Raw genomic sequence first — 57,671 nt, 5'->3', positions numbered from 1 at the left:
GGGTCTTGGTGCAAGTGCCGGCGGGGACCAGCTTCCAGGCATTGGCCTGGTCTTTGGTTTTGGAGGTGCCGGCGCAGGAAGTACCGGCGCCCGCGGCGCAGTCATTCTTGCCGGCTTCAGCCACGCCGAAGCATTTCTGCATGTCATCGGCCGCGTGGGCGGTGGTGGTCAGGGCGGACAGGCTCAGGGCAGAACCAAGGGCCAGAACGAGGGTGGCAGCGGACAGTTTGGTGGTCATGGTGTGTCTCCAGCAGTGGTTGAATGCGCAGGCTTGATTGCCTGCATGCACCACTAGAGAGGGCTCGACGAATTGCGTTACACAAACTTCGAAAATAAACTAAATATTGCGGTTCACACCAAACAAATGTGGGAGCGGGCTTGCTCGCGAATGCAGCGTGTCAGCCAACAGTTTCCTGGCTGATTCACCGCATTCGCGAGCAAGCCCGCTCCCACATTTTTGATCCGGTTCCTATAGCAGCCTTCGTTTAGCCGCCGAGGTACGCCTCCCGCACCTTCGGATCCGTCAGCAGTTGCTCGCCAGTGCCTTGCATCACCACCCGACCGTTTTCCAGCACATAGGCACGGTCAGCGATTTTCAGCGCCTGGTTGGCGTTCTGCTCCACCAAAAACACCGTCACACCGTCCTTGCGCAGCTGTTCGATGATGTCGAAGATCTGCTGGATGATGATCGGTGCCAGGCCCAGGGAAGGCTCGTCCAGGAGCAACAGCTTGGGCTTGCTCATCAGCGCCCGGCCGATGGCGAGCATTTGCTGCTCGCCGCCGGACATGGTGCCGCCACGCTGGCTGAAGCGTTCCTTGAGGCGGGGGAACAGGTGCAGCACCTTGTCCATCTGCTCCTGGTAATCGCCTTTGTCGGTAAAGAACCCACCCATGGCCAGGTTCTCTTCCACGGTCAGGCGCGAAAACACCCGACGGCCTTCCGGCACCACCGCAATGCTCTTGCGCATGATCTCGGCGGAGTGCTTGCCCACCAGTTCTTCACCCATGTAGCGGATGCTGCCACTGTAGGCTTGCGGCGAACCGCACAAGGTCATCAGCAAGGTCGATTTGCCGGCACCGTTGGCGCCGATCAGGGTGACAATCTCACCCTGACGCACTTCCACATTGACGCTGTGCAGGGCCTGGATCTTGCCGTAGAAAGTGGAAACGTTTTCGAATTGCAGCATTTTACGCTTCCCCCAAGTAGGCTTTGATCACTTCAGGATTGTCGCGGATCTGCTCCGGCGTCCCGTTGGCCAGCGGCGTGCCCTGGTTGATCACCACGATATGGTCGGAGATGCTCATGACCAGTTTCATGTCGTGTTCGATCAACAGCACCGTGGCGTTGTTTTCCTCACGCAGCACACTGATCAGCGCCTTGAGGTCTTCGGTTTCCTTGGGGTTCAGGCCCGCGGCAGGTTCGTCGAGCATCAGGATGCGCGGGCGGGTCATCATGCAACGGGCGATTTCCAGGCGACGTTGCTGGCCGTAGGCGAGGGTACCGGCGGGGCGGTTGGCGAACTCGGTCAGGTTGACCTTGTCCAGCCAGTACGCCGCGTATTCCATGGCCTCGCGTTCGCTCTTGCGGAACGCCGGGGTCTTGAACAGGCCGGCGAAGAAGTTGGTGTTCAGGTGACGGTGCTGGGCGATCAACAGGTTCTCGACCGCCGTCATGTCCTTGAACAACCGCACGTTCTGGAAGGTACGCACCACGCCTTTGCGGGCGATTTCGTGGCCGGCCAGGCCCTGTATGGGTTGGCCGTCCAGCAGGATGCTGCCGCCGCTCGGCTTGTAGAAGCCGGTGAGGCAGTTGAACACCGTGGTCTTGCCGGCGCCGTTGGGGCCGATCAGCGCTACCACTTGTTTCTCTTTGACGGTCAGGGCCACCCCATTGACCGCCAGCAAACCGCCGAAGCGCATGCTCAGGTTTTCGACTTTCAGGATCTCGCGGCTCATTTGCGCAGCTCCATGTGTGGACGTTGCATGGGCAGCAGGCCTTGAGGGCGCCAGATCATCATCAGCACCATCATGGCGCCGAACATCAACATGCGGTATTCGCTGAACTCACGCATCATTTCCGGCAGCAGGATCATCACGATGGCCGCCAGGATCACGCCCAGTTGCGAGCCCATGCCACCCAATACCACGATGGCGAGAATGATCGCCGACTCGATAAAGGTGAACGATTCCGGCGTCACCAGGCCTTGGCGAGCGGCGAAGAAGCTGCCGGCAAAACCTGCGAACGCAGCGCCCAGGGTGAATGCGGAAAGCTTGATGATGGTTGGGTTCAGGCCCAGGGCGCGGCAGGCGATTTCATCTTCGCGCAGCGCTTCCCACGCGCGCCCGATGGGCATGCGCAGCAGGCGGTTGATCACGAACAGGGCCGCCAATGCCAGCAACAGCGCCACCAGGTACAGGAACACCACTTTGCTCACCGGGTTGTAGGCAATCCCGAAGTACTCGTGGAAGGTCTGCATGCCTTCGGCGGCGGTGCGGTCGAACGACAGCCCGAAGAACGTCGGCTTGGGGATGCTGCTGATACCGTTGGGGCCACCGGTGATATCGGTGAGGTTACGCAGGAACAGGCGAATGATTTCGCCGAAGCCCAGGGTCACGATGGCCAGGTAGTCACCGCGCAGGCGCAGCACCGGGAAGCCCAGCAGGAAGCCGAACGTGGCCGCCGCCATACCGGCCAGTGGCAGGCAGATCCAGAAGCTCCAGCCCAGGTAATGCGAGAGCAGCGCGTAGGTGTAGGCACCCACGGCGTAGAAGCCCACATAACCCAGGTCGAGCAGGCCGGCCAGGCCCACCACGATGTTCAGGCCCAGGCCCAGCAACACGTAGATCAGGATCAGCGTGGCAATGTCGACCGCGCCGCGGGAACCGAAGAACGGCCAGATCAGCGCCGCGATGATCAGCCCTATGATGATGTAGCGCTGGGTGCGCGGCAGGGTCAGAAATTGGCTGACCTTGGGCGACACCAACGGGCCACGGTTGCCCTTGAACAAGGCACCGACCTGCTGGGTGAACAGTACACGCAGGAACATCAGCACCGAACACAGCGCGATGACGGTCAGGGTGACGGGCCCGGTGCCATGCACTTCCAGGTTGATGCCGACAATGCTCAACTTGAGACCGAGTACCGGAAAGGCCACGGCCCATACCAGCAAGGCGCTGAAAAACGCCGATTTAAGATATCTGCTCATACTTTCTCAACCTCCGGACGGCCCAGGATGCCGGTCGGACGGAACAACAACACCAGAACCAACAGGCCGAACGCGACGACGTCCTTGTACTGGTCACCGAAGATATCGGCGCCAAAGGCTTCGGCCACACCCAGCACCAGCCCGCCGAGCATGGCGCCCGGAATGCTGCCGATGCCGCCCAATACCGCTGCGGTAAAGGCCTTGAGGCCCACCAGGAAACCGGCGTTGGGGTTGATCACGCCGTATTGCATGCTCAGCAACACGGCCGCCACGGCCGCCAGCGCAGCACCAATGACGAAGGTCAGGGCGATGATGTTGTTGGTGTTGATGCCCAGCAGGTTGGCCATCTTGATGTCTTCGGCGCAGGCCCGGCAGGCGCGCCCCAGACGGGAGCGGGAGATGAACAGCGTCAGGCCCAGCATGGCCACCAGGGTGACCACGAAAACCAGAATCTGCATGTACGAAATCAGCACTTCTTGTGCGCCACCCGGGCCGAAGGAGATGCTCCCCGGGATCAGATTGGGAATGGACTTGTCCTTGGAGTCCTGGGACAGCAATACGGTGTTCTGCAGGAAAATCGACATGCCGATGGCAGAAATCAGCGGGATCAAACGGTTGCTGCCCCGCAGGGGACGGTAGGCAACCCGCTCGATGCTGTAGCCATAGGCACTGGTTACGATGATCGACGCCAGGAACGCAGCGGTCATCAATAGCGGCAGGGAGTGGATCCCCATCATGGCCAGCCCGGCAAGGGCGATAAAGGCCACGTAGGAACCAATCATGTACACCTCGCCATGGGCGAAGTTGATCATTCCAATGATGCCGTAAACCATTGTGTAGCCAATGGCTATCAAGGCATAGGTGCTGCCAATGGTCAGGCCATTAACCAGCTGTTGGAAAAAATGATAGATCTCAGGCATTACAGCGCTCCTAAAAACCCGATACGCATTTCACTGGTGGAGTCATTTCCGGCTCTGTGCCCTGTTCTGTGACCAGGTTGCACAAAGCGTTTGCCAGCGAACCGCTGGTGACGGTTTTAAGATTTTCAGGTGAGCCAGCGCCCGGATCGCGGGTGACATGGCCCATAAACCTCGTAAAACAAAGCCCACTGCTTGCACAGTGGGCTTGTTGACCAGTAACGCCTGGCTTACTGAGGGGAAACTTCGGTTTTTGGTTTACCGAAGTGCCATTCGTAGACCACGAACTTGAAGTCCTTCAGGTCGCCCTTGGCGTCGAAGCTCAGGTCGCCCGTAGGAGTCTTGAAGGTGCCGGCGTGGATGGCCTCGGCCACTTTGGCGGTGTCTTCGCTTTTGGCGGCCTTGATACCGCCGGCAATGACTTCAACCGCCGAGTAGGCCGGGAACACGAACGGACCGGTTGGGTCCTGCTTGTTCTTGGCGAACGCTTCGACGATGGCTTTGTTGGCAGGGTCGGTGTCGAAGGATTTCGGCAGGGTTACCAGCAGGCCTTCGGAAGCGCCCTGGGCGATTTGCGAGATAGAGTCGTTACCCACGCCCTCTGGGCCCATGAACTTGGCGTTCAGGCCTTTTTCCTTGGCTTGGCGCAGGATCAGGCCCAGCTCAGGGTGGTAGCCGCCGTAGTAGACGAAGTCGACGTTGGCTTGCTTGAGTTTCTGGATGATCGAGGAGAAGTCCTTGTCGCCAGCGTTCAGGCCTTCGAAGACGGCAACCTTGGTGCCTTTTTCTTCAAGGGTCTTCTTCACGGCGCTGGCGATACCTTCACCGTATTGCTGCTTGTCGTGCAGTACGGCAACGATTTTCGGCTTCACGTGGTCGGCGATGTAGTTGCCGGCCGCTGGGCCTTGCGCGCTGTCCAGGCCGATGGTGCGGAAAATCAGCTTGTAGCCACGGGAAGTGATTTCAGGGCTGGTGGCAGCCGGGGTAATCATGATGACGCCTTCGTCTTCGTAGATATCCGACGCTGGCTGAGTGGAGCTGGAGCAGAGGTGACCGACTACGAACTTGACGCCGTCGTTGACCACTTTGTTGGCAACGGCCACGGCTTGTTTGGGGTCGCAAGCGTCGTCGTATTCCTTGGCTTCAAGCAGTTTGCCGTCTACGCCGCCTTTGGCGTTGATGTCGGCGATTGCCTGCTTGGCACCCATGAATTGCATGTCGCCGTATTGCGTTACCGGACCGGTCTTGGGACCGGCGATGCCGATCTTGATGGTGTCGGCTGCGAACGAATGGCCGGCAACCCCAGCCAGGACCATAGCGGCAAACAGTTTGGAAATCTGCTTAGTAGCCTTATTCATAGTGCTCCACTCTTACTGTTGTATTTTTTATAGTTCTAGCGGCCTTGTGAGCTGCAGAACCGGATCAGATATCGCGGATATCCCCCCGGCATTGCCCTGGCAACTGTACCGGTACAGTGTAGAGCGCTGGCTGATCGCTTGAAAAGCTGGCAGCTGGGGGCAAAACCCGGATGTGTCGCTTAAATGAAAGAAAAAGACAGAATCGCGCCGGGTTGCTAACAGCTTTCAACGCATTCCTTGGCTTTCCTGGCACTTTCAATCGCTACCTCATTTGCTACTGGGTTTTTCTGCCTGGGTTACGAGGCTATGATTGCGCCGATTTTTTACTCAGGTGAACTCCCATGACGCAAGAACCAAGCACCCTCTATGCCAAGCTGCTCGGGGAAACCGCCGAAATTTCCTGGAAGGAGCTTGAACCGTTCTTTGCCAAGGGTGCCCTATTGTGGGTCGATGCCAGCCTGGATTTGATCGAGGCCGCCGAAGGAATGGCCGAAGACAACCGTGACAAAGTCGCCGCCTGGTTGGCTGCAGGCACCCTTGGCGAGGTGTCTGCGACGCGGGCATTGGACCTGGTCGAACGGGATCCGAGCTTGTGGGCGGTGGTGGTCTCGCCATGGATCCTGATCCAGGAAAGGGCGGACTAGGAATGGCGCGCACGAAAAAGGTGCGTATTTTTCACGCGGTGAAGTGTGTAGCCGAGTAACCGCTGAACGCGTGATGGCACCTTGCCGTAGAGAAAGGTCACAGCCGAGGGTGACGTAAACGTCACGGGAACAGTTGAGGTCCGAAGGAATCAGTGGCGCAATTGTTTCCAGGTATGACCCGGCGTGAAGAGAAGCAACGATCACATCACCACTCCCCGTGCATGGGGCTCAGCGAATCGGCCTGACAATAGATGGCGGGCCGATACGCCTTGGCGCCGGGTCTTTTGGCTGTGGAGCGTCGTTGTTCTCCACGCTGAGCGGATATAGCGGATTGCGCATGGCAATCCCCTGCATCACGCCGATGATGTCATCGAAGGGCACCGCCGGGCTGAGCAGGTAGCCCTGGATGTAGTCACAGCCATGCTTTTGCAACAGCTCGAACTGCGCCTGTGTTTCCACGCCTTCGGTGACCACCTGCAAGTGCAGGGTGTGGGCCATGCCAATAATCGCCTGGACAATTTCACTGTCTGCGGTGGATTTGGGGATGTCCTGGATAAACGAGCGGTCGATCTTCAGGGTGTTGAGCGGCAAGCGCTTGAGATAAGCCAGCGAGGAATAGCCGGTGCCGAAGTCATCGATGGCCAGTGACACACCGAGGGCGCGAATCTGCCGCAACAGTGCCAACGTGCTGCTGATGTTGCCCATCAGGGCATTTTCAGTGACTTCCAGTTCAAGTCGGTTGGTGCCTATGCCGGCGAAGCGCAGGGCGTCTTCGATTTCATCGGCCAGTTCGTCACGCGCCAGGTTCAACGCCGAGCAGTTCACCGCCATGATCAACGCGGTGTAGCCCCGGTCAGACAACAGGCTCAGGTCGTGACAGGCCTGGCGCAATACCCAGTGATCCAGTTCGGCGATCAACCCGTTGTTCTCGGCAATGCCGATAAAGCGGTCCGGGGCCAGGAGTCCGTGCTGGGGGTGTTGCCAGCGCACCAAGGCTTCCAGGCGCGTGACCTTACCCAGCTTCATGTCGAAGATCGGCTGATAAAACAGCACCAGCTGGTTGCGCGTACGCAAGGCGGCCCGCAGTTCTTCCTCCAGTTGCAGCTCAAGGAAGGCGCGTGTTTTCAGGTTGGAGCTGAAGAAGTGCAAGTTGTTGCGCCCGGCGTCCTTGGATTGGTACAGCGCCAGGTCGGCAGTTTTGAGCAACTCTTCGCAGGTGTGGCCGTCCTCGGGAAACAGGCTGATGCCGATGCTGGTGGTCATCACCATGCGCCGGCCAGCCAGCTCGATGGGCTCTTTCATCTTCTGCATGATGCGTTGGGCCATCTGCCGAGCTTCGTCGCGATGATGAATAGTGATCAGAATGCAGAATTCATCGCCGCCAAAGCGTGCCACTACATCTTCATGGCTGCGTATCGAGCCCTTGATATGCCCGGCCAGCACCGTGAGCAACTGGTCGCCCGCATCGTGGCCAAGGCTGTCATTGATGCGCTTGAAGTGATCAATATCAAGGAAGATGACCGCCAGCATGCCTTGGCTTCGGGTTTTTTCCGCAACCTTTTCCGCGAAGATCTGATTGAAACCACGGCGGTTGAGCAGACTGGTCAGCGCATCGAAGTGGGCCACTTGTTGCAGTGAAGCGCGGGCCTGGTCGAGTTCGCTGAGCAGCGCATTGACCCGGCGCAGATCCCGCTCTTTGTGTTGCAGCTTTTTATCTGCCAGGGCTGCGCTGACACTACTGCCGATCACCAGCAAGGTAATTACCGCCACCGACAACCCCAATTGAATCGGACTACCCTCCACCGGCAATGAAAGATCCGCGCCAACGGGCACCAGCATTTGCATGGCTGCCATGCCGGTGAAATGCATGCTCAGGATCCCGGCCCCCAGCACCAGGCTGGCGGCGTATTTGAGCAGTTGGTGAAACACGCCGGCTCCGTTGCGCAGGTAGCTGGACAGCAAAAGTGCCGCCAGGCTGGCGCCAATGGCAATTGCCACCGAGGCCACGAACAGCCGTGTTTCGAAGTACACCTGGGCCTGGGAGCGCATGGCCGACATGCCCACGTAGTGCATCAGCGCGATACCCAGTCCCATCCACACCGAAGCCATCAGGTACTGATGAAAACGCAGGTGGGTATGACTGAGGGTCTGCATGGCGAGCAGCGAGGCGATCAGGGCGATCAGCAGCGAGGCGAACGTTATGATCAATTCGTAGTGAATGGCAATGGGCGCCTGGAAGGCCAGCATGCTGATGAAATGGGTCGACCAGATTCCGCCTGCCAGGCAACCCGCGCCCAGCCAGCGCCAATGGCGACGGGCGGTGGGGTCTTCGACATGGCCCACACGTTCGGCCATGTCCAGCGTACCGAAGCCCGCCGCGCAGGCGACCAGGTACGCCAGTAGCACCAGAAAGGGGTTATGACTGCAATTGAGTAATAAATGCCCGCTGTCTGGAAGGTCGGTAAAAAAATGCTGCCCCAGCCATTCCATAGCTTATCCCGTCACAGAGCCATGTCATTGCCAGCGGCGATGACCTATGAGGTCGAGTATAGAAGTCTCTCGAGATTTGCCATGAGTAATGGCGTTTTGATCTCAAATTATTTTGACATGCCTTCCATAGCATTTGGTGCTAAGCGCTGATGGGCAGGTCAAGTTCGAAGTGCGGGGCCTCCAGTGGCGCCAGGCCGAATGCGGCACGGGCGGCGTCGCAATCGACATTTTGCACGCCCTGGCTCCAGGACGACTCGAACTCACGGCATACGCTGGAGCGTTGCTCATAAATTGAGCAGCTGGTGGCCTGTCCGACTTCACCTTCAAGGCTGCAGCACCGTGCCGGTTTCTGATCGGTGCCAATCATCGCCACGCGGCTGGGGTTGATCTGCACCACCAGGTCATCGGGCACCGTGCCCCCGGACGAGGCGCACTCACCCCAGAAGAAAGACACGCGAAAGTGTGAACAGCAGGCACCGCAATTCAGACACGGACTGGCTTCGGACATGGGCGTCATCAATAAGAAAGGTAGGAGGAGGGTGCTACGAAAGGCTCGCCATTCTATCCGTGCCGTCGCCATTGGGAAGAGGGACGCGCACTTATATTTTCGTGGGCAAAATCCGCTGTTGCCTGGGTGAAATCATGCCCTATCAGCTTTACGAATCATTACAGACAATCACCGCCAGCCTGACTATGTTGCAGTGACCTGAGCAGGATGCATCGGGCATCGCAGCTCTCATAACAATAAAAGAGACGGACCCATGCAGAACTCGACCCAAGCGGCGAATGCCTGGCGCATTCTGTTCCTGCTGTTCCTCGCTAACCTGTTCAACTTTTTTGACCGCACCATTCCCGCGATCATCATTGAGCCCATCCGCATGGAATGGCACCTGAGCGACTTCCAGCTCGGTATCATCGGCACCGCTTTTACCATCGTCTACGCCATTGCCGGGCTGCCGCTCGGGCGCCTGGCCGACACCGGTTCACGTAGCAAGTTGATGGGCTGGGGCCTGTTCGCCTGGAGCGGGCTGACGGCGGTCAACGGCATGGTCGGCAGTTTCTGGACCTTCCTGCTGGTGCGCATGGGCATTGGCATCGGCGAAGCCAGCTATGCACCCGCGGCCAATTCGCTGATTGGCGACCTCTTTCCCGCCCACCGCCGTGCCCGGGCCATGGGGATTTTCATGCTTGGCCTGCCGTTGGGCCTGTTGCTGGCGTTCTTTACGATCGGTGCGATGGTCAAGGCGTTCGACAGCTGGCGCGCGCCCTTCTTTATCGCGGCGGTGCCGGGGCTGATCCTTGCGGTGTTTATGTTCTACATAAAAGAACCCAAGCGTGGTGCGGCGGAAACCGTGCAAGTCTCCCAAGAGCGCGTCGACCGCCCGATTCGTCGCGTGCTGGCTGTGCCGACCTTTCTGTGGCTGGTGCTGGCCGGGTTGTGCTTTAACTTTGCCACCTATGCGTGCAACTCGTTCCTGGTGCCGATGCTGCAACGCTATTTCCTCATGCCGTTGCAGGACGCGGCCGTCGCGACGGGTGTCATCGTCGGCCTGACCGGTTTGGTGGGCCTGACGCTGGGGGGCTGGATTGCCGACAAGATTCATCAGCGGGTCGCCAATGGCCGGTTATTGTTTGCCGCCTTCAGCTTGATCATCTCCACGGTCACCACCGCCTGGGCATTACATGCCGGGCGTGTCGAAATCGGGGTGTTTGTCGCGCTGTTCAGTGTGGGCTGGTTGTTTGCCTACAACTTCTATACCTGCGTGTATACCGCGATCCAGGACGTGGTCGAACCACGCTTGCGCGCCACGGCGATGGCGCTGTTCTTCGCTGGGCTGTATCTGCTCGGTGGTGGCATGGGACCAGTGGTGGTCGGGGCGTTGTCCGATCACTTTGCCCATTCGGCGATGTATGCGGCCGGGGCGCAGCAGATGACCGAGGCTTATAAAGCCGTGGGCTTGCATGACGCCATGTACCTTATTCCGGTGGCGCTGTTCTTGACCATGCTGTTTCTGTTCCAGGCCTCGCGCAGTTTTGTGCGCGATGCCAAGCGGATGAAGGAAGGGTTGAGTGCGGTTGAGGTACCGGCTGCGGCGGCGACCGCATGAAACCGCGGTGACCCCTTCGCAGGCAAGCCAGCTCCCACCTTTGAACGAGTTGACTGAACTTTGCTCGGTCAGCTGTGGGAGCCGGGCTTGCCCTAATGCCGTTCATTTAAGCGTATATCGCCCTCTGTAGGAGCGAGCTTGCTCGCGAAAAACGTCGACGATAACGCGTGCTTCCTGATTGAACGCGGCGCCTGTGAGTTTTTCGCGAGCAAGCTCGCTCCTACAAAAAGCCTTAACTGAACGGCATTAGGGCTTGCCCGCGATAGGGCCCTGAAGGCACATAAAAAAGGCCCGCATTGTATGCGGGCCTCTCTTTTTCAGCAGGCGGTGATCAACCCGCCACCAACACCCGAATCGCTTCCAGTCGCAGTGCCGCTTTATCGAGCATGGCCAGGCCTTGCTCGCGCTGGTTGCGCAAGGCGACCAACTCGCTGTCACGCACGGTCGGGTTGACCGCTTGCAGTGCGGTCAGGCGCGCCAGCTCTTCGTCGGTGTCTGCCGCCAGGCGACGCTTGGCTTCGGCCACACGCTCGGCGTGACGCGGGGCGATCTTCTCCTCCCCGGCGTTGATGCGCGGTGTGAGTTGGTCGCGCTGTGCCTGCACGAATTTGTTCGCGCTGGCCCGTGGCACGCTTTCCAGCTGGTCATTCAAAGTCACGAACGACACGCGGCCCGACAGGTCATTGCCGTTGGCATCCAGCAGGCAGCGCAAGGCGGCCGGTGGCAGGTAGCGACCCAGTTGCAGAGAGCGCGGGGCTACCACTTCGCTGACATAAAGCAGTTCAAGCAATACGGTGCCTGGCTTGAGCGCCTTGTTCTTGATCAGCGCCACGGCGGTGTTGCCCATGGAACCGGACAGCACCAGGTCCATGCCGCCTTGCACCATCGGGTGCTCCCAAGTGATGAACTGCATGTCTTCGCGCGACAGCGCCTGGTTACGGTCGTAGGTGATGGTTACACCCTCGTCGTCGCCCAAGGGGAAGCTGGCGTCGAGCATTTTTTCGCTGGGCTTGAGGATCAGCGCGTTTTCCGAATGGTCTTCGCTGTCGATGCCGAATGCGTCGAACAGGGTTTCCATGTAGATCGGCAGGGCGAACTGGTCGTCTTGTTCGAGGATGTCCTCGACCAGTGCATCGCCTTCGCCGGCACCGCCGGAATTGAGTTCGAGCAAGCGGTCGCGACCGGTGTGCAGCTCCTGCTCCAGGCGCTCGCGCTCGGCACGGGCTTCGTCGATCAGGGCTTGCCACTCGCCGTCGTCGGCGGCTTCTAGCAAGGGCAGCAGGCGTGGGCCGAACTGATGCTGCAAGGCGTTGCCGGTCGGGCAGGTGTTGAGGAAGGCATTGAGCGCCTCGTGGTACCACTGGAACAGGCGCTCTTGCGGGCTGGTTTCCAGGTACGGCACGTGCAGTTCGATCACGTGTTTCTGGCCGATCCGGTCCAGGCGCCCGATGCGTTGTTCCAGCAGGTCGGGGTGGGACGGCAGGTCGAACAGTACCAGGTGATGGGAAAACTGGAAGTTGCGGCCTTCACTGCCGATTTCCGAGCAGATCAGCACCTGGGCACCGAACTCTTCATCGGCAAAATAGGCAGCGGCGCGGTCACGCTCCAGAATATTCATGCCCTCGTGGAACACCGTGGCCGGGATGCCGGAGCGCACACGCAAGGCGTCTTCCAGGTCCATGGCGGTTTCGGCGTGGGCGCAGATCACCAGGACCTTGGTGCGCTTGAGCATTTTCAATTGGTCGATCAGCCACTCGACCCGTGGGTCGAAGCGCCACCAGCGGTTCTCTTCCTCGATATCCGGTTGCGCCTGGAAGCTGACTTCCGGGTACAGCTCGGCGTGTTCGCCCAGGGGCAGTTCGAGGTATTCGTCCGGGTTCGGCAGCGGGTAGGCGTGCAGCTTGCGCTCGGGGAAGCCTTGCACCGCGGCACGGGTGTTGCGAAACAGCACGCGGCCGGTGCCGTGGCGGTCCAGCAGTTCACGCACCAGGCGTGCACTGGCTTCGGTGTCGCCATCGTTGACGGCGGTGAGCAGGGCTTCGCCTTCGTCACCGAGGAAGCCTTGAATGGTCTTGTGCGCGGTCGGCGACAGGCGGCCCTTGTCCAGCAGCTCCTGCACGGCTTCGGCCACCGGGCGATAGTTTTCGCTCTCGGCGCGGAAGGCTTGCAGATCGTGGAAGCGGTTCGGGTCCAGCAGGCGCAGGCGCGCAAAATGGCTGTCCTGGCCCAGTTGTTCCGGGGTGGCGGTCAGCAGCAGCACGCCAGGAATCACTTCGGCCAGTTGTTCGACCAGCGAGTATTCGGCGCTGGCCTTGTCTTCGTGCCACACCAGGTGGTGGGCTTCGTCGACTACCAGCAAGTCCCAGCCAGCGGCGAACAGCGCGTCCTGGGCCTTCTCGTCGTCCACCAGCCATTCCAGCGCAACGAGTGCAAGCTGGGTGTCTTCGAACGGGTTGGTGGCATCGCTTTCGATAAAGCGCTCTTCATCGAACAACGCGACCTGCAGGTTGAAGCGGCGGCGCATTTCCACCAGCCATTGGTGCTGCAGGTTTTCCGGGACCAAGATCAGTACGCGGCTGGCGCGGCCCGAGAGCAGTTGGCGATGGATCACCAGGCCTGCTTCGATGGTCTTGCCTAAACCCACTTCGTCCGCCAGCAACACGCGTGGCGCGATACGGTCAGCGACTTCGCGGGCGATGTGCAGTTGGTGGGCAATCGGTTGGGCGCGTACGCCACCCAGGCCCCACAGCGAGGACTGCAACTGGCGGCTGGTGTGTTCCAGGGTGTGGTAGCGCAGCGAGAACCACGCCAGCGGGTCAATCTGCCCGGCGAACAGACGGTCACTGGCCAGGCGGAACTGGATGAAGTTGGACAGTTGGGTTTCCGGCAGGGTGACCTGCTCGTTCTGCCCATTGAGGCCGTGGTAGACCAGCAGGCCATCGACGTCGTCGACTTCCTGTACGGTCATTTTCCAGCCTTCGAAATGGGTGATGGTGTCACCCGGCGAAAACCTCACGCGAGTGAGGGGCGCATTCCGTAGCGCATACTGGCGAGTGTCGCCAGTGGCCGGATAGAGCACGGTCAACAAGCGGCCGTCCTGTGCCAGAACGGTGCCTAACCCCAGCTCTGCTTCGCTGTCACTAATCCAGCGTTGCCCCGGTTGATACTGCTGCGCCATGCTGCCTGACTCCCGCCGTGAAAAAGCCGACTATGTTAACGGAACACGGCCCGGCGCCCAAGAACTCTGACAAAAACTACGCTGTTTGTACGGGCAGGCGGAAATTGAATCGACAGGTGGCGGGCACTTGAGAGTGTCGACTGAGTCACAGCTTGGCACGCGGGTGCTCAAGTCGCCCTGCCACCCGCCGACAAGCCTGTTGATCAGGAGAATAATTATCATGCTGCCACCCATGCTGCCCGTCAGTGTTGTGCCGGTCACGTCGCAACTCGACCCGGCACGCCAGAAACCGGATATTCCGCCGGTGGTGCCCGTTCAACCGGGCTCCAACGAGAGCACGATCGACCTGAAAAAAGGCGATGCCGAGCAATCGACTTTTTTGCTGCGTGAAGAGCAGCGTCGCCAGCAGGAGCAGCAGAAACGTCGACGTGAAGCCGACGACGACTCGGCGCAGCATTTGCCGATTCCCGGCGACTTGCTCAACGCTGACAACACCGTGCCCGTGGCGCCGCTGATCGAAGACGCGCCGCGCCAGGGCCTGTGGGTGGATATCGAGGTTTAATCGTTTTTGGTCGACGGCCTACATTTTGTCGCCCGCTTAATTGCCGTCGGGCGGGGCAGGCCGCATTATTGAGGCATTCCCGCCACGACGTAAGCCAAGCCATGAGTGATGACGACAAGCTGATCGACCTGAACGCCGAACGTGCCAAGCGCGTGCACGACCTCAATGACAAACGCTTGAATGAAGTGCGCCAAGCCTTTGAACAAGCCATGCCCCTGGGCAAGCCCAAGAACAAGCCGAAAAAGCGTTGAAACGCCCTGCATCCATTGATGCAGGTCAGTTATTCCCCTTCTTTACGCCCCGTTGTGGGCGACATTGATCCTGATCAATTTCCCACTGCGCCTTCTCCATTAACTTAGCCCTATCGCAACAGGGCAAGTGCAGGAGGCCGGTCATGTTTTTCGATAATGTGGTTTTCGCCGGAGTGCTGACTGTTAGCCTCATGGTGCTGTTTTTTGTAGGGTTTGGATTTTTTATCTGGAAAGACGCGAACAAGCGTAAAAAACCTTAAGTCTTTCCGGGTTACATGAGCACGCAAGGCATTTTGGGCGACTTCGGTCGCCCTTTTTTTTTGGCTGTTAATTAATGGCAGAAGGTAAAAAAATGTGGGAACTGGCTTGCCTGCGATGAGCATAGGTATCCACACAACTTTGTGGGTTGTAACAGCAGACGGTAACCACGATGCGAAGCGAGCCGCTCTTGATCTTGATCTGCTTTTGATCTCAGGCGCCCCGTTAAACCACGCTGGCGGATTACGGGCACACCGAGCCTGGGCGAGGTGCCGAGTGGTGGGGCAAGAGCGCTTTGGTTACTTTCGCGCTTTTCGAAAGTGACCCGCTGTAAAAGCGGAACCAATAGCAGCCATTACCGCAGGAACGGATATGTACGCGGTCTGATCCGAGATACTGGTCGGCTTTCAGGCCGCCTTCGCAGCGATGCGGCGACCCGACAAGCCAGCTTCCACAGGTGGACTGCGGTGCGCTTTGAATAAAAAAAGGTGCGACCCTCGCGGATCGCACCTTTTTTATTGCCGGCTGGCTATCAGTTGCCCAAAGCCTTGGATGCCAACCAGAACAACCCGGCCGAGAGGCCTACGGTCGCTGGCAAGGTCAATACCCAGGCCATCAGGATGGTCTTGACGGTGCCACCTTGCAAGCCGCTTTTGTTGGCAACCATGGTGCCCGCCACGCCAGAAGACAGGACGTGGGTGGTGGAAACTGGCAGGGCGAAGATATTGGCGAAGCCGATCATGGTGGCGGTGGTGATCTGTGCCGACATGCCCTGGGCATAGGTCATGCCTTGCTTGCCGATCTTCTCACCGATGGTCAGCACCACGCGCTTCCAGCCCACCATGGTGCCCAGGCCCAGGGCCAGTGCGACCGCGAGGATCACCCAGAACGGGGCGTACTCGGTGGTGGCGGTCAGGTCTTTGCGCAGCTTGTCGAGGTCGGACTTCTCACGGGAGTCCAGGCCTGGCAGCTTGCCGACCTTTTTCGCGGTGTCATCCAGGCAGAGCAGGTAGCGACGCACTTCGATACGGTGGTCGGCCGTCAGCGAGTGATAGTCCGAGACGCCCTTGAGGGTGCCCAGCAGCGCGTTGATCGTCGGTTCGGTCTGCTGCGGGTTGCAGCGGAACTTGCCCGGCAGATCATCCTTCACGCTTTTGCCCAGGGCCAGGAACTCACCGAGGGTCTCGTGGTTGCGCTGGTAGAACTGGTTCAGGTGCAGGGTGGCGTCGCGGGTACGTTCGATCTGGTAAGTGGTGCTGCCAAGGTCCAATACGAACTGCGCCGGCACGATACCGATCAGCACCAGCATGATCAGGCCGATGCCTTTCTGGCCATCGTTGGAGCCGTGCACGAAGCTCACGGCCATGGCCGAAATCACCAGGACCAGGCGGTTCCAGAACGGCGGGTGCTTTTTGTCGTCAAGCTTGCGGCGCTGGTCCGGAGTCTTGTGCATCTTCGACAGCGGGCGCCACCACTTCAGGCCGATCAGCACCAGTGCGGCGACCAGGAAGCCCGCCATTGGCGAGAACACCAGCGACGCGCCGATATCCACGGCCTTCTGCCAGTTCACACCGTCGGCCAGGGGGATGTCGTTGATCAATGCATTGGCCAGGCCCACACCGAGGATCGAACCGATCAGGGTGTGGGAGCTGGAGGCGGGGATACCGAAGTACCAGGTGCCCAGGTTCCAGGTGATCGCCGCCGCCAGCAACGAGAAGACCATTGCCAAGCCATGGCCGGTATTCACATTGATCAGCAACTCCACCGGCAGCAAGTGCACGATGGCGTAGGCGACACCGACACCACCGAGCAATACGCCGAGGAAATTGAACACCCCGGAGAAGAACACGGCCAGGTGCGGCGGCATGGCTTTGGTATAGATGACTGTGGCCACCGCGTTAGCGGTGTCATGAAAGCCATTGATGAACTCGAAGGCGAGGACAAAGGCCAGGGCGAGCAACAGGCTCACTAGAACCCAAGCATCCAGTCCGCTGAATAAATCGATCATGAAGGTTTTCTGACCCGGTCGTAAGGGGGCGCGATTATGCCAGAAAACATCAGTAATCGATGCATTAGCTGCTCATCGGTAACAATCTTCCTGGAAAAAACCGCGGCAAGACGCACGCATCCCAGGGTTTTCGGGGCTTTGGCAAGTCTTTGATTTATAAAGCGCAGGCCGCCAAAGACCGGCTTTCGTCATGAAAACGTCATGGCTGAAACATTTGTATGAAATTTCGTGGGTGGCTGTAGGTTACTGACCAGCGGCCGCTGAACCAGTGGTTGACCAGCCGCGACTGCAAGGCGTTGAACTCGACCGAAGCGCTCAAGGCTCCTCGGTCTTGAGTTCCTGCTCGATCTTTTGGATTTCCTGGGCAAATGCCTGGTCCAGCAGGCTGGCTCGTTTGCGCCATGGCTTGCGTTCCGGCTCAGGTTGCGCGGCGTAGGTGGTGACTTCTCCGCCGTAGACGTCCTTGTAACGTTGCTCCTGGCGCTCAAGTTCCGCGCGCAGTTCATCTTTCGTCACAGTATTACCTAATTGAGTTGAGTTTATTGATTGCGCAGAGTCATGCCTGAAAGTCGTGCTCGGGGCGATTCCAAATAGAACAGTAGAACCGTTCAAGTTGGTATACGGGCCTGAGGGCCGTTCTTTTAAGCGAGTACTTGTGACCGGCGTTGCCTGCAGCCTGCAATGCCTGGTGAGCTCCCCTCCCGATAGTGATACCAGGCTGACCTCTGCACAGGTTGCATTATAGCGGCGCATTTGAATAACACTATCATCATGAAGTTAAAAAGCGTCAACGGCGTGCTTGGGTTTTGTTACATATCGCCGTCGTATTTGTGAACAGCGTCATCTTCATATCTGTATTCATTCTGACGGCAGGGTAAATGCCTACACTTTTGGCGACATCACGTAAATCTGAAGCGTTGACTGCGGGATCTGCACCCGTGCCGGCCAAATTGCGATAATCGCATGGCTGTCCGATAATCGCCCAATGTTGCCGGCGCTGACTTGTACAGGGCGGCCGGCACGGCTTGTAATAGCCGCCAACCCTCCCGTGGTGATAACAAGAGAAGGCCCGTTGAAATGAACGATCAATTGCGCAACTCCTTTGCATCAGTGGCGCCGCCGATCGTGGCTTCACCGGCCAAGCGCATCCAGGCATTCACCGGTGATCCGGATTTCATGACGTCCCTGGCCCGTGGCCTGGCCGTGGTGCAGGCGTTCCAGGAGCGCAAGCGTCACCTGACCATCGCCCAGATCAGCCACCGCACCGAAATTCCCCGCGCCGCCGTGCGCCGCTGCCTGCACACCTTGATCAAGCTCGGCTACGCCACCACGGATGGGCGCACCTACTCGCTGTTGCCCAAGGTGCTGACCCTCGGCCATGCCTATCTGTCATCCACACCGCTGGCCGTCTCGGCCCAACCTTACCTGGACCGCATGAGCGAGCAGCTCCATGAAGCCTGCAACATGGCTACCCTGGAAGGCGATGACATCCTCTATATCGCCCGTTCCGCCACCACCCAGCGCCTGATCTCGGTTGACCTGTCGGTGGGCGGGCGCTTGCCTGCGTATTGCACGTCCATGGGCCGCATTCTGCTGGCCGCCCTCGACGATGCCTCGCTGCAGGATTATCTCGACCATGCCGACCTGCAAACCAAGACCAGCCGCACCCTGACCACGCCGCAAGCGTTATTCGAATGCCTGCAACAGGTACGCCAGCAGGGCTGGTGCATTGTCGACCAGGAACTGGAGCAGGGCCTGCGTTCCATCGCGGTGCCGGTGTATGACGCGTCCGGCCAGGTGTTGGCCGCGCTCAATGTCAGCACTCACGCCGCTCGGGTCAGCCGCAGTGAGTTGGAGCAGCGCTTTCTACCGAGCATGCTCAGCGCCAGCCGTGAGCTGAGTGCGCAACTGTTTGCCTAAGCTGTTCGGTGACCGCACAGATCCCGGCTGGCTCGATTGACGGTGTTTCCCTTGGCTTATTAATGTGCGGCAGCGCTCTGAGGAGCTGCCCAATAAGAATGACGGCCCCAGGTCGTCAGCCCGCCATCGGTGTGGAATAAAAATAATGAATCAGCCTTCTGTAGGTACCACCCTGGACGTACAGTCCTTTATCAACACCCAGCCACTCTCGCGCTATCAGTGGCGCGTGGTGATCCTGTGTTTCCTGATTGTCTTTCTCGACGGCCTCGATACGGCCGCCATGGGCTTTATCGCGCCGGCACTGTCCCAGGACTGGGGCATCGACCGCGCCAGCCTTGGCCCGGTGATGAGCGCCGCGTTGATCGGCATGGTGTTTGGCGCACTCGGTTCCGGCCCGCTGGCCGACCGCTTTGGCCGCAAAGTCGTGCTGGTCGGCGCGGTGTTGGTGTTTGGTGCGTTCAGCCTGGCGTCGGCCTACAGCACCAATGTCGATCAGCTACTGGTGCTGCGCTTTCTTACCGGGCTGGGCCTGGGCGCCGGCATGCCGAATGCCACCACCTTGCTGTCTGAATACACCCCCGAGCGGCATAAGTCCTTGTTGGTGACCAGCATGTTCTGTGGCTTCAACCTCGGCATGGCCGGTGGTGGGTTTATTTCGGCCAAGCTGATCCCGGCCTTCGGCTGGCACAGCCTGTTGCTGATCGGCGGCATCCTGCCGTTGATCCTGGCGGGAGTGTTGCTGGTATGGCTACCGGAATCGGCGCGTTACCTGGTGGTACGCAATCGCGGCACCGACAAGGTACGCAAGACCCTGGCCCCTATCGAGCCAAACATCGTTGCCCAGGCCACTCACTTCAGCGTACCGGAGCAAAAAACCGTCAAGGCCCGCAACGTGTTCGCGGTGATCTTCTCGGGCACCTACAGCGCTGGCACTTTGCTGTTGTGGCTCACGTATTTCATGGGCCTGGTGATTGTTTACCTGCTGACCAGTTGGCTCCCCACCTTGATGCGTGACAGCGGCGCGAGCATGGAGCAGGCCGCGTTTATCGGCGCGTTGTTCCAGTTTGGTGGGGTATTGAGTGCAGTGGGCGTGGGCTGGGCGATGGACCGGTTCAACCCGCACAAAGTGATCGGCACTTTCTATCTGCTGGCCGGGGTGTTTGCCTACGCGGTCGGGCAGAGTCTGGGCAACATCACGCTGTTGGCCACCCTGGTGCTGGTCGCCGGCATGTGCGTCAACGGTGCGCAATCGGCGATGCCGTCCCTGGCGGCACGCTTCTACCCCACCCAGGGCCGTGCCACCGGAGTGTCGTGGATGCTCGGCATCGGTCGCTTCGGCGCGATACTAGGGGCGTGGATGGGCGCGACCTTGCTGGGCCTGGGCTGGAACTTCGAGCAGGTGCTTACAGCACTGGTGATTCCGGCGGCATTGGCCACGGCAGCGGTGGTGATCAAGGGCATGGTCAGCCATGCCGATGCGACCTGAAGCCCCAGTACAGTTTGAACATGTAGGAGCGAGCTTGCTCGCGAAAAACGTCAACAATAACGCGTGTTTTCTGAATGAACGCGGCGCCTTTGAGTTTTTCGCGAGCGAGCTCGCTCCTACAAAGGGCTCGGCGCCTGCCACCTCTGGATGGCGTTCGAACAGAAGATTAGCTAGGCAACAATCGGTTCGATAATCGAACACTCAGTCGATTATCGGATTGTTTGGCCCATTTCCCCGGCTTAATCTTCAGGCACTTCGGCGCCACCTCAGCGCCTTTTTCGATCAACACCGGGAGCCCAACCCCCATGGCTGAAATCCTCACCCTGCGTGATGCGGTCAAGCGCTTCGTGAACGACGGCGATACCGTCGCCCTCGAAGGCTTCACCCACCTGATCCCTACGGCCGCAGGCCATGAAATCATTCGTCAGGGCAAGAAAGACCTGACACTGGTGCGCATGACGCCTGACCTGATCTACGACCAGTTGATCGGTGCCGGCTGTGCGCGCAAGTTGATTTTCTCCTGGGGCGGCAACCCGGGCGTGGGTTCCCTGCATCGGCTGCGCGACGCGGTAGAGAAACAATGGCCGCAAGCGCTGGAGATCGAAGAGCACAGCCACGCCGACCTGGCCAATGCCTACGTCGCTGGTGCTTCTGGCCTCCCGTTCGCGGTGTTGCGTGCCTACGCCGGTTCCGACTTGCCCAAGGTCAACCCGCTGATCAAGACCGTCACCTGCCCCTTCACCGGAGAAGTGCTGGCGGCGGTGCCGTCGGTGCGTCCGGACATTACGGTGATTCATGCGCAGAAAGCCGATCGCAAAGGCAACGTGCTGCTCTGGGGCATTCTCGGGGTGCAAAAGGAAGCGGCCCTGGCGGCCAAGCGTTGCATCGTCACCGTCGAGGAAATCGTCGACGACCTGAACGCGCCGATGAACAGCTGCGTGCTGCCGACCTGGGCGCTGACGGCGGTGTGTCACGTACCCGGTGGTGCCCATCCGTCCTACGCGCACGGTTACAACGAACGGGATAACCGCTTCTACCAGGCGTGGGACCCGATTGCCCGCGACCGTGGCACCTTTACCGCCTGGATCGACGAATACATCCACGGCACTGCCGACTTCAGTGAATTCCAGGCCAAGCTGGCCGCCGCGCAGGAGGCTAAGTAATGGCTTACTCCACCAACGAAATGATGACCGTCGCCGCCGCGCGCCGCCTCAAGAACGGCTCGGTGTGCTTCGTCGGCATCGGCCTGCCATCCAAGGCGGCCAACCTGGCGCGCCTGACGTCTTCGCCGGATGTGGTGCTGATCTACGAGTCGGGCCCGATTGGGGCCAAGCCCAGCGTGTTGCCACTGTCCATCGGTGATGGCGAGCTGGCGGAGACCGCCGACACCGTGGTGCCCACCGGTGAGATCTTTCGCTACTGGTTGCAGGGCGGGCGCATTGATGTCGGCTTTCTCGGTGCGGCCCAGGTCGACCGTTTCGGCAATATCAATACCACCGTGGTGGGGGATTATCACCAGCCCAAAGTGCGTTTGCCGGGTGCCGGTGGCGCGCCGGAAATCGCAGGTTCCGCCAAGAGCGTGTTGATCATCCTTAAGCAGTCGTCCCGTTCGTTTGTGGACAAACTGGACTTCATCACCTCCGTCGGCCACGGCGAAGGTGGCGACTCACGCAAGCGTCTGGGTCTGCCCGGCGCCGGCCCGGTGGGCATCATTACCGACCTGTGCATCATGGAGCCGGAGGAGGGCAGCCATGAGTTCGTGGTCACTGCACTGCATCCGGGCGTAACCCGTGAGCAAGTGGTCGCCGCCACCGGCTGGGCGATTCGCTTTGCCGACCAGGTGAACACCACCGCTGAACCCACCGAGACTGAACTGACCGCCCTGCGTGACCTCGAAGCGCGCACCGCGGCTGCCCACGGCCAAGCACCGGGAGAAGCCTGATGCGCGAGGTTTTTATCTGTGATGCCATTCGCACGCCTATCGGCCGTTTCGGCGGTGGCCTGTCTACGGTGCGTGCCGACGACCTGGCGGCACTGCCGATCAAGGCGCTGATCGAGCGCAACCCGTCGGTGGACTGGAGCGCCGTAGACGAAGTCTTCCTCGGCTGCGCCAACCAGGCAGGTGAAGATAACCGCAACGTGGCACGCATGGCGTTGCTGCTGGCGGGGCTGCCGGAAAGCATTCCTGGTGTGACCCTCAACCGCCTGTGCGCCTCGGGCATGGATGCCATCGGCACCGCCTTTCGTGCGATTGCCAGCGGTGAAATGGAGCTGGCAATTGCCGGTGGCGTCGAGTCGATGTCCCGTGCTCCGTTTGTGATGGGCAAGGCCGACGCGGCGTTCTCGCGCAACATGAAGTTGGAAGACACCACCATTGGCTGGCGCTTTATCAACCCGCTGATGAAGGCCCAGTACGGCGTGGATGCCATGCCGCAGACCGCCGATAACGTGGCCGATGACTACCAGGTTTCCCGCGCCGACCAGGACGCTTTCGCCCTGCGCAGCCAGCAACGCACCGCCGCCGCCCAGGCCGCCGGGTTCTTTGCCGAGGAAATCGTTCCGGTGCGGGTCGCCCATAAAAAAGGCGAGACCCTGGTGGAACACGATGAACACCCACGGGACACCACGTTGGAAGCCCTGGCCAAGCTCAAACCGGTCAACGGCGCGGACAAGACCGTCACCGCCGGCAATGCCTCTGGCGTCAACGATGGCGCCGCCGCGCTGATCCTCGCCAGCGCCGAGGCCGTCAAGCAACACGGCCTCACCGCTCGCGCCCGTGTGCTGGGCATGGCCAGCGCCGGTGTCGCCCCGCGTGTGATGGGCATCGGCCCGGTGCCGGCGGTGCGCAAACTGGTGGAGCGCCTGGGGTTGGCGGTCACCGACTTTGATGTGATCGAACTCAACGAAGCCTTCGCCAGCCAAGGCCTGGCGGTGCTGCGCGAGCTGGGTATTGCGGACGATGCGCCCCAGGTCAACCCCAACGGCGGCGCCATTGCCCTCGGTCACCCCTTGGGGATGAGTGGTGCGCGGTTGGTACTGACGGCCCTGCACCAGTTGGAAAAAACCGGAGGTCGCAAAGGCCTGGCGACCATGTGCGTGGGCGTCGGCCAAGGCTTGGCCCTGGCGATTGAACGCGTCTGATCAATAAAAGAGGATTGCTCCATGAGTGACAAGCCCGGTTATCGGCGCCCGCAAGCGGGCACTCAACCTGATTACCTGCACCCGGCCTACCAGTCGACGAACCTGCGTTCGCCGTCCCAGCCTTTGGTGTTCCTGCCCCATTCCTTGTCGGAAATCACCGGCCCGACCATCGGCGCCGAACGTATCAATGAGAAGGACAACGACCTGACAGCCCAGCACGAGGGCGAGCCGCAAGGCGAGCGCATCATCATTCATGGCCGTGTGCTGGACGAAAACGGATTGCCAGTGCCGGGCATCCTCGTGGAGATCTGGCAGGCCAATGCCGCCGGCCGCTACAACCATAAGCGCGACCTGCACTATGCGCCCCTGGACCCGAATTTCACCGGCACCGGGCGCACCGTCACCGACGCCGACGGCTGGTACCAATTCCAGACCATCAAGCCCGGCGCCTACCCGTGGGGCAACCACCACAACGCCTGGCGCCCGGCGCATATCCACTTTTCGCTGTTCGGCCCCAGTGTGCTGACGCGCTTGGTGACGCAAATGTATTTCCCGGGCGATCCGTTGCTGGAGTACGACCCGATCTACAACTGCGTGCCGGATACCAGCGCCAAGCAACGCTTGATCGCTAGCTTCGACCTGGAAAAAACCATTCCTTCCTATGCCCTCGGCTACCGCTGGGACATCGTCCTGCGCGGCCGCGACGCCACGCCGATGGAGAAATGAGATGACACTCAACGCGACCACGTCCCACACCGTCGGGCCGTATTACCACATCGGCCTGACCTGGCTGAACCGTGAAGACCTGACCGTCACCGCCACCCTCGGCGAACGCGTGGCGATCAGCGGGCAAGTGGTGGACGGCAACGGTGATGTCGTCAACGACGCCATGCTGGAAGTCTGGCAAGCCAATGCCGCCGGCAAATATGCCCACCCCGAAGACGAACAGGACAAAGCGCTAGACCCGAACTTCGAAGGCTTTGGCCGCGTGCCGGTGGATGCCGAAGGGCGTTTCCGCTTTACCACCATCAAGCCGGGCAGCGTGCCGGGGCTCAAGGGCACCACCCAGGCGCCGCACTTGGTGGTGCTGGTGTTTGCCCGTGGGTTGGTGAAGCACTTGCTGACGCGGATTTATTTTGACGGTGAGGCCTTGAACGGCGATGACCCGTTGCTGGCGTGTGTGCCGGCAGAACGTCGTGGCACCTTGATTGCCCAGGCGGATGCGGCAGGGGTTTATCAGTGGAATGTGATTTTGCAGGGCACAGATAAGGAAACGGTGTTCTTCGACTATTGACCGGTCCTTGTAGGAGCGAGCTTGCTCGCGAAAATCGCCAACGATAACGCGGTCAGCTTGAATGAACGCGGCGCTCTCAGGTTTTTCGCGAGCAAGCTCGCTCCTACAGGGGTAAGGCTTCAGGCTCCACCTATCCAAAAGTCTGCTTGCGGAACAGGGTTGTTGCAAAGTATGTCTAGGCTATAACCGTTCCCACTGAGTAAAAAACATGACAACAAAAACCAGCCACTACACCGGAGAAGAACGCAGCAAACGGATCTTTGCGATTGTCGGTGCGTCCTCCGGCAACCTGGTCGAATGGTTCGACTTCTACGTCTATGCCTTCTGCGCGATTTATTTTGCTCCGGCGTTTTTCCCCTCGGACGACCCCACGGTGCAGTTGCTCAACACCGCCGGTGTGTTTGCCGCCGGGTTCCTGATGCGACCGATCGGTGGCTGGTTGTTTGGCCGGGTGGCCGACAAGCACGGGCGCAAGAACTCGATGATGATCTCGGTGCTGATGATGTGCGGCGGCTCCCTGGTTATCGCTTTCTTGCCCACCTACAACGCCATCGGTGCCTGGGCGCCGGCGTTGCTGTTGGTGGCGCGGCTGTTCCAGGGCTTGTCGGTGGGCGGCGAATACGGCACCACGGCCACTTACATGAGTGAAGTCGCGCTCAAGGGCCAGCGTGGCTTCTTTGCTTCGTTCCAGTACGTGACCCTGATTGGCGGCCAGTTGCTGGCGGTGCTGGTGGTGGTGATCCTGCAACAGATCCTCACCGAAGAAGAACTGCGTGCCTGGGGCTGGCGCATCCCGTTTGTGATCGGCGCCATAGCCGCCGTGATCTCCCTACTGCTGCGTCGCACCCTGAAAGAAACCACCAGCAAGGAAATGCGCGAAGACAAGGACGCCGGCAGTATCGTCGCGCTGTTTCGCGACCACGGCAAAGCCTTCATCACGGTGCTGGGCTACACCGCCGGCGGCTCGCTGATTTTCTACACCTTCACCACCTACATGCAGAAGTACCTGGTGAATACCGTGGGCATGCACGCCAAGACGTCGAGCTACATCATGACCGGCGCGCTGTTCCTGTACATGTGTATGCAGCCGTTGTTCGGCATGTTGGCCGACAAGATTGGCCGGCGTAATTCGATGCTCTGGTTTGCCGGCCTTGGCACGCTGTTCACCGTGCCGATCCTGCTGACCTTGAAAACCGTGACCAGCCCGTTTTTGGCATTTGTGCTGATCACCCTGGCCTTGGCGATTGTCAGCTTCTACACCTCCATCAGCGGCCTGGTCAAAGCGGAGATGTTCCCGCCGCAGGTGCGTGCCTTGGGTGTGGGCCTGGCGTACGCGGTGGCTAACGCGGTGTTTGGCGGTTCGGCAGAAGTGGTTGCGCTGAGCCTCAAATCCATCGGCATGGAAAACACCTTTTATTGGTACGTCACCGCGATGATGGCGGTGGCCTTCCTGTTCAGCTTGCGCCTGCCGAAACAGGCGGCGTACCTGCATCACGATCTGTAAGGGATGAGTTATGACGTTGCGCACGAGCAATCAACTGTTCGACGCTTATTTCACTGCTGACAGCATGGCCGAGGTGTTCTGTGACCAGGGGCGCTTGCAGGGCATGCTGGATTTCGAAGCCGCACTGGCTCGGGCGCAGGCCCAGGTAGGGTTGATTCCCCAGGCCGCCGTCGCACCGATTGCCCAGGCGTGTCTGGCGTCGCTGTATGACGTGGATACCCTTGGCAGCGCGATTGCCACGGCGGGCAACTCGGCGATTCCATTGGTGAAGGCGTTGGGCAAGTTGATCGCCAGTGAGGACGCCGACGCCGAGCGTTATGTACACCTGGGCGCAACCAGTCAGGACGTGATGGACACGGGCCTGGTGCTGCAACTGCGCCGTGGGGTGGAACTGATCGAGGCCGACCTGGCTCGCCTGGGGGAGGTGTTGGCCGCCCAGGCCCAGCGTTACGCCACCGTGCCGTTGGCCGGGCGCACCTGGTTGCAGCACGCGACGCCGGTCACCCTGGGGATGAAAATCGCCGGTTGGCTGGGCGCGGTGACGCGCAGTCGCCAGCGCCTGGCCGAATTGAAACCACGCTTGTTGGTGCTGCAATTTGGCGGCGCGTCGGGCACTTTGGCGGCCCTCGGCGAACACGCCATGCCTGTGGCTGAGGCCTTGGCGGCCGAGTTGCAACTGGGCTTGCCGGAGCAACCCTGGCACACCCAGCGTGATCGCCTGGTGGAGTTTGCCAGCCTGCTCGGCCTGATCGCCGGCAGCCTCGGCAAGTTGGGCCGCGATATCAGCCTGTTGATGCAGACCGAAGCGGCGGAGGTGTTCGAGCCTTCGGCGCCGGGCAAGGGCGGTTCGTCCACCATGCCGCACAAGCGTAACCCGGTGGGCGCCGCGGTGCTGATCAGCGCGGCCACCCGCGTACCGGGCCTGGTGGGGACGATGTTCAGCGCCATGCCCCAGGAACACGAACGCAGCCTGGGGTTGTGGCACGCCGAATGGGAGACCTTGCCCGAGATTTGCCGCTTGGTGTCCGGTGCCTTGCACCAGGCACTGCTGGTCAGTGAAGGGCTGGAGGTGAATGCCGAACGCATGGCGCAGAACCTCGACCTGACCCAGGGCCTGGTGCTGGCCGAAGCGGTGAGTATCGTGCTCGCCCAACGCGTGGGCCGCGACACCGCGCACCATCTGCTGGAGCAGTGCTGTAAACGTGCGGTCGCCGAGCAGCGCCATTTGCGCGCGGTACTGGCGGATGAGCCGCACGTCACCGCCGAGCTGTCGGCGGCTGAACTGGATCGCCTGCTCGACCCGGCCCACTACCTGGGCCAGGCGTCTACCTGGGTCACGCGTGCGGTGACCGAACATTTTGCTTTGACTGCCTGAGGAGACCGCTGTGGCTTTTGTACAACTCGCCGAGGGCGAACTGCATTACCAACTCGAGGGGCCCGCCGACGCACCGGTATTGGTGCTGTCCAATTCCCTGGGTACCGACCTGCATATGTGGGATATCCAGATCCCGGCCTTCACCGAGCATTTTCGTGTGCTGCGATTCGACACCCGTGGCCACGGCCAATCCCTGGTGACCGAGGGGCCTTACAGCATCGAGCAACTGGGTCGAGACGTGATCGCGCTGCTGGATGCGCTGGATATCCAGAAGGCGCATTTTTGCGGGCTGTCCATGGGCGGCTTGATCGGCCAATGGCTGGGCATTCATGCCGGCGAGCGCCTGCAACGCCTGGTGGTGTGTAACACCGCGGCCAAGATCGGTACGCCCGAGGTGTGGAACCCCCGTATCGAAATGGTCCTGCGTGATGGCGCAGCCGCGATGGTGGCGCTGCGCGATGCGTCGATTGCGCGCTGGTTCACCGCAGATTTTGCCGCCGCCAACCCACACCAGGCCAAGCAGATCACCGACATGCTCGCGGCCACGTCGCCCGAGGGGTATGCCGCCAACTGCGCTGCCGTGCGCGATGCGGATTTTCGTGAGCAATTGTCCTCGATCACGGTGCCGACCCTGGTGATTGCCGGCACTGAAGACGCGGTGACGCCGCCAGCCGGCGGCCACTTTATCCAGAGCCATGTGCGGGGCGCCGAATATGCTGAGTTCTATGCGGCGCACCTGTCCAACGTTCAGGCCGGTGCTGCGTTCAGCAACCGTGTGATCGAATTTTTGCAGGCCCACTGAGGAGCTATTTGTGGACGAGAAACAACGTTACGCCGAGGGCCTGCAGGTGCGCCGCGAAGTACTGGGCGATGCCCATGTAAACCGCAGCCTCAATGCCCTGACCGAGTTCAACAGCGAGTTCCAGGAAATGATCACCCGCCACGCCTGGGGTGACATCTGGACCCGCCCCGGCCTGCCTCGGCATACCCGCAGCCTGATCACCATCGCGATGCTGATCGGCATGAACCGCAGTGAAGAACTGAAGCTGCACCTGCGTGCCGCCGCCAGCAACGGCGTGACCCGCGCCGAGATCAAGGAAGTGCTGATGCAGAGTGCGATTTACTGCGGGATCCCGGCGGCGAACGCGACGTTTCACCTGGCGGAGTCAGTGTGGGATGAGTTGGGCGTGGAGTCGCGGGGCGCGGTCTAGGTGTATTCCGTACGTAGTGGGCGGCGCATTTCTTCCTTCAGTGCATTTTCAGTAAATGCAGGGGGGTTGCTTGTCGTGGGCTCGGTTGCACGATGATCGTCAAAATCGAACGATAATGCATCTGTAGGCAAGCCTACTGCTTGACGTTCGTCGTTGGGCTCGCCCTCAGGATTCTCGTCTATGACTGTTTGACCTTCGAGGAAGGTACCCGTGGCCCCATTGTAGGCGTGGGCCATTTCATGGAATAGGACGTTGACCGGAGCAGTTTCGTCATTAGGCACGAAGGAGGGGTTGTATTGTAATTGTGCGCCCGTCGCGAAGGCGCCACGTTGATTGTGGGCAATGTAGCCCTGGGCTGCTGGTTCAAGGGTCTCCAGGGATTTACCTGTAGCCAGGTGGTTGCGCACCGCTGCGTTATTAAAAATGTAAGAGCCGTTATCATCAGCCGTTTCAGTGATGTGCACCGGAGAGTCATTGCGCTGGGCCGAGTTATCGGCAGTGCTTAACATTTTTTTGCCTGGCAGGGACATTCTCAGCAGTTCCATGTCGTCCTCTACGTATTGTATGAACTCGGGAGAGCCTTCAACGACATAGCCACTTTTTCCTGCTTCGCGGTATTGCGTGTGAATGAGCGTGGAACCTGGCGTGCGGTGAATCTCGTCCGAAGGCTTGGCATAAATGACGGTGTCATCGCTATTGGACCTGACAATATTTTTGTCGCGCCCGGTATAAATCGTGGCAGGGCCCTGCGTGACTATCAGGTTTTCACCTTTGCCTCCATGCATGACTATCGGGTTTGGGGAGTCATTGCTGGTGCTAATCATAAAGTCGTGACCGTCACCACCGTCCATGTAGATATGGCGATCAGCAGAACCCTCTCCTGACTGCATGCGGTCATTACCGTTGTTTCCCTTGAGAATGCCACTGCCGGAGCCTGCGATGAGTAAATCGTCGCCATCATCACCAAATGCGATGCCGATGCCGCTGCCCAGTTTTAGCCGGTCATTCCCTGCGCCCCCATATAGACGCGTATTACCCGAGCCAGCACGGGCGTAATCATTGCCCTCGCCCAGTTCAATGCGAATGTCGTTATTAACGTCTGGGTGGATCACAACGCAGTCGTCGCCGCCTTTGGTTCTTATGCGCAGGGGCTGGATTTCAGCTCCGTCAGAGGAGCGAGCAAGGTTCAGTTGATACGGAATGTTATTGATGGTGGCGACCAGACTGTCGTCCGGGCCTTTTTTGATAATGACCTTATCGGCACGGTCAGTTGTCTCGATTACACATTCATTACCAGTAGCCCCTATCGGCTTGCCGTTTTTGCTTGAGTAAGTTATCTCCTGATAGATCTTTACGTTCGCGTCATGACGCAACACATCGGTGTTGATGTATTTTTTTTGGGTTGTGTCTAGCGGGTCCTGATCAGGCGCGAGCCTGGAATGGCTGGAAAAGTACAGGAAATCCACTGTCCTGTCCGGTCCTACATACCCGGCAGATTTAGCGTTGATCTGGATGGGTGGTCGCGGTGACGTTGTGCTGGAAGGTGCCTCCACGGGCGCCATGGGTTGTGGATTGACGGCGTATGCGCCAGATAGCGAAGACGTATTCATGTGGGTCATCTCATTGTGTGTTGACCCTGAGTGGTGATGCTGGAATTGAGGTTCCCGACAGCAGGTGGGCGGGGACGGCAGCAGATGTTATCCGTTGTTGCGACGAGGTTAATGAGAGTCTGCGTCCCACACCAGATTCCAAATCCCAGGCAAATGCACTGGGTCGTCCACATTTTTCACGGTTCGCGCAATCGCCGCGCGTTCAACCTGGGCCGTGTCGGTATAGAACGGCTCGTCAGCGGTCTTCAATCCGTTGATCCGCGCGCTGTCCATCAGGATCTGCAAGTACTCCTGCATATGCCGCGCGGTGTAGCGGTTGATGTCATGGAAGGTCACCACCACCGGGATCACTCCCTCCACCGTCGGCAGCTCACCCAAGGCAATACGCTCACGCACCACCGACAATTGTCGATACAGGTTGGCCCGGCGGCGCGGGCTGGCATTGAAGCCCCAGATCTTGCCGTCATTGGCGCTCAGGTCCGTCAGCAGTACCTGCATGCCGTGGCGTTGGTAGGCGGCGAAGGTGCGCTTGTCGTAGTTCCAGAAGGGCGGGCGTACCAGCACTGGGGGGGCGCCCGTGATGGCGGCAATGTCTGCGGCCCCTTCGGTAAGGGTGTGTTCCAGGGTGGCGTCGTTCAACCAGCGATGATTGGTGTGAAACGCCGTGGCGGTGTGAAAGGCCAGGACATGGCCAGCGGCGAATTCACGTTCCATGGTCTTGCGCCCCCGGGTACTGCCGCCGGAGCGGGCCGCTTCGGTCTGCAGAAAGAACACCGCTTTGATCCCCGGCAGCACCGGGTTATTGGCCAGGTCCGCCACTACCGAACGGCTCGGGTTGTTGTAGCCCGAGGCGCTTGGGCCGTCATCGAAGGTCAGCAGAAAGCGGATCGGCGCCTGGGCTTGCAAGCGTTGCTGGGTTGCCGGTGTCAGGGCAATGGGCGCGCCGATGCAGCCGCTCAGGCTCAGGGCCAGGGCAAATAATACGCTCGCTACGGCAAAGGGTTTCATCAGGTACGCAGGCTCGATAAAGGCCGCTGCTTGGGGGATCAGCAGCGGCAGGCGCGCACCATACAGTAAGTCCGGCGCCGGTTTACAGCAGACTTATGGGGTAGCTGACGATCAACCGGTTTTCATCGAACTCGTTGTTGCTGTAGTCGCGGCGCATGCTCGAATTACGCCAGCGCACGTTGACGTTTTTCAGGGTGCCGCTCTGCACCGTATAACCCACTTCGGTCTCGCGGCCCCACTCCTTGCCGTCGGTGATGGTGCCGGTGTGCACGTTGCTGCCGCTGATATAGCGGTTCATCAGGGTCAGGCCCGGTACACCGAGGGCGGCGAAGTTGTAGTCGTGGCGAACCTGCCAGGATTTTTCCTGTGCGTTGTCGTAGCTGGAGTTGTAGCTGTCGTTGGCCAGGGTGCCGCCGCTGGTGCCGTTGACGCGCATCCAGGCACTGTCGCCGGTGAGTTTTTGCAGGCCGACGTAGAAGGTGTTGCCGCCATACCTGGCCGAGAACAAACCGGACCAGGTTTTGTTGTTCAGGTCGCCGGCGCGGGCGCTGCCGTCTTCCTTGCCGTAGAAGAAGCCCAGGTTGGCGCCCAGGGTCCAGTCGCCCACAGGCTGGCTGTGGATCAGATTGACGAACTGCTGGCTGTAGATGTCCTTGAGCTGGGCATTCCACACGCCGACTTGGGTGCGTTTGTCGTTGAATGCGTATTCGGCGCCCTGGAAATTGAAGCGGTCGGAGGTGAAGGCGGTTTTGCCGAACATCGACATATCGCTCATGCTGCCGTCGTCCCGCGGGCTATTGGCGCGGAATTGGCCGGCATAGAGGGTCAGTCCGTCGATTTCCTTCGAGGTGATCTGCCCACCCCGCAGGGTCTGTGGCAGGGAGCGGCCATCGTCGGAGCGCAGGATCGGCAGCACCGGCATCCATTCGCCCACCTTCAGCTCGGTTTTGGAAACGCGCGCCTTGAATGCCACGCCCAGCCGGCCAAACTCATCGGCTGGCCGACCGTCATGGTCCAGCGGCAGCAACTGCGTGCCACCCGTGCCACGCCCGCCATCGAGCTTGAGCGAGTACAAGCCCAGCACATCCACACCAAAACCGACTGTGCCTTGGGTGAACCCGGACTTGGCGTCGAGAATGAAACTTTGCGTCCACTCCTGCGCGCCACCCTGAACCTTGGTCGGATTGGTGTAGTTGCGGTTGAAGAAGAAATTACGCAGGTTGAGGTTGGCGCTGGCGTCTTCGAGAAAGCCGTGCTCCTGGGCGAAAACGGGCAGGGCAGAACTGGCGACAGCAGCCGCCAGCAATAGCTGGCGCGGTTTGAAAGTGCTCATGGTGTGAACCTGTTGTTATTGGGTTTATGCAGGTGGCGGCCATGGTGCGCGGCGGTGCAGGGGCGATGAAAGTAGGGGAGGGTGGGTTGTGGGCGATGATCGAACGCAAGTTGTAAGGGCAACAATGCAGGCATAAAAAAACCGCTTCCGGTAAGGGAAGCGGTTTTTCACACCTGCGCTATCAGAACAACTTCAACGGCGGTGCTTCTTCTTTCAATGGCTCGTTCTTCGCAGTCTGCTCGTTCCAGCCACCGCCGAGGGCCTTGTACAGGTTGACCTCGCTGGTGAGCTGCGCCAAACGGTCGGTGATCAGCGATTGCTGGGCACTGAACAGTTGGCGCTGGGCGTCGAGGAAGGTCAGGTTGCTGTCGACACCAATGCGGTAGCGACGCTCGGCCAGGCGGTAGTAATCCTGGTTAGCCTCGACGAAGCCGCGTTGGGCATCCAGTTGCTGCTTGTAGGTCTCCCGTGCGGCCAGGCCGTCGGAGACTTCCTGGAAGCCGGTCTGGATGGCCTTCTCGTAGTTGGCCACGTTGATCTCTTTCTGGATCTTGGAGTAGTCCAGGCTTGCGCGCAGGCTACCGGCGTTGAAGATCGGGATGTTGATCTGCGGGGCAAACGCCCAGGTACCCGAACCGCCTTTGAACAGGCCACCCAGGGTAGGGCTGGCAGTGCCGGCGCTGGCGGTCAGGCTGATGCTCGGGAAGAACGCCGCACGGGCAGCGCCGATGTTGGCGTTGGCGGCCTTGAGGTTGTACTCGGCTTGCACGATGTCTGGGCGACGTTGCAGCAGGTCCGATGGCAACCCGGCCGGCACTTCGCTGAGCAGGTCATCGGACAGCGGCTTGCTGGCGATATTCGCCGGCAGGCCGGTGCCCAGCAGCAGGGTCAGGCTGTTTTCGTCCTGGGCCACCTGGCGGGTGTAACGGGCCAGTTGCACACGGGCGTTTTCCACCGAGGTGCGTGCCTGGCTGAGGTCGAGGGCCGAGGCCACGCCGACTTCATTGCTGCGCGAGGTGAGCTTGTAGCTCTGCTCGAAGGCCGCCAGGGTGTCCTGGGTCAGCTTGAGCAGCTCCTTGTCGGCCTGCCAGGTCAGGTAGGCATTGGCCACGCTGGCCACCAGGCTGATTTGGGTGCTGCGACGTGCTTCTTCAGTGGCGAAGTACTTTTGCAGCGCCTCTTCACTGAGGCTGCGTACGCGACCGAACAGGTCCAGCTCATACGAACTGATGCCCAGGCCCGCCGAGTACTGGCTGGCAATGGTCGATTCGCCGGTCTGCGACAGCTTGGCCGGGGTGCGCGAACGGCTGCCGTTACCGGTGGCCGACACGGCCGGGAACAGGTCGGCACGTTGGATTTGATATTGCGCTGCATAGGCGTCGATGTTCAGCGCCGCGACACGCAGGTCACGGTTGTTCACCAACGCGGTCTGGATCAGCTGTTGCAGGGCAGGGTCATGGAAAAACTGCTTCCAGCCTTGCTCGGCGGCTGCCTGGCTCGGCGCCTGGGCCGACGAATACGCCGGCCCCTGCGGGAACTGGGCGGCCACCGGCGCATCGGGACGCTGATAGTCAGGTATCAGCGAGCAGCCACTGAGCACGAATGCGGTGACGGCTAGGGAAAGTAGCGACTTGCTCATTGGCCAGCCTCTTTAGGAGTTTCAGTAGTGTCTTTCTTTTTACGCTCGCCAGCGGCGGATACCGTTGCGTAGAACAGCGGTACCCAGAAGATCGCCAGCACAGTGGCCGTGATCATACCGCCGATCACGCCGGTACCGATCGCATGCTGGCTGCCTGAGCCGGCGCCCGTGGAGATCGCCAGCGGCAGTACGCCGAGCATGAACGCCAACGAGGTCATGATGATCGGGCGCAGACGCATGCGGGACGCTTCGATAGCCGCCTCGACGATGCCTTTGCCTTGCTCATGCAGTTCCTTGGCGAACTCCACGATGAGGATGGCGTTTTTCGCCGCCAGGCCCACCGTTACCAACAGGCCTACCTGGAAGAACACGTCGTTGGACAAGCCACGCATGCTGGTGGCGATCAGTGCGCCGATCACACCCAGGGGTACAACCAGAATCACCGCGATCGGGATCGACCAGCTTTCGTACAGTGCCGCCAGGCACAGGAACACCACTAGCAGCGACAGTGCGTACAGGGCTGGCGCCTGGGAACCGGACAGGCGTTCTTCGTACGACAGGCCTGTCCAGGCATAACCGATACCGGCCGGCAGCTCTTTGGCAATGCGTTCGACTTCGGCCATCGCATCACCGGTACTGTAGCCCGGTGCCGGGGTACCGAGGATTTCCATCGCCGCTACACCGTTGTATCGCGAAAGCTTGGGCGAACCGTAGATCCACTGGCCCGACGAGATGGCCGACAGCGGCACCATTTTCCCGTCGTTGCTGCGCACGAACCATTTGTCCAGGTCTTCGGGCGACATCCGGCTGGCGGCGTCACCTTGTACATACACCTTCTTCACGCGACCACGGTCGATGAAGTCGTTGATGTAGCTACCACCCAAGGCAATGGCCAGGGTCTGCTGGATATCCGCCAGGCTGATGCCCTGGGCACTGGCCTTTTCGTCGTCCACGGTCAGCTCGTACTGTGGCTCATCGTTCACGCCGTTAGGACGTACGCCGGCCAGTACCTTGCTTTGCGCCGCCGCACCCAGGAACTGGTTACGTGCCGCCATCAGCTTGTCGTGGCCGACGCCACCCTGGTCTTGCAGGAACACGTCGAAACCGGTGGCGTTACCCAGCTCCAGCACCGAAGGCGGCACGATGGCGAAAACCATGGCGTCCTTGAAGGCCCCGAAGAAGTAACCCTGGGCACGCTTGGCCACTTCGAACACCGATTGGGTCGAGTCACGCTCATCCCACGGCTTGAGCATTACGAACGCAAGCCCCGAGCTCTGGCCACGACCGGCGAAGTTGAAGCCGTTCACGGTAAACACCGACTTCACCGCCTTGCCTTCGCCTGGCTCGCCTTCCTTGTCGTTCAGCAGGAAGGCGCGCATGTCGTCGACGACTTTTTGCGTGCGCTCAGCCGAAGCACCGACCGGTGTCTGCACCTGGGCGAAGATCACACCCTGGTCTTCCTCAGGCAGGAACGCGCTTGGAATACGGGTAAACATCCAGATCATGCCGGCCAGGATCAGCGCATACACCAGGAATGCCGGGATCTTGTGCTTGATCATGCCGCCCACGCCGCGCTCGTACTTGAGTACGCCACGGTCGAAGGTGCGGTTGAACCAGCCGAAGAAGCCGCGCTTGGGCTGGCCGTGGGTTTCTGGATCAATCGGCTTGAGCATGGTGGCGCACAAGGCCGGGGTGAAGATCAGGGCAACCAGTACCGACAACGCCATCGCCGAAACAATGGTGATGGAGAACTGCCGGTAGATCACACCGGTGGAACCACCGAAGAACGCCATTGGCAGCAGTACCGCCGACAGTACCAGGGCAATACCCACCAGGGCGCCCTGGATCTGGCCCATGGACTTGATCGTCGCTTCTTTGGGCGACAGATGCTCCTCGGCCATTACCCGTTCGACGTTTTCCACCACCACGATGGCATCGTCCACCAGCAAGCCGATGGCCAGGATCATGCCGAACATGGTCAGGGTGTTGATGGTGAAACCGAACGCCGCCAGGATCCCGAAGGTACCCAGCAATACCACCGGTACGGTCATGGTGGTGATGATGGTGGCGCGAAAGTTCTGCAAGAACAGGAACATCACCAGGAACACCAGCACGATCGCTTCGACCAGGGTGTCAACCACACCCGAGATCGACTCGGTTACCACCGGGGTGGTGTCATACGGCACCACCGCCTTCATGCCAGGCGGGAAGAACGGTTCCAGGGACGCAACCGTTTCGCGGATGGCCTTGCCGGTGTCCAGTGCGTTGGCACCGGATGCCAGCTTGATCGCCATACCCGAGGCCGGCTTGCCGTTGAACTGTGCACTGATGCTGTAGTTCTGGCCGCCCAGTTCGATGCGCGCGACGTCACCCAGGCGAACCTGGGAGCCGTCGGTGTTCACCTTCATCAGGATCTTGGCGAATTCCTCGGTGCTTTGCAGGCGCGTCTTGCCGATGATCGTGGCGTTCAGCTGGGTGCCGGGCAGGGCAGGCAGGCCGCCCAGTTGGCCGGTAGCCACCTGCACGTTCTGGGCCTTGATGGCATTGCTGACATCCACGGGCGTGAGCTGGTAGTTGTTCAGCTTGGCCGGGTCGAGCCAGATACGCATGGCGTACTGCGAACCGAACACCTGGAAGTCACCCACCCCCGCGGTACGGGAGATCGGGTCCTGGATGTTGGACACGATGTAGTTGGAGAGGTCGTCCTTGGTCATGCTGCCGTCTTCCGACACCAGACCGATCACCATCAGGAAGTTCTTCACCGACTTGGTCACACGGATACCCTGCTGCTGCACTTCTTGCGGCAGCAGCGGGGTGGCCAGGTTCAGCTTGTTCTGGACCTGAACCTGGGCGATATCCGGGTTGGTACCCTGGTTGAACGTCACGGTGATGGTCATGCTGCCGTCGGAGTTACTGTCCGAGGAGACATAACGCAGGTTGTCGATACCGTTGAGCTGTTGCTCGATGACCTGCACCACGGTGTCCTGCACGGTTTGTGCGGATGCGCCTGGGTAGGTCACCTGGATATCAATGGCCGTTGGCGCAATGGCCGGGTATTGGTTGATGGGCAACTTCAGGATCGACAGTGCCCCGACCAACATGATCACCAGGGCAATTACCCAGGCGAAAATGGGACGGTCGATAAAAAATTTCGACATGGATTACTCCCCTTGACCAGCAGCGGCAGCAGGCGCTGCAGCAGTACCGGCGGGTTTAGCGTTGGCAGCGTCCTTGACCTGTACCTCAATGCCCGGCTTGATGAATTGCAGGCCCTCGGTGATCACACGGTCACCAGCGTCCAGGCCTTTTTCCACCAGCCAGTAGGCGCCAGCGGTACGGTTGGCAACCAGTTCGCGTTGCTCGACCTTGTTGTCCTTGTTCACGATCAGTGCTACCGGAATGCCCCTCAGGTCACGGGTCACGCCTTGTTGCGGAGCCAGGATGGCCTTGCTGTTCACACCGGCCAGCAGTTGGGCGTGCACGAACATACCCGGCAGCAGCACGTGGTCAGGGTTGGGGAACACGGCACGCAGGGTCACGGAACCGGTGGTCTGGTCGACCGACACTTCGGAGAACTCGAGCTTGCCGTCCTGGGCGTAGGGCGTGCCGTCTTCCAGGGTCAGCTTGACCTTGGCGGCGTTTTCGCCGGCTTTTTCCAGTTGGCCACTTGCCAGGTCGCGACGCAGCTTGAGCATTTCAGCCGAAGATTGCGTGACGTCGACGTAGATCGGGTCCAGTTGCTGGATCACCGCCATGGCGTCGGTCTGGCCATTGCTGACCAGTGCGCCTTCGGTCACCGAAGAACGGCCAATGCGCCCGGAGATCGGCGCGTACACCTTGGTGTAGCGCACGTTGATCTGGGCGGTTTGCACGTTTGCTTCTGCGGTCATGCGGTTGGCGACGGCAGTGTCGTATTCCTGACGGCTGACGGCTTGCTCCTCGACCAATTGCTTGTAGCGATCGGTGATGGACTTGGTCTGGGTCAGGCTGGCCTGGGCGCTTTTGAGCGTGGCCTCATACACCGACGGGTCGATCTGGTAGAGCTGTTGCCCTTCCTTCACGTCGGCGCCTTCCTTGAACAGGCGCTTGAGAATGATGCCGTTGACCTGAGGCCGGACTTCCGCGATGCGGTAGGCCGTGGTGCGGCCTGGCAGCTCGGTGGTCAGGGTATAGGCTTGCGGTTGAATGGTGACCACGCCGACCTGAGGGGTTTGAGCGGGCGGTGCCGCTTCTTCCTTTTTACATCCGCTGAGCAGCGATGCCAGGGCGACGGCAGTGACCAGAGCGGTAACAGCTGGCTTAAGTTGCATGAAGATCCTCGGGTCAGGCGCGCAGAGTGCGCACAAGAAGTGTGGAAGGGTAAAAAACAAGCCGTGAGTGGATAAGTAGCTTGCTACGCAATATACTTACGTTCATGGTTGTTTGTAAACTCTTGACAGGCTTTGCGGAATGTTGACAAAGCACCGCTGCAAGCCTCGATTCTAGTACGTTCGGCGCCCCTGGCGGTGTCGTCCCACAATTATTCAGATGATCGTTCGCGTCTATTAACGTTGCGTTAACGATAGTCCCAAGTGTTCTGATTGAGGTTTTACTGCCATGGTTCGTCGCACCAAAGAGGAAGCTCAGGAAACGCGCAGCCAGATTCTCCAAGCCGCCGAGCAAGCCTTTTATGAGCGCGCACCACCCTGGCGGATATCGCTGCGCTGGCTGGAGTGACGCGCGGGGCTATCTATTGGCATTTCAGCAATAAGTCCGATTTGCTCCAGGCCTTGCTCGATACGCTGCACGAACCCCTGGACGAATTGGCCCGCGCGAGTGAAAGCGAGGAGGAAGTCGACCCGCTGGGCTGTATGCGCAAGTTGCTGATTCATCTCTACCATGAAGTGGCCCTGGACCCGAAAACCCGGCGCATCAACGAAATCCTGTTTCATAAGTGCGAGTTCACCGATGAAATGTGTGACATGCGCCGCCAACGCCAGACCCACAGCCTGGAATGCAACCTGCGCATCGGCCTGACATTGCGTAACGCGGTCCATCGCGGGCAACTTCCTGAAACGCTCGATACCACCCGCGGGGCCATATGCATCCATGCGTTTATCCACGGTCTGATCGGTCAGTGGCTGTTGGTGCCTGACAGTTTTCAACTGCATCAAGACGCCGAGCGCTGGGCTGACATAGGGCTGGACATGCTGCGCCTGAGCCCAAGCCTGCGCAATTGAGACAAAATGCGTAATTGCGACCAGTTGTGTCAACAGTAAAGCCTAAGGACGGTCAATCGTCCTTCTGGCTGATTTGTGGGGTGACTTTATATACGGCCTGGCGGGCGGTTGATAGGTAGCCGGCTAAGTATTTTGTAGCGATATTGTTGCCGTTCTGTGAAGCGATGTTTCCAAAGGGCTACACACAGGCACAAATGTGGGAGGGGACTTGCCCTTGATACTGTAGGAGCGAGCTTGCTCGCGAAAAACGTCAACGATAACGCGTGCTTCCTGAATAAACGCGGCGCCTGTCAGTTTTTCGCGAGCAAGCTCGCTCCTACAGTATTTGCGGATGACGTTAGATCGGCAGCGTCGGGTAATCGATATAACCCACCGGGCCTTTGCCATAGAAGGTTTCCGGGTGCGGCTCGTTCAACGGCGCATCGGCCTTCAGTCGCGCCGGCAGGTCCGGGTTGGCGATGAAAGGAATACCGAAGGCCACTGCATCCGCTTTGCCCGCCGCCAGCCAGGCATTGGCGCTGTCCTTGGTGAAGCGTTCGTTGGCGATGTACACGCCGCCGAAGGCTTTTTTCAGCTGTGGGCCGAGGCTATCCGCACCTTCTTTTTCGCGGGAGCAGATGAAGGCGATGTCGCGCTTGCCCAGTTCGCTGGCGACGTAGGTGAAGGTCTCGGCGAGGTTGTCGTCGCCCATGTCATGAGCATCAGCACGCGGTGCCAGGTGCACGCCCACGCGGCCGGCGCCCCAGACTTCGATGGCGGCGTCGGTGACTTCCAGCAACAGGCGGGCCCGGTTTTCCAAAGAGCCGCCGTACTGGTCGGTGCGCTGGTTGGTGCTGCTTTGCAGGAACTGGTCGAGCAGGTAGCCGTTGGCGCCGTGGATTTCCACGCCGTCGAAACCGGCGGCCTTGGCGTTCTCGGCGCCGGTGCGATAAGCGTCGACGATGTCGGCGATTTCAGCGGTTTCCAGGGCGCGCGGGGTTGGGTAGTCGGCCAATGGGCGAACCAGGCTGACGTGGCCTTTAGCCTGAACTGCGCTCGGGGCCACCGGGGTTTCCCCGTTCAGGTAGGACTCGTGGGAGATGCGGCCAACGTGCCACAACTGCAGGAAGATCTTGCCGCCCGCGCCATGTACGGCCTTGGTAATGTTGGCCCAGCCGCGTACCTGATCGTTGGACCAGATGCCGGGGGTGTCCGGGTAGCCCACGCCCATGGGTGTCACGGAAGTCGCTTCGCTGAGGATCAGCCCCGCGGAGGCGCGTTGCACATAGTACTCGGCCATCAGCGCGTTGGGCACGCGCCCGGCATCCGCGCGGCAGCGGGTCAGCGGCGCCATGATGATGCGGTTCGACAGTTGCAAGTCGCCCAGCGTGATCGGATCGAAAATAGTCGTCATGGGAAAATACCTTTGTCTTTAAGTTGATCAGTTGGTCGCGGGGGCCAGGTCGGCATTGGCGCCCTGACGGAAAGTGATGAGGGTCACCAGCAGCGCGAGAATCGCCAGTGCTGCAGCGGCCAGGGGCACGCTGGTCAGGCCGAAGCCGTGGGCAATCACGCTGCCACCGACCCAGGCGCCGAGGGCGTTGCCAATGTTGAAGGCGCCGATGTTCAGGGTGGATACCAGGTTCGGCGCGGCCTTGCCGAAGGTCACCACGTTGATTTGCAGCGCCGGCACGGCGGCGAACGAGGCGGTGGCCCACAGGAACAGCGTGATTTCAGTCGGTATCACCGCAACGCTGGTCCAGCTCAGCACCGTGGAGACCACCGCCATGCTGATGAACACGCCGATCAAGGTGGCCGCCAGGCGCTTGTCCGCCAGTTTGCCGCCGATGATGTTGCCCACGGTGAGGCCCAGGCCGATCAGCAGCAGGGTCCAGGTCACGCCCTTGGGCGACACGCCAGTGACATCGCCCAGCAGCGGCGCGACGTAGGTAAAGAGGGTAAACATGGACGCGGCAAACAGCGCGGTCATGCTCAGCGACAACCAGATACCGGCACCCTTGAGGGCGGACAGTTCGGCGCGCATGTCGAGTTTTTCTTCGTCACGCTTGGCCGGCAGGAAGCGAATAAGGCCGATCAAGGCGATCACGCCAATCACGGTCACGGCCCAGAAGGTCGAGCGCCAGCCGGCTTCCTGGCCCAGCGCCGTACCCAGGGGCACGCCCAGCACGTTGGCCAGGGTCAGCCCGGTGAACATCAGCGCCACGGCCGACGCTCGTTTGTTGGCCGGCACCAGGTTGGCTGCCACCACCGAGCCAATCCCGAAGAAGGCACCGTGGCACAACGCTGTGACCACACGGGCGAACATCAGCACGTTGTAGTCGCTGGCCAGGGCACAGAGCAGATTGCCGATAATGAAAATACCCATCAACGCTACCAGCGCCGCCTTGCGTGGCAGCCTGGCGGTGGCCAGTGCCATGAACGGTGCGCCGATGGCCACGCCCAGGGCGTAGCCGGTGACCAGCCAGCCGGCGCCGGGAATCGACACACCCAGGTCCGCCGCCACATCGGGCAGCAAGCCCATGATGACGAACTCGGTGGTGCCGATGGCGAAGGCGCTCAGGGCCAGTATGAGTAGCGAGAGGGGCATGCGTGCTTTTCCTTGGTTATTACGGTGCGCTGAGTTCGGTGATGAGTGCAGTGAGAAAGGCTTGGATTACTTCCTCATTGCGCTTGAAAAAGTGCCATTGCCCGGCCTTCTGGCTGCTGATCAACCCCGCCCGTTGCAAGGTGGCCAGGTGGGCCGACACGGTCGACTGGGACAGGCCGCAGCGCTGGTCGATCTGCCCGGCGCAGATGCCATATTCGTGGTTGTGCAATTGCTCGGGGAACTGCACTTTCGGGTCTTTGAGCCAGGTGAGGATGTCTCGTCGTACTGGGTGCGCCAGGGCTTTTATTATTTCGTCGAGGTCGATGGGCATGGCAGGGGGCTCGGTGTCGTAAAGCGTTATATCGCGATAAGGCGAACTTTAAATCGTAATATCCCGATAGACCAATATGATTTTGATCTGAGGTCAATTCGAATCGGTATATCGGGTTATAACGATATGCTGGTGGCAGTGGTAGACTGCGCGCCATGAATTATCTCGCACATCTGCACCTGGGCGGCCAACTTCCTGCGCAATTGCTGGGCAGCCTCTATGGCGACTTCGTCAAAGGCCGCCTGCAGGGCCAGTTCAGCCCGCAAATCGAAGCGGCGATCCAGTTGCATCGCTCCATCGACCGCTTTACCGATAGCCATCCGCTGGTGGGCGAGGCGTTGTCGCGCTTCAGTCTGACCCGCAGGCGCTATGCCGGGATCGTCCTCGATGTGTTTTTCGACCATTGTCTGGCGCGGGATTGGGCGCTGTATGCCGACCAGCCTCTGGAGCTCTTCACCTCCCAGGTATATCGGGCACTGGCCGCCGAACCTGCGCTACCGGGGCGGCTGGCGCAGATTGCGCCGTATATGGCAGCGGATGATTGGTTGGGCTCGTATCGCGAGTTCGCGGTGATGGAGCAGGTGCTGCGCGGGATTTCGCGGCGGCTGACACAGCCTGAGGAACTGGGGTATGCGATGCAGGAATTGCGGATTCTGTATGAGCCGCTGAGTGAAGATTTTCGGCTGTTCTACCCAGAGCTGCAGAAATTTGCACAATCTCAACTGACGACTGAGATCTGAATGTGGGAGCTGGCTTGCCTGCGATAGCGGCCTACCTGTTGAGAGTTTTGTGACTGACCCACCGCCATCGCAGGCAAGCCAGCTCCCACATTTGGATTGTGTTCACATCGCTTCAGGCTGCGAATGCAGGCCGAGCAGCCACTTGCTCAGCTTCCGGCAACGGCCCAAACAACGCCTTCTGCACCGCCTGCTGCGCCTGATACGCCAATGCCGCACGTTCCTGACCGGCGCAGGCAATCGGTTTGAGCACATGAATCTCTACATCGCCCTGGTCGTTGGAAAACAAGCGCATCAGGTGCGAGAGCAAATCATCATCGCCAATGAATGGCGCCAGCGGGTCGACTTGGCCGTCGCGCAGATACCGAATCGCTACCGGCTGCAGTGACACATCCGCGTCGATCGCGCTGGCCAGCAAGCGCCCGTGGAACGTGCGCAGGCCGCGCCCGTCGGTGGTGGTGCCTTCGGGGAACATCAGCAAGGGGTGCTGTTGCTCCAGATGGCGGGTCATCTGCTTGCGGATCAGTTGGCTGTCACCTGATCCGCGACGAATAAACAGGCTGCCAGCCTTGGCCGCCAGCCAGCCGGCCACCGGCCAGGTGCGCACCTCGGCCTTGGACAAAAACGACATCGGCGCCACCATGCCCAGCAACGGGATATCCGTCCATGACACATGATTGCTCACCCACAGCATCGGCGTTTGCGGCAACTCGCCATGCACCGTCACGCGAAAGGGCAGGGCGTTGGTCAGTCGCGCCATGAAGAAGCGCGACCAGCGCTGGCGCCGCACCATCGAGTTAGCCACGCCCAGGCGCTCGAACAGGCCAAACACACTGGCCATGCTCAACCCCAGCCCCACCACCAACAGCACGCGGGCGATGCGCCCGTAAATGCGCAGGCGGTTCATCACATGGCCGCCTTGAAGTGGCGTGCATAACGCGGGCACAGCTCGTCGCGCTTGAGCAGGATAAACACGTCGGCCACCTGGAAGTCTTCATCCCAGCACGGCTCGCCGCAGATCTTCGCGCCCAGGCGCATGTAGGCCTTGAGCAGCGGCGGCATTTCGGCGATGACGTTGGACGGCAGGTCCAGGGCCGGCAGTGGTTTTTTCGGTTCGGCGCGCAGGTGTTCGTTGCACAGGTAGCGCTCGCGCAAGCGCTGCATGATCGCGTGGGCCTGGATGCCGCCATCGTGCATCGGGATGCTCGCGCAGCCCATCAGGTAGCTGTAGCCGCCCTGATTGAGCACTTCGGCCAACTCGCCCCACAACACCGCGATGGTGCCGCCATTGCGATAGGCAGGGTCGACGCAGGTGCGGCCAATTTCCAGGATCGGGCCCTGCAAGTGCAGCAGGCCATGCAGGCTGAATTCTTCTTCACTGTAGAACCGGCCCAGGGTGCTGGCGGCCTGGTGGTCGAGCAGGCGGGTAGTCGCGACGAGTCGACCGCTGTTCAAGTCCCGCACGCCGATATGGCTGCAGTGAACATCATAGTCATCCATGTCCAGACCCAGTTCCGCGCCTTTCAGCTTGGCGTTGAACTCGCCGCTGAACACGTTGAACCGCAGGGCCTGGGCTTCCTGCAATGCCTGTGCGCCTACCAGGCGTTCGGCTTGCAGACGGCGTTCATTGCCTTTGTCGCTGATGCGGGCGATCTGAGTCATAGCGAGTCTCCGAGTGCCGGCCAGGTTGCGGCCAGTCGACTTTGTTGTCCAAAGTCAGGCTATGTAGCCTCGGTGTCAGCTCCATGAAGTTACGGTGACGGTTGGATGACAGCCCCCTTGTCGCAAATCTGTCACTGGCGTGAGCTAGGCTCGCGGGCTTGAATGCCCCCTTGAGTTTGCGTCCATGGTCCGAGGCCTGTTGTGCGTTGCCCTGCTGTTTGTCACCGTGAATGCCCGCGCTGAAATCTGGCCTGAAAAGGAGTGGGCCGTGGGCACAGCCCTCACCGGTCCCGCTGTCGATGCCCTGGACGCCTACGCTTTCCCACCCCGTGACAATGCCACCCGCAACGGTATTCGCACCGATGCGTTGCTGGTCATTCGGGATGGCGAAATCATCTATGAACGCTACGCCGCGCCTACCACGATCAGCACGCCGCACCTGACCTGGTCCGTCAGCAAAAGCCTGATGGCTACCGTGCTGGGCGTGGCCTATGGGCAGGGCCGCTTCAAACTCGGCGACCCTGTCGCACGTTTCTACCCGCCGATGAAGCAGCACCCCAAGGTGAGCATGGCCGACTTGCTGCACTGGGCCTCGGGGTTGGATTGGCAGGAAGACTACGAGTACGCCCCATTGAAATCTTCGGTGGTGGCGATGCTCTACACCCGTGGCCACACCGACATGGCGCAATTCACGGCGGATATCGAGGCCGTCGCCGCCCCTGGCCAGGCTTTCCGTTATTCCAGTGGCGACAGCAATATCCTGTCCGCCGCGCTCAAGGGCATGCTCGGCCACAAGGCCTACATGACCTACCCGTGGGACGCGCTGTTCCAGCCCCTGGGCATACGCAACGCCACCTGGGAAACCGATGCCGATGAGACGTTTGTCGCGTCGTCCTATGCCTACCTCACGGCCCGGGACCTGGCACGAGTAGGGCTACTGATGGCGCGGGATGGACGTTGGGGCGAGCGGCAACTGCTGCCCAAGGACTGGGTCGCCTTCAACCGCCGGCCCTTCGACCACTACAAAGCCGGCCAGGATGAAGCCGTGCCAGGTGGTCATTGGTGGCTCAACACCGGCGCCCCCCAACCCTGGCCCGACGCACCGGCCACCACCTTCGCCGCGTTGGGGCACTGGGGCCAGGCGCTGTTTGTGCTGCCCGACGAACACCTGGTGATCGTGCGTTACGGCGATGATCGGGATGGCAGTTACCGGCATAACGAATTGCTCAAGCGTGTGCTGGCGGCGGTGCGCTCATGATCCGTCGTCATCCGTTCCTCAGCGTTTTACTGGTGTTGTTTTTCGCCCTGTTGGGCTGGGTTTGGCACGAGCGCGTCAACCTGCAAGCCTTCCCCGACATCATCGCGGCGTACACGGCCAAGGAGTATTGCTCGTGCCGGTATGTGGCGAACAACCCGGCGCAGTATTGCCTGGGGTATGTGAAGCAGTACGTGCCAACCAGTGCGTTCACTGACTCTCCGGAACGCAGTGAAGTCACGGCAAGCGGTTTAGGGCGTACGCACACGGCGCGGTGGTTGGGCGACCGTCAAGGCTGCCGCCTCAACCCCTGACACACCCAAATTCCCCTGTGGGAGCTGGCTTGCCTGCGATAGCGCCAGGTCAGCCAACATCACTGGTGCCTGTGCCGCCGCCATCGCAGGCAAGCCAGCTCCCACATTTAGATTATCTGCGTGGGTTCTCGGAAAAAGAACCGGCCCTGAGGTTCCACAGGGTGGAACCACCTTTGATTGTCCTCACGCCCACATCGCGCTTAGCTGTCGATGTGTCGCCAACAAGAACGGGACCACCCGCCTGTGAGGAGAATCACCATGCGCCCGCACCAGCACATCCTGGATTGGCTCAGCGACGTTGCCAGCGACTTGCACGCTGTGCGTCACGATATTCACGCCCACCCCGAACTCGGCTTTGAAGAGAACCGCACCTCAGCGCTGGTCGCACAGTCACTCAAGGAGTGGGGTTACGAGGTGCACACCGGCATCGGCAAGACCGGCGTGGTCGGCGTGCTGCGCAATGGCAACAGCTCGCGCACTCTGGGGATTCGCGCCGACATGGACGCCTTGCCCATCGTCGAAAACACTGGCGCTTCCTATACCAGCCAGCACGCCGGTTGCATGCACGCCTGCGGGCATGACGGCCACACCACCATGTTGCTCGGCGCCGCGCGTTACTTGGCGGCGACGCGGCAATTCGACGGCACCTTGAACCTGATTTTCCAACCCGCCGAAGAAGGCCAGGGCGGCGCCGAGGCGATGTTGGCGGACGGCTTGCTGGAACGCTTCCCCTGCGATGGGCTGTTCGGCATGCACAATATGCCGGGCTTGCCGGCGGGGCATCTGGGCTTGAGAGTGGGCCCGATGATGGCCTCCCAGGATCTGCTCACCGTGACGCTCGAAGGCGTAGGTGGCCATGGCTCCATGCCGCACCTTACCGTCGATCCGCTGGTGGCTGCCGCCAGTATGGTCATGGCCTTGCAAACGGTGGTAGCGCGCAATATCGACACCCAGGAAGCTGCCGTGGTCACGGTCGGCGCCCTTCAAGCAGGGCAAGCCGCCAATGTGATTCCCCAGCAAGCCCTGTTGCGCCTGAGCTTGCGCGCACTTAACCCCAAGGTACGCGAACAGATGCTGGAACGGGTCAACGCGATCATCCAGACCCAGGCCGCCAGCTTCGGCTGCACGGTGCAGGTCGAACACCGCCCGGCCTACCCGGTGCTGGTCAATCACGCCGAAGAAACCGAATTCGCCCGTCAGGTCGGCGTGGCCTTGCTCGGTGCCGACGCCGTAGATGGCAACACCCGCACGCTGATGGGCAGCGAAGACTTCGCCTGGATGCTGCAGCGCTGCCCCGGCAGTTACCTGTTTATCGGCAACGGCGTGTCGCGGCCGATGGTGCACAACCCCGCCTATGACTTCAACGACGACATCCTGCTGACCGGCGCCGCCTACTGGGGCGCGCTGGCCGAGAGCTGGCTCAAGCCGGCCGGATAACCCGAACCCTTGTAGGAGCGAGCTTGCTCGCGAAAAACGCACAGGCGACAGGGGCTCCCTGAAAGCGCTGCGTCAGCGTTAACGACCTTCGCGAGCAAGCTCGCTCCTACAGCAACGCTTTTTCTGCCGCTGGACCCTTTCCCTGATCGGTTGAATGGAGTGTTCCTCATGCAGACTGCAAAACCCGGCGTTTCCCGCACCCGCCAAGTGGTGGCGGCGGTGATCGGCAACGCGTTGGAATGGTATGACTTCATCGTTTACGGTTTCCTGGCTAGCATCATCGCCCGGCAGTTCTTCCCCTCGGAGGACGAATACGCCTCGCTGCTGATGGCGCTGGCGACCTTCGGCGTGGGCTTTTTCATGCGCCCGGTGGGCGGCATCCTGTTGGGTATCTACGCTGACCGCAAAGGCCGCAAGGCGGCAATGCAGTTGATTATCCGGCTGATGACCGTGTCCATCGCGCTGATCGCCTTCGCGCCGAACTATGCCGCTATTGGCATGGGCGCGCCGTTGTTGATCGTGGTGGCGCGCATGCTGCAGGGCTTTGCAACGGGCGGTGAGTACGCGAGTGCCACGGCATTTTTGGTAGAGAGCGCACCGGCCCATCGCAAGGGCCTGTATGGTTCCTGGCAATTGGTAGGGCAATGCCTGGCGGTGTTCGGCGGGGCGGCGATGGTGGCGTTGGTCACGCATTTCTTTTCGCCTGAAACCCTCGACCTGTGGGGCTGGCGCCTGCCGTTTGTGCTGGGCTTGTTGATCGGCCCGGTGGGGTTGTGGATTCGTCGGCACATGGAAGACCCGGAAGAATTTATCCAGGCGCGTAAAAACGCCACCGGCCCGGCGCCGAGCCTCATGCAGGTGCTGCGCGAACATCGGCGCAGTATTCTGGTGTCCATGGGCCTGGCCTGCGGGGCGACGGTGTCGTTCTACGTGGTGCTGGTGAACATGCCGACCTTCGCCCACAAGAACCTCGGCCTGCCGCTGGACCAGGTGCTGATGGTGCAGATGTTTGCGGTGGCGCTGATGACCGTGGTGATCCCCTTGTCCGGCCTGCTCTCGGATCGATTGGGACGGCGACCGGTGTTGATGGCCTTCACCCTGGCGTTCTTCCTGATGGTCTACCCGTTGTATGTGTGGGTGGCCGCCGCGCCGTCCATCGAGCGCCTGCTGGTGATGCAGGTGATGTTGTGCACGGCGATTGGCGGGTTCTTCGGGCCAGCGCCGACGGCATTGGCCGAACAGTTCCCTATTGAGGTGCGCTCGACCGGTGTGTCGGTGGCCTATAACGTGGCGGTAATGGTATTCGGTGGTTTCGCGCCGTTGATCGTGACCTGGCTGAGCAAGGTGCTGGGCACGCCGGTTGCGCCGTCGTTCTATGTATTGTTTGCGTGTGTGCTCACGCTGCTGGGCACTTACTGCATGCGCGAGGCACCCCGGGCGAGCAAGCCGTTGCCGTTTTCCAGAGAGGTGAAGCCTTGAGTATTGTTGATTGGGATGCCACTGAACTGTCGCGGGCCATTCACGGGCGGCAGGTGTCGTGCGAAGAGGTGATGCAGGCGTACCTGATGCAGATCCAGCGCTTTAACCCTGGCGTGAATGCGCTGGTGTCGTTGCGCGACAGCGAGGCGGTGCTGGCCGAGGCGAGGGCGTGTGACCGTGAGTTGGACCGGGGCCATTCCCGTGGCTGGATGCATGGCATGCCCCAGGCCATCAAGGACCTGGCGGCCACCCGGGGCTTGCGCACCACCTTGGGCTCGCCGTTGTTCGCCGAGCATGTGCCGGGCGAAGACGCCATCAGTGTGGCGCGGGTGCGGGCCAGTGGCGCGATCATCATCGGCAAGACCAACGTGCCGGAGTTCGGCCTGGGCTCCCATACCTACAACACGCTGTTCGGCACCACCGGCAATGCCTATGACCCGCGCCTGGCGGCCGGCGGTAGCAGTGGCGGAGCGGCGGTGGCCCTGGCGCTACGCATGCTGCCGGTGGCCGACGGCAGCGACATGATGGGCTCGCTGCGCAACCCGGCGGCATTCAACAACGTGTTCGGCTTGCGCCCCTCCCAGGGGCGGGTGCCCCACGGCCCGATGCCGGAACTGTTCGTGCAGCAACTGGGCACCGAAGGCCCGATGGGGCGCAGCGTGACGGATGTGGCGCGGTTGCTGAGCATCCAGGCCGGTTACGACCCCCGCACGCCGCTGTCCTCCCAGGGCGACCCGGCGGTGCTGGGCCAGCCGTTGCAGCGCGACTTCAAGGGCGCGCGCCTCGGTTGGCTGGGGGACTACAACGGTTATCTGCCGATGGATGATGGGGTGATGAGCCTGTGCGAAGCGGCGCTGGATGATTTCGCCAGGTTGGGCTGTGAAGTGCACAGCTGCCAAACGGACTTTTCCATGGCGCGCCTGTGGCGCTGCTGGTTGGTACACCGCCATTGGCTGGTGCACGGAAACCTCGGCGCGGCCTACGCCAACCCGCAAAAACGCGCCCTGCTCAAACCCGAGGCCCAGTGGGAAGTGGAGGGCGGCCAGGGCTTGAGTGCCCACCAGGTTTACCAGGCGTCGGTGGATCGCAGTGAGTGGTACCGCGCCTTGGCCAAGTTGTTTGAACGTTACGATTTCCTGCTGTTGCCCACTGCCCAGGTGTTCCCTTTCGATGCACAACAGCCTTGGCCGCGCCTCGTCGGCGGGCGTGAAATGGACACCTATCACCGTTGGATGGAGGTGGTGATCGGCCCGACCCTCGCCGGTTTGCCGAGCATGAGCATCCCCGTGGGTTTCAACCCCCAGGGCTTGCCCATGGGCCTGCAAATCATTGGCCCGGCCCAGGCCGACAGGGCCGTGCTGCAATTGGCTTACGCCCATGAACAGCTGACCCAATGGGTACAACGCCGGCCACCGGCGTGCCTTGCAACGACCCGCTGAGCGGTAACCGGGCCTGTATCTTGCTGTGAAAAAAAGATCATCCACCGGCAACAGGGAGATCGAACATGGAGACAGGCACCGTACGCTCGGTTGAGCGCGCTCTGGCAATCGTCGAGTTGCTGGGCGAGCACCAGGCCCTGGGGCTGGAAGAGCTGCACTACCTCACCCGCTTGCCCAAGGCCACGGTGTCGCGCATGTTGCTGACCTTGCAGGAGCAGGGCTGGGTCTATCGGGGCCTGAGTGATCGGCGTTACCGCCTGCGTGCCCGGCGCTTGTTCGGCGATACCCAGCAACGCTTCAAGCGCCAGGTGGTGGAGAGCGCCGCGCCCTGGTTGCTGGAACTCAGCGAGCGCACCGGGCTGGTGGTGGACTTGTCGTGCTTCGATGGCGAGCGCCTGGAGGTCATGGAAAGCGCGATCCCCAGCGTGTTGCGCAAGCTGTACCCGAACAACTGCCAGATCGTCGGCCAGTACGCCAGCCTGTTCCACTCGGCGATGGGCAAGGCCTGCCTGACGCAATTGCCGGCTGAAGAAGTACAGCGCCTGGCAGGCCGCAATCATGTGGCGGCAGACGAGCACTATCGCGCATGCGAGCAAACGCAGCATCAGGGCTTCGGCCAGCGTACCGAGGGCTATTGGGAATACCCGGTGCGTTTGCCCTTCCTGATCCGGGCGGTGGCGCTGCCGGTGCGTGCCAATGGCCGCTTGGTGGGGAGCATGGCATTGCATTGGCCGATGCATCAGGCGCCGGTGGAGCGGGTGTTGAATTTGCATATGGCCAGCCTTGAACAGGCGGTCTGCGAAGTGCAGCGAACGCTTGTATGAAAACACTGCAAAACCCTGTGGGAGCTGGCTTGCCTGCGATAGCGGTCTGCCAGGCGAGAAATGGTTGACTGATACACCGCCATCGCAGGCAAGCCAGCTCCCACATTGAATTTGCGCCGGTTGTGAGATTGCGCTTAAGGTTCGCCCAGGTTTTTTGCCCCACGAGTCTTTATGTTCAATGTCAAACCTCTGGTCCTCGCGCTGCTGACCTGTGCTGCCGTGCCCGCCCACGCCGACTGGTACCTGGATAACGAATCCTCACGCCTGTCCTTCGTCACCACCAAAAACACCGAGATGGCTGAAGTCCAGCGCTTCCTGGTGCTGCATGGCAAGGTCGACGCCAAAGGCGCGGCGCGGCTGGAAGTCGAGCTGGACTCAATCAACAGCGGCATCCCGCTGCGCGACGAGCGTATGCGTAAAGAGCTGTTCGAGATCAAGACCTTCCCCGAAGCGCAGATCAGTGCGCAAATCAATCTGCAGCCCATCAATGACCTGGCGTCCGGCGCGCAGTTGGAATTGCGCTTGCCCTTGAGCGTCACGCTGCACGGCAAGACCCAGACCTACAGCGCCGAACTGCTGGCCACGCGCCTGGATGAGCGGCGTTTCCAGGTGGTAACCCTGGAGCCGGTGGTGCTGCATGCCGAAGATTTCGACCTGGCGCCCGGCGTGGCTACCTTGCGCAAGGCGGCGGGGCTCAAGTCGATCAGTTTGTCGGTGCCGGTGGGTGCGGTGCTGATCTTCACGGCGCGCTGACATGAGCGGCGCGGTGTTCCCGTGGCGCAGCGCCAATCAGTTCGAATTGCTGATCGACGGGCCGAATTTCTTCCCGCAGATGCTGGTAGGTATCGCCCGGGCCGAGCAGCAGGTTGACCTTGAATTATACCTGGTCGAAGCCGGGGCCTGCGCCGAGGCCATGGTGCAGGCACTGGTGCTGGCCGCCGAACGCGGCGTGCAGGTGCGTTGCCTGTTCGACGATTACGGCAGCCTGGCGTTTACCCTGGGGCTGCGCAAGCGCTTGACCGATGCCGGCGTGGCGCTGCGCTTTTACAACCGCCTGAACTGGCGGCGCTGGATGCGCAACCTGTATCGCGACCATCGCAAGCTGCTGCTGATCGACCAGCGCATTGCGGTGGTCGGCGGCACCGGTGTCACCGACGAGTTCTGGACGCCGGGGCAAGACACCGCCGACTGGCATGAAGTGATGGTGCAGATCAGCGGCCCGCTGGTGCTGGACTGGCAGGCCCTGTTCGACCGGCAATGGCACGCTAACGCCGCGCGCCGTGAATGGAAACCGGCGACCCATTTCGGTTTGCCTCGCTTGCCCAAGGTGCCCGCCACCGGGCCGGGGCTGGGCCGTGTGGCGTATGCCGATGCGCGTCAGCACCGTGACATCCTGCAATCGTTGATTCGCGCTTTGAACAGCAGCAAGGGGCGTATCTGGCTGGCGACCCCGTACTTCCTGCCAACCTGGAGCGTGCGCCGCGCCTTGCGCCGGGCGGCAGGGCGCGGTGTGGACGTGCGTTTGTTGCTCACCGGCCCGCGCACCGATCACCCGTCGGTGCGTTACGCCGGGCACCGTTATTACCCGCGCCTGCTGCGTTCAGGGGTGCAGATCTTCGAATACCAGCCGTGCTTTTTGCACCTGAAGATGGTGCTGGTGGACGATTGGGTGAGCATCGGTTCGTGCAATTTCGATCACTGGAATCTGCGCTTCAACCTGGAAGCCAACCTGGAAGCGCTGGACCCGCAACTGACGGCGGCTGTGGTGGGTAGTTTCGAGGCGGACTTTGCCCAAAGCCAGGTGGTGAGCCTGGAGGCATGGAAGGCGCGGCCTTTGTGGCGGCGGGTGAAGCAGCGGGTGTGGGGCTGGATTGATCGGTTGGTAGTCAATTTGCTGGATCGGCGCGGCTAGGCGGGTCACCTCAATCCAATGTAGGAGCGAGCTTGCTCGCGAAAAACGTCAACGATAACGCGGGCTTTCTGAATGAACGCGGCGCTTGTGAGTTTTTCGCGAGCAAGCTCGCTCCTACATACAGCTTCAGATCAGAGCAGTTCGAAGGTTTGTTGCTGCACATCCTGGGAGTCCAGCCCGATCTGCACATTGAACTCACCCGGTTCCGCCGCGAACTTGAGCTGGCTGTTGTAGAACTTCAGCTCGTCCTCGGTGATGGTGAAGTGCAGCGTGCGCGCTTCGCCGGCCTTGAGCATGACCTTCTGGAAGTTCTTCAGCTCCTTGATCGGGCGGATCATCGAGCCGGCCACGTCCTGGATATACAACTGCACAACCGTTTCGCCATCGACCTTGCCGGTGTTCTTCACGGTGACGCTGGCGTCGAGCTTGCCGGTCTTGTTCAGCGTGGTGGACGACAGCGCCATGTCCGACAGGCTGAACGTGGTGTAGCTCAGGCCATAGCCAAACGGAAACAGGGGACCGGTGGTGTCATCGAAGTACTGCGAGGTGTAGTTGCCCGGCTTGCCTGGGGTGAACGGTCGGCCGATGGTCAGGTGGTTGTAGTAGGTCGGAATCTGCCCCACCGAACGCGGGAAGGTGATCGGTAGCTTGCCCGATGGGTTGTAGTCGCCGAACAGCACGTCGGCAATGGCGTTGCCGCCTTCGGTGCCGGCGAACCAGGTTTCCAGGATCGCATCGGCCTGTTGGTTCTCTTCGAGAATCGACAGCGGACGGCCGTTCATCAGCACCAGCACCAGCGGTTTGCCGGTGGCTTTGAGGGCCTTGATCAAGTCGCGCTGGCTTTGCGGGATGTTCAGGTCGGTGCGGCTCGACGACTCGTGGGACATGCCACGGGACTCGCCCACCGCCGCGACGATAACGTCGGCGTTCTTCGCCGCCTTCACCGCTTCGTCAATCAGCACCTGGGCAGGGCGCGGGTCGTCCACCACTTCCGGGGCATCGAAGTTGAGGAAGTTGAGGTAGTCGAGCACCGCTTTGTCGCCGGTGATGTTGGCGCCACGGGCATAGATGACTTTGCCTTTTTCGCCGATCACGGCGTTCATGCCGTCGAGCAGGGTCACCGACTGCGCAGGCCGGCCGGCAGCAGCCCAACTGCCCATCATGTCGATGGGTGCCTTGGCCAGCGGGCCGACCAGGGCAATGGTCGCGGATTTTTTCAGCGGCAGGGTGTCGTTGTGGTTTTTCAGCAACACCAGGCTGCGACGCGCAATGTCGCGGGCCTCGGTGCGGTGCAGGCGGCTGTCGGCGTAGGTGTCGACCGGGTCATCCTCGGCCTTGCCGATGCGCAGGTACGGGTCCTTGAACAGGCCCATGTCGTACTTGGCGCCGAGCACTTCGCGCACGGCGTTGTCGATGTCGCTCTGCTGGATCTCGCCGGACTTGAGCAACCCAGGCAATTCCTTGCCGTACAGCGAGTCGTTCATGCTCATGTCGATGCCGGCCTTGATCGCCAGCTTGGCGGCTTCACGCCCGTCCTTGGCCACGCCGTGCTTGATCAGCTCGACGATCGCGCCGTGGTCGCTGACGGTCAGGCCCTTGAAGCCCCAGTCCTTGCGCAGCAGGTCGTTCATCAGCCAGGTGTTGGCCGTGGCAGGCACGCCGTTGATCGAGTTGAGCGCCACCATCACGCCGCCGGAGCCGGCCTTGATCGCCGCGTGGTAGGGCGGCAGGTAGTCCTGGTACATCTTGACCGGGCTCATGTCGACCACGTTGTAGTCGCGCCCGCCTTCCACCGCGCCATAGAGAGCGAAGTGCTTGACGCTGGCCATGAGGCTGTCGGCATTCGCAGGGCTGGTGCCCTGGAACGCCTTGACCATGACTTCGGCAATGCGTGACACCAGGTAGGTGTCTTCACCGAAACCTTCGGAGGTGCGGCCCCAGCGTGGGTCGCGGGAGATATCGACCATCGGCGCAAACGTGATGTCGAGGCTGTCGGCAGCGGCTTCCTGGGCGGCGATGCGCCCGGAGCGGCCGATGGCGTCCATGTCCCAGCTGGAGGCCAGGGCCAGGCTGATCGGGAAAATGGTGCGGTGGCCGTGGATCACGTCGTAGGCGAAGAACATGGGGATCTTCAAGCGGCTGCGCATGGCCGCGTCCTGCATCGGACGGTTTTCCGGGCGGGTGATGGAGTTGAACGTGCCACCGATGCGGCCGGCGGCGATTTCCTGGCGGATCAGCTCCCGGGGCATTTCCGGGCCGATGCTGATCAGGCGCAATTGGCCGATCTTCTCATCCAGGGTCATTTGCTTGAGCAGGTCGCTGACGAAGGCGTCCTTGTCGTTAAGCGCAGCAGGCTTTGTTTCTGCCCATACGGGGTGAGTGGCCAGAGTGGCAACAAGGCCGAGCAAACACAGCTTCTTCATGAATATCCTTTTTCGGCTATTGCGCAGCATTCAAGCGATGCTGTCGGCCAACCAAAATGTGGGGAACGTCTATTGTTGTTCGGGTGTTGTTCAGATAAATGCAGCACACTCTGAACTCTTTTTCGCGCTGGGCATCTTTGTAGCTGATTGGCTCGAAGCATTCCAGTGGTGGCGGATTATGCCCCAAGCGCGTGGTTTATAGGGTTAGTCGTCACATTCCATCAAGATCGGGCAGGAGAAACACCATGCAAGCAGCACACACTTATCGCTGGGGCTTCAAGGCTGCGGCGCTGTTACTGATCAGCAGCGTGCTGAGCGGTTGCGGCATCAACAACATCCCGACCCTGGACGAACAGGCCAAGGCCGCCTGGGGCCAGGTGCAGAACCAGTACCAGCGCCGTGCCGACCTGATCCCCAACCTGGTGGAAACGGTGAAGGCGTATGCCGCCCACGAACAGGAAACCCTCACTGCGGTGATTGAAGCACGGGCCAAGGCCACCTCGATCCAGGTGGATGCCAGCACGCTCGATAACCCGGAAAAACTCAAGCAGTTCCAGCAAGCCCAGGATGGCCTGAGTGGCGCACTCAGCCGTTTGATGGTGGTGTCCGAGCGTTACCCGGACCTGAAGGCCAACCAGAACTTCCTGGCCTTGCAATCGCAACTTGAAGGCACCGAGAACCGTATCGCCGTGTCTCGCCGTGACTTTATCCAGGCCGTGCAGGCCTACAACACCGAGATCCGCACCTTCCCGGGCCGCCTGTGGCACAGCGTGATGTACAGCGACTTGCCGATCCGCGCCACGTTTGAAGCCACCAGCGCCGATGCCGATAAAGCGCCGCAAGTGAAGTTCAAATAAGGCTGCACTGAGGTGTCGATGCGTTTATTACGGATAGGCCTGGCGCTGTGGCTGTTGGCCTGCGTGGGCGTGGCCCAGGCGGCGCTGACCTTCCCGGCGCTGACCTTCCCGGCGCTGACCGGGCGGGTGGTGGACAGCGCGCAGATGATCAACCCGGCTGTGCGCGAGCAACTGACGCAGCAATTGCAAGCGCTGGAGCAAACCTCGGGTGACCAGCTGGTGGTGGTCACCGTGCCCGACCTGCAAGGCGTGCCCATTGAGGACTACGGTTATCAATTGGGCCGCCAGTGGGGCATTGGCCAGAAGGGCAAGGACAACGGCGCGCTGTTGATCGTCTCCCGTGATGACCGCCAATTGCGCATCGAAGTCGGGTATGGCCTGGAAGGCGTGCTGACGGATGCGCAATCCTGGGTGATCATCAACCAGGTGATCCTGCCCAAGTTCAAGGTCGGCAATTTCAGCCAGGGCATCAGCGACGGCGTGGCCGCGATGATCCAGGTGGTGGGCGGTGAGCCCTTGGCGGTGCCGGCTCATGTGGCGGATGCGAACTTCGCCATGGATAATCCCGGTTTTTCCATCGGCCTGTTTATTCTGCTGATCGGCGTGCTGTGGCTGTGCAATCGCATGGGCTTGCCAGTGGGCGCTATCCTGCTGGCGATTCTCAACAGCAGCGGGCGCGGCGGTGGTGGGGGCG

50 protein-coding genes and 1 pseudogene (1 of these 51 running past the window's edge) are annotated in these 57,671 nt (G+C 60.8%); 28 read left to right on the top strand and 23 right to left on the bottom strand.

Features of this window, described 5'->3' with window-relative positions; all coding sequences use genetic code 11:
• From BUE92_RS06280 to BUE92_RS06255, 6 genes are all read right to left on the bottom strand, one after another.
• Positions 1-238: the 5' portion of a BufA1 family periplasmic bufferin-type metallophore gene (locus tag BUE92_RS06280; RefSeq protein ID WP_034125953.1), read on the bottom strand. It extends 59 nt beyond the left edge of the window; the window shows 238 of its 297 coding nt (coding positions 1-238); it begins with the start codon at positions 236-238; the stop codon falls past the left edge of the window.
• Between the two features lie 247 nt (positions 239-485).
• Positions 486-1,187 carry an ABC transporter ATP-binding protein gene (locus tag BUE92_RS06275; protein ID WP_003193540.1) on the bottom strand — a complete coding sequence of 234 codons (702 nt, stop codon included), beginning with the start codon at positions 1,185-1,187 and terminating at the stop codon, positions 486-488.
• Position 1,188: 1 nt separating this feature from the next.
• On the bottom strand, positions 1,189-1,956 hold the full coding sequence (livG, locus tag BUE92_RS06270; protein WP_003193538.1) for a high-affinity branched-chain amino acid ABC transporter ATP-binding protein LivG: 768 nt from the start codon (positions 1,954-1,956) through the stop codon (positions 1,189-1,191).
• On the bottom strand, positions 1,953-3,206 hold the full coding sequence (locus BUE92_RS06265) for a high-affinity branched-chain amino acid ABC transporter permease LivM (protein ID WP_034125955.1): 1,254 nt from the start codon (positions 3,204-3,206) through the stop codon (positions 1,953-1,955). The genes livG and BUE92_RS06265 overlap by 4 nt, the downstream gene beginning before the upstream one ends.
• Positions 3,203-4,126 carry a high-affinity branched-chain amino acid ABC transporter permease LivH gene (gene livH, locus BUE92_RS06260; RefSeq protein WP_003193535.1) on the bottom strand — a complete coding sequence of 308 codons (924 nt, stop codon included), beginning with the start codon at positions 4,124-4,126 and terminating at the stop codon, positions 3,203-3,205. Before livH ends, BUE92_RS06265 begins: the two co-directional genes overlap by 4 nt.
• Before the next feature lie 227 nt (positions 4,127-4,353).
• Entirely contained in the window at positions 4,354-5,481 is a 1,128-nt protein-coding gene (locus BUE92_RS06255) for a branched-chain amino acid ABC transporter substrate-binding protein (protein ID WP_073522602.1), read from the bottom strand.
• Positions 5,482-5,822: 341 nt separating this feature from the next.
• Here BUE92_RS06255 and BUE92_RS06250 point away from each other — a divergent pair, with 341 nt between their 5' ends.
• Entirely contained in the window at positions 5,823-6,125 is a 303-nt protein-coding gene (locus BUE92_RS06250; protein WP_073522601.1) for a DUF2288 domain-containing protein, read from the top strand.
• A 228-nt stretch (positions 6,126-6,353) separates the two neighbouring features.
• Here the strand turns inward: BUE92_RS06250 and BUE92_RS06245 are convergent, their stop codons facing one another.
• Together BUE92_RS06245 and BUE92_RS06240 are read right to left on the bottom strand one after the other, a co-directional pair.
• A complete protein-coding gene (locus BUE92_RS06245; RefSeq protein WP_073522600.1) occupies positions 6,354-8,615 on the bottom strand; it encodes a putative bifunctional diguanylate cyclase/phosphodiesterase in 2,262 nt (753 codons plus the stop codon).
• 139 nt (positions 8,616-8,754) lie between these two features.
• Positions 8,755-9,123, bottom strand: coding sequence for a YkgJ family cysteine cluster protein (locus BUE92_RS06240; protein WP_073522599.1), 369 nt, complete (start codon positions 9,121-9,123; stop codon positions 8,755-8,757).
• A gap of 253 nt (positions 9,124-9,376) precedes the next feature.
• Between BUE92_RS06240 and BUE92_RS06230 the strand changes: the two genes are divergently transcribed.
• Positions 9,377-10,723 (top strand): spinster family MFS transporter, encoded by a 1,347-nt coding sequence (locus BUE92_RS06230; protein WP_034125959.1) that lies wholly within the window; start codon positions 9,377-9,379, stop codon positions 10,721-10,723.
• A gap of 331 nt (positions 10,724-11,054) precedes the next feature.
• Here the strand turns inward: BUE92_RS06230 and rapA are convergent, their stop codons facing one another.
• Positions 11,055-13,901 carry an RNA polymerase-associated protein RapA gene (gene rapA / locus BUE92_RS06225; RefSeq protein ID WP_032895680.1) on the bottom strand — a complete coding sequence of 949 codons (2,847 nt, stop codon included), beginning with the start codon at positions 13,899-13,901 and terminating at the stop codon, positions 11,055-11,057.
• A gap of 220 nt (positions 13,902-14,121) precedes the next feature.
• Between rapA and BUE92_RS06220 the strand changes: the two genes are divergently transcribed.
• The 3 genes from BUE92_RS06220 (at position 14,122) to ccoM (ending at position 14,974) form a co-directional block, all read left to right on the top strand.
• Positions 14,122-14,463 (top strand): aspartate-semialdehyde dehydrogenase, encoded by a 342-nt coding sequence (locus BUE92_RS06220; protein ID WP_073522595.1) that lies wholly within the window; start codon positions 14,122-14,124, stop codon positions 14,461-14,463.
• 101 nt (positions 14,464-14,564) lie between these two features.
• On the top strand, positions 14,565-14,714 hold the full coding sequence (locus tag BUE92_RS28455; protein WP_178380690.1) for a hypothetical protein: 150 nt from the start codon (positions 14,565-14,567) through the stop codon (positions 14,712-14,714).
• Positions 14,715-14,857: 143 nt separating this feature from the next.
• The gene (ccoM, locus tag BUE92_RS29175) at positions 14,858-14,974 is read left to right on the top strand and encodes a cytochrome c oxidase subunit CcoM (protein WP_019817835.1); all 117 of its coding nucleotides are present in this window, start codon (positions 14,858-14,860) and stop codon (positions 14,972-14,974) included.
• Positions 14,975-15,504: 530 nt separating this feature from the next.
• Here the strand turns inward: ccoM and BUE92_RS06215 are convergent.
• Positions 15,505-16,980 (bottom strand): inorganic phosphate transporter, encoded by a 1,476-nt coding sequence (locus BUE92_RS06215; protein WP_003189291.1) that lies wholly within the window; start codon positions 16,978-16,980, stop codon positions 15,505-15,507.
• A gap of 315 nt (positions 16,981-17,295) precedes the next feature.
• Entirely contained in the window at positions 17,296-17,496 is a 201-nt protein-coding gene (locus BUE92_RS06210; protein ID WP_003189295.1) for a hypothetical protein, read from the bottom strand.
• Between the two features lie 561 nt (positions 17,497-18,057).
• Between BUE92_RS06210 and pcaR the strand changes: the two genes are divergently transcribed.
• From pcaR to pcaC, 11 genes are all read left to right on the top strand, one after another.
• Complete coding sequence (gene pcaR, locus BUE92_RS06205) at positions 18,058-18,900, top strand: pca regulon transcriptional regulator PcaR (protein ID WP_073522592.1); 843 nt, start codon at positions 18,058-18,060, stop codon at positions 18,898-18,900.
• 145 nt (positions 18,901-19,045) lie between these two features.
• Positions 19,046-20,386, top strand: a complete 1,341-nt coding sequence (locus BUE92_RS06200) for an MFS transporter (RefSeq protein WP_073522591.1) — start codon at positions 19,046-19,048, stop codon at positions 20,384-20,386.
• 305 nt (positions 20,387-20,691) lie between these two features.
• Entirely contained in the window at positions 20,692-21,549 is an 858-nt protein-coding gene (locus BUE92_RS06195; RefSeq protein ID WP_014717292.1) for a CoA transferase subunit A, read from the top strand.
• Positions 21,549-22,328, top strand: a complete 780-nt coding sequence (locus BUE92_RS06190) for a CoA-transferase subunit beta (RefSeq protein WP_073522590.1) — start codon at positions 21,549-21,551, stop codon at positions 22,326-22,328. Before BUE92_RS06195 ends, BUE92_RS06190 begins: the two co-directional genes overlap by 1 nt.
• On the top strand, positions 22,325-23,527 hold the full coding sequence (gene pcaF, locus BUE92_RS06185) for a 3-oxoadipyl-CoA thiolase (RefSeq protein WP_178088122.1): 1,203 nt from the start codon (positions 22,325-22,327) through the stop codon (positions 23,525-23,527). The genes BUE92_RS06190 and pcaF overlap by 4 nt, the downstream gene beginning before the upstream one ends.
• 21 nt (positions 23,528-23,548) lie before the next feature.
• Entirely contained in the window at positions 23,549-24,253 is a 705-nt protein-coding gene (gene pcaH, locus BUE92_RS06180) for a protocatechuate 3,4-dioxygenase subunit beta (protein ID WP_073522588.1), read from the top strand.
• A gap of 1 nt (position 24,254) precedes the next feature.
• A complete protein-coding gene (pcaG, locus tag BUE92_RS06175) occupies positions 24,255-24,821 on the top strand; it encodes a protocatechuate 3,4-dioxygenase subunit alpha (protein ID WP_073522586.1) in 567 nt (188 codons plus the stop codon).
• Positions 24,822-25,029: 208 nt separating this feature from the next.
• A complete protein-coding gene (locus BUE92_RS06170) occupies positions 25,030-26,325 on the top strand; it encodes an MFS family transporter (RefSeq protein WP_014717296.1) in 1,296 nt (431 codons plus the stop codon).
• Positions 26,326-26,335: 10 nt separating this feature from the next.
• Complete coding sequence (locus BUE92_RS06165) at positions 26,336-27,700, top strand: 3-carboxy-cis,cis-muconate cycloisomerase (RefSeq protein WP_073522583.1); 1,365 nt, start codon at positions 26,336-26,338, stop codon at positions 27,698-27,700.
• Between the two features lie 10 nt (positions 27,701-27,710).
• Positions 27,711-28,502, top strand: a complete 792-nt coding sequence (gene pcaD / locus BUE92_RS06160) for a 3-oxoadipate enol-lactonase (RefSeq protein WP_073522581.1) — start codon at positions 27,711-27,713, stop codon at positions 28,500-28,502.
• 10 nt (positions 28,503-28,512) lie between these two features.
• Positions 28,513-28,911: a 4-carboxymuconolactone decarboxylase gene (gene pcaC, locus BUE92_RS06155; protein WP_073522578.1), complete on the top strand. Its 399-nt coding sequence runs from the start codon at positions 28,513-28,515 to the stop codon at positions 28,909-28,911.
• On the opposite strand, the gene BUE92_RS06150 is transcribed toward pcaC, so the two are convergent.
• The 6 genes from BUE92_RS06150 to BUE92_RS06125 all read right to left on the bottom strand — a co-directional run bounded on the left by BUE92_RS06150 (position 28,908) and on the right by BUE92_RS06125 (position 38,811).
• Positions 28,908-30,521: a M91 family zinc metallopeptidase gene (locus BUE92_RS06150; RefSeq protein ID WP_073522576.1), complete on the bottom strand. Its 1,614-nt coding sequence runs from the start codon at positions 30,519-30,521 to the stop codon at positions 28,908-28,910. The two genes, pcaC and BUE92_RS06150, sit on opposite strands and share 4 nt — an antisense overlap.
• Before the next feature lie 108 nt (positions 30,522-30,629).
• A complete protein-coding gene (locus BUE92_RS06145; RefSeq protein ID WP_073522575.1) occupies positions 30,630-31,529 on the bottom strand; it encodes a polysaccharide deacetylase family protein in 900 nt (299 codons plus the stop codon).
• Between the two features lie 82 nt (positions 31,530-31,611).
• Positions 31,612-32,862, bottom strand: coding sequence for an OprD family porin (locus BUE92_RS06140; RefSeq protein WP_073522573.1), 1,251 nt, complete (start codon positions 32,860-32,862; stop codon positions 31,612-31,614).
• Positions 32,863-33,043: 181 nt separating this feature from the next.
• On the bottom strand, positions 33,044-34,501 hold the full coding sequence (adeC, locus tag BUE92_RS06135; RefSeq protein ID WP_073522571.1) for an AdeC/AdeK/OprM family multidrug efflux complex outer membrane factor: 1,458 nt from the start codon (positions 34,499-34,501) through the stop codon (positions 33,044-33,046).
• On the bottom strand, positions 34,498-37,659 hold the full coding sequence (locus BUE92_RS06130) for an efflux RND transporter permease subunit (protein WP_073522569.1): 3,162 nt from the start codon (positions 37,657-37,659) through the stop codon (positions 34,498-34,500). The genes adeC and BUE92_RS06130 overlap by 4 nt, the downstream gene beginning before the upstream one ends.
• Positions 37,660-37,662: 3 nt before the next feature.
• Complete coding sequence (locus tag BUE92_RS06125; RefSeq protein WP_073522567.1) at positions 37,663-38,811, bottom strand: efflux RND transporter periplasmic adaptor subunit; 1,149 nt, start codon at positions 38,809-38,811, stop codon at positions 37,663-37,665.
• A gap of 286 nt (positions 38,812-39,097) precedes the next feature.
• Between BUE92_RS06125 and BUE92_RS06120 the strand changes: the two are divergent.
• Positions 39,098-39,720 (top strand): annotated as a pseudogene (locus BUE92_RS06120) (TetR family transcriptional regulator).
• 337 nt (positions 39,721-40,057) lie between these two features.
• On the opposite strand, the gene BUE92_RS06115 reads toward BUE92_RS06120, so the two are convergent.
• From BUE92_RS06115 to BUE92_RS06105, 3 genes are read right to left on the bottom strand one after another with little or no spacing between them, the layout of a single operon-like run.
• A complete protein-coding gene (locus BUE92_RS06115; protein WP_073522565.1) occupies positions 40,058-41,113 on the bottom strand; it encodes an alkene reductase in 1,056 nt (351 codons plus the stop codon).
• A 27-nt stretch (positions 41,114-41,140) separates the two neighbouring features.
• The gene (locus BUE92_RS06110) at positions 41,141-42,307 is read right to left on the bottom strand and encodes an MFS transporter (protein ID WP_073522563.1); all 1,167 of its coding nucleotides are present in this window, start codon (positions 42,305-42,307) and stop codon (positions 41,141-41,143) included.
• A 19-nt stretch (positions 42,308-42,326) separates the two neighbouring features.
• Entirely contained in the window at positions 42,327-42,638 is a 312-nt protein-coding gene (locus BUE92_RS06105) for an ArsR/SmtB family transcription factor (RefSeq protein ID WP_073522562.1), read from the bottom strand.
• Positions 42,639-42,793: 155 nt separating this feature from the next.
• Here BUE92_RS06105 and BUE92_RS06100 point away from each other — a divergent pair, with 155 nt between their 5' ends.
• On the top strand, positions 42,794-43,378 hold the full coding sequence (locus BUE92_RS06100; protein WP_073522560.1) for an acyl carrier protein phosphodiesterase: 585 nt from the start codon (positions 42,794-42,796) through the stop codon (positions 43,376-43,378).
• 112 nt (positions 43,379-43,490) lie between these two features.
• Here the strand turns inward: BUE92_RS06100 and BUE92_RS06095 are convergent, their stop codons facing one another.
• Positions 43,491-44,282, bottom strand: a complete 792-nt coding sequence (locus BUE92_RS06095) for a lysophospholipid acyltransferase family protein (protein ID WP_073522558.1) — start codon at positions 44,280-44,282, stop codon at positions 43,491-43,493.
• The gene (olsB, locus tag BUE92_RS06090; protein ID WP_003189352.1) at positions 44,282-45,037 is read right to left on the bottom strand and encodes an L-ornithine N(alpha)-acyltransferase; all 756 of its coding nucleotides are present in this window, start codon (positions 45,035-45,037) and stop codon (positions 44,282-44,284) included. Before olsB ends, BUE92_RS06095 begins: the two co-directional genes overlap by 1 nt.
• Before the next feature lie 184 nt (positions 45,038-45,221).
• Here olsB and BUE92_RS06085 point away from each other — a divergent pair, with 184 nt between their 5' ends.
• The 8 genes from BUE92_RS06085 (at position 45,222) to BUE92_RS06050 (ending at position 53,697) form a co-directional block, all read left to right on the top strand.
• Positions 45,222-46,295, top strand: a complete 1,074-nt coding sequence (locus BUE92_RS06085; RefSeq protein WP_073522556.1) for a serine hydrolase domain-containing protein — start codon at positions 45,222-45,224, stop codon at positions 46,293-46,295.
• The gene (locus tag BUE92_RS06080; protein ID WP_073522554.1) at positions 46,292-46,606 is read left to right on the top strand and encodes an amidase; all 315 of its coding nucleotides are present in this window, start codon (positions 46,292-46,294) and stop codon (positions 46,604-46,606) included. Before BUE92_RS06085 ends, BUE92_RS06080 begins: the two co-directional genes overlap by 4 nt.
• Positions 46,607-46,864: 258 nt before the next feature.
• Positions 46,865-48,043, top strand: coding sequence for a M20 aminoacylase family protein (locus tag BUE92_RS06075; RefSeq protein WP_073522551.1), 1,179 nt, complete (start codon positions 46,865-46,867; stop codon positions 48,041-48,043).
• 168 nt (positions 48,044-48,211) lie between these two features.
• Positions 48,212-49,522, top strand: a complete 1,311-nt coding sequence (locus tag BUE92_RS06070) for a citrate-proton symporter (protein ID WP_073522549.1) — start codon at positions 48,212-48,214, stop codon at positions 49,520-49,522.
• Entirely contained in the window at positions 49,519-50,961 is a 1,443-nt protein-coding gene (locus BUE92_RS06065) for an amidase (protein ID WP_073522548.1), read from the top strand. The genes BUE92_RS06070 and BUE92_RS06065 overlap by 4 nt, the downstream gene beginning before the upstream one ends.
• Before the next feature lie 65 nt (positions 50,962-51,026).
• Positions 51,027-51,785 carry a helix-turn-helix domain-containing protein gene (locus tag BUE92_RS06060; RefSeq protein ID WP_073522546.1) on the top strand — a complete coding sequence of 253 codons (759 nt, stop codon included), beginning with the start codon at positions 51,027-51,029 and terminating at the stop codon, positions 51,783-51,785.
• Positions 51,786-51,956: 171 nt separating this feature from the next.
• The gene (locus BUE92_RS06055) at positions 51,957-52,538 is read left to right on the top strand and encodes a YceI family protein (RefSeq protein WP_073522544.1); all 582 of its coding nucleotides are present in this window, start codon (positions 51,957-51,959) and stop codon (positions 52,536-52,538) included.
• A gap of 1 nt (position 52,539) precedes the next feature.
• On the top strand, positions 52,540-53,697 hold the full coding sequence (locus BUE92_RS06050) for a phospholipase D-like domain-containing protein (protein ID WP_073522542.1): 1,158 nt from the start codon (positions 52,540-52,542) through the stop codon (positions 53,695-53,697).
• A 131-nt stretch (positions 53,698-53,828) separates the two neighbouring features.
• On the opposite strand, the gene bglX is transcribed toward BUE92_RS06050, so the two are convergent.
• Positions 53,829-56,120 carry a beta-glucosidase BglX gene (gene bglX, locus BUE92_RS06045; RefSeq protein WP_073522540.1) on the bottom strand — a complete coding sequence of 764 codons (2,292 nt, stop codon included), beginning with the start codon at positions 56,118-56,120 and terminating at the stop codon, positions 53,829-53,831.
• 245 nt (positions 56,121-56,365) lie between these two features.
• Here bglX and BUE92_RS06040 point away from each other — a divergent pair, with 245 nt between their 5' ends.
• Both BUE92_RS06040 and BUE92_RS06035 read left to right on the top strand, forming a co-directional pair.
• Positions 56,366-56,977 (top strand): LemA family protein, encoded by a 612-nt coding sequence (locus BUE92_RS06040; RefSeq protein WP_014717327.1) that lies wholly within the window; start codon positions 56,366-56,368, stop codon positions 56,975-56,977.
• Between the two features lie 18 nt (positions 56,978-56,995).
• Positions 56,996-57,671 (top strand): TPM domain-containing protein (locus BUE92_RS06035; RefSeq protein WP_073522538.1); only part of this gene is annotated, 676 nt, incomplete at its 3' end.

The organism is Pseudomonas fluorescens (assembly GCF_001902145.1).
GTDB classification, from domain to species: Bacteria; Pseudomonadota; Gammaproteobacteria; order Pseudomonadales; family Pseudomonadaceae; genus Aquipseudomonas; species Aquipseudomonas fluorescens_BV.
Note: the sequence above shows the minus strand (reverse complement) of the source record. Positions and strands in the feature narration are given on the sequence as shown.

Excerpts from the sequence above, each read along its gene's own strand:
- BUE92_RS06275 (WP_003193540.1), bottom strand. The coding sequence starts at position 1,187 with ATGCTGCAATTCGAAAACGTTTCCACTTTCTACGGCAAGATCCAGGCC.
- livG (WP_003193538.1), bottom strand. The coding sequence starts at position 1,956 with ATGAGCCGCGAGATCCTGAAAGTCGAAAACCTGAGCATGCGCTTCGGC.
- BUE92_RS06265 (WP_034125955.1), bottom strand. The coding sequence starts at position 3,206 with ATGAGCAGATATCTTAAATCGGCGTTTTTCAGCGCCTTGCTGGTATGG.
- livH (WP_003193535.1), bottom strand. The coding sequence starts at position 4,126 with ATGCCTGAGATCTATCATTTTTTCCAACAGCTGGTTAATGGCCTGACC.
- BUE92_RS06255 (WP_073522602.1), bottom strand. The coding sequence starts at position 5,481 with ATGAATAAGGCTACTAAGCAGATTTCCAAACTGTTTGCCGCTATGGTC.
- BUE92_RS06250 (WP_073522601.1), top strand. The coding sequence starts at position 5,823 with ATGACGCAAGAACCAAGCACCCTCTATGCCAAGCTGCTCGGGGAAACC.
- BUE92_RS06245 (WP_073522600.1), bottom strand. The coding sequence starts at position 8,615 with ATGGAATGGCTGGGGCAGCATTTTTTTACCGACCTTCCAGACAGCGGG.
- BUE92_RS06240 (WP_073522599.1), bottom strand. The coding sequence starts at position 9,123 with ATGTCCGAAGCCAGTCCGTGTCTGAATTGCGGTGCCTGCTGTTCACAC.
- BUE92_RS06230 (WP_034125959.1), top strand. The coding sequence starts at position 9,377 with ATGCAGAACTCGACCCAAGCGGCGAATGCCTGGCGCATTCTGTTCCTG.
- rapA (WP_032895680.1), bottom strand. The coding sequence starts at position 13,901 with ATGGCGCAGCAGTATCAACCGGGGCAACGCTGGATTAGTGACAGCGAA.
- BUE92_RS06220 (WP_073522595.1), top strand. The coding sequence starts at position 14,122 with ATGCTGCCACCCATGCTGCCCGTCAGTGTTGTGCCGGTCACGTCGCAA.
- BUE92_RS28455 (WP_178380690.1), top strand. The coding sequence starts at position 14,565 with ATGAGTGATGACGACAAGCTGATCGACCTGAACGCCGAACGTGCCAAG.
- ccoM (WP_019817835.1), top strand. The coding sequence starts at position 14,858 with ATGTTTTTCGATAATGTGGTTTTCGCCGGAGTGCTGACTGTTAGCCTC.
- BUE92_RS06215 (WP_003189291.1), bottom strand. The coding sequence starts at position 16,980 with ATGATCGATTTATTCAGCGGACTGGATGCTTGGGTTCTAGTGAGCCTG.
- pcaR (WP_073522592.1), top strand. The coding sequence starts at position 18,058 with ATGAACGATCAATTGCGCAACTCCTTTGCATCAGTGGCGCCGCCGATC.
- BUE92_RS06200 (WP_073522591.1), top strand. The coding sequence starts at position 19,046 with ATGAATCAGCCTTCTGTAGGTACCACCCTGGACGTACAGTCCTTTATC.
- BUE92_RS06195 (WP_014717292.1), top strand. The coding sequence starts at position 20,692 with ATGGCTGAAATCCTCACCCTGCGTGATGCGGTCAAGCGCTTCGTGAAC.
- BUE92_RS06190 (WP_073522590.1), top strand. The coding sequence starts at position 21,549 with ATGGCTTACTCCACCAACGAAATGATGACCGTCGCCGCCGCGCGCCGC.
- pcaH (WP_073522588.1), top strand. The coding sequence starts at position 23,549 with ATGAGTGACAAGCCCGGTTATCGGCGCCCGCAAGCGGGCACTCAACCT.
- pcaG (WP_073522586.1), top strand. The coding sequence starts at position 24,255 with ATGACACTCAACGCGACCACGTCCCACACCGTCGGGCCGTATTACCAC.
- BUE92_RS06170 (WP_014717296.1), top strand. The coding sequence starts at position 25,030 with ATGACAACAAAAACCAGCCACTACACCGGAGAAGAACGCAGCAAACGG.
- BUE92_RS06165 (WP_073522583.1), top strand. The coding sequence starts at position 26,336 with ATGACGTTGCGCACGAGCAATCAACTGTTCGACGCTTATTTCACTGCT.
- BUE92_RS06150 (WP_073522576.1), bottom strand. The coding sequence starts at position 30,521 with ATGAATACGTCTTCGCTATCTGGCGCATACGCCGTCAATCCACAACCC.
- BUE92_RS06145 (WP_073522575.1), bottom strand. The coding sequence starts at position 31,529 with ATGAAACCCTTTGCCGTAGCGAGCGTATTATTTGCCCTGGCCCTGAGC.
- BUE92_RS06140 (WP_073522573.1), bottom strand. The coding sequence starts at position 32,862 with ATGAGCACTTTCAAACCGCGCCAGCTATTGCTGGCGGCTGCTGTCGCC.
- adeC (WP_073522571.1), bottom strand. The coding sequence starts at position 34,501 with ATGAGCAAGTCGCTACTTTCCCTAGCCGTCACCGCATTCGTGCTCAGT.
- BUE92_RS06130 (WP_073522569.1), bottom strand. The coding sequence starts at position 37,659 with ATGTCGAAATTTTTTATCGACCGTCCCATTTTCGCCTGGGTAATTGCC.
- BUE92_RS06125 (WP_073522567.1), bottom strand. The coding sequence starts at position 38,811 with ATGCAACTTAAGCCAGCTGTTACCGCTCTGGTCACTGCCGTCGCCCTG.
- BUE92_RS06115 (WP_073522565.1), bottom strand. The coding sequence starts at position 41,113 with ATGACGACTATTTTCGATCCGATCACGCTGGGCGACTTGCAACTGTCG.
- BUE92_RS06110 (WP_073522563.1), bottom strand. The coding sequence starts at position 42,307 with ATGCCCCTCTCGCTACTCATACTGGCCCTGAGCGCCTTCGCCATCGGC.
- BUE92_RS06105 (WP_073522562.1), bottom strand. The coding sequence starts at position 42,638 with ATGCCCATCGACCTCGACGAAATAATAAAAGCCCTGGCGCACCCAGTA.
- BUE92_RS06100 (WP_073522560.1), top strand. The coding sequence starts at position 42,794 with ATGAATTATCTCGCACATCTGCACCTGGGCGGCCAACTTCCTGCGCAA.
- BUE92_RS06095 (WP_073522558.1), bottom strand. The coding sequence starts at position 44,282 with ATGAACCGCCTGCGCATTTACGGGCGCATCGCCCGCGTGCTGTTGGTG.
- olsB (WP_003189352.1), bottom strand. The coding sequence starts at position 45,037 with ATGACTCAGATCGCCCGCATCAGCGACAAAGGCAATGAACGCCGTCTG.
- BUE92_RS06085 (WP_073522556.1), top strand. The coding sequence starts at position 45,222 with ATGGTCCGAGGCCTGTTGTGCGTTGCCCTGCTGTTTGTCACCGTGAAT.
- BUE92_RS06080 (WP_073522554.1), top strand. The coding sequence starts at position 46,292 with ATGATCCGTCGTCATCCGTTCCTCAGCGTTTTACTGGTGTTGTTTTTC.
- BUE92_RS06075 (WP_073522551.1), top strand. The coding sequence starts at position 46,865 with ATGCGCCCGCACCAGCACATCCTGGATTGGCTCAGCGACGTTGCCAGC.
- BUE92_RS06070 (WP_073522549.1), top strand. The coding sequence starts at position 48,212 with ATGCAGACTGCAAAACCCGGCGTTTCCCGCACCCGCCAAGTGGTGGCG.
- BUE92_RS06060 (WP_073522546.1), top strand. The coding sequence starts at position 51,027 with ATGGAGACAGGCACCGTACGCTCGGTTGAGCGCGCTCTGGCAATCGTC.
- BUE92_RS06055 (WP_073522544.1), top strand. The coding sequence starts at position 51,957 with ATGTTCAATGTCAAACCTCTGGTCCTCGCGCTGCTGACCTGTGCTGCC.
- BUE92_RS06050 (WP_073522542.1), top strand. The coding sequence starts at position 52,540 with ATGAGCGGCGCGGTGTTCCCGTGGCGCAGCGCCAATCAGTTCGAATTG.
- bglX (WP_073522540.1), bottom strand. The coding sequence starts at position 56,120 with ATGAAGAAGCTGTGTTTGCTCGGCCTTGTTGCCACTCTGGCCACTCAC.
- BUE92_RS06040 (WP_014717327.1), top strand. The coding sequence starts at position 56,366 with ATGCAAGCAGCACACACTTATCGCTGGGGCTTCAAGGCTGCGGCGCTG.